The organism is Escherichia sp. WS568, assembly GCF_046486085.1.
Classification (GTDB): Bacteria; Pseudomonadota; Gammaproteobacteria; order Enterobacterales; family Enterobacteriaceae; genus Escherichia; species Escherichia coli.
This window is the reverse complement of sequence record NZ_JBJQMC010000024.1, coordinates 1-54,972: the sequence shown is the minus strand read 5'-3', so window position 1 is coordinate 54,972 and position 54,972 is coordinate 1. Positions and strand designations below refer to the sequence as shown.

General features: G+C 53.1%; 61 protein-coding genes, 2 tRNA genes and 1 pseudogene (1 of these 64 only partly in view). 24 read left to right on the top strand and 40 right to left on the bottom strand.

Going from position 1 to position 54,972, the window contains the following annotated elements; all coding sequences use genetic code 11:
• The 8 genes from motA to lafA form a co-directional block, all read right to left on the bottom strand.
• On the bottom strand, positions 1-312 hold the beginning of the coding sequence (motA, locus tag ACJHWR_RS21190; RefSeq protein WP_001169519.1) for a flagellar motor stator protein MotA. Its footprint begins 552 nt before the window's first position; 312 of the gene's 864 nt are visible here — the first part of the coding sequence; the start codon lies at positions 310-312; the stop codon falls past the left edge of the window.
• A gap of 12 nt (positions 313-324) precedes the next feature.
• Positions 325-1,044, bottom strand: coding sequence for a FliA/WhiG family RNA polymerase sigma factor (locus tag ACJHWR_RS21185; protein ID WP_000938739.1), 720 nt, complete (start codon positions 1,042-1,044; stop codon positions 325-327).
• A gap of 19 nt (positions 1,045-1,063) precedes the next feature.
• Positions 1,064-1,531, bottom strand: a complete 468-nt coding sequence (locus ACJHWR_RS21180) for a flagellar basal body-associated FliL family protein (RefSeq protein WP_000725260.1) — start codon at positions 1,529-1,531, stop codon at positions 1,064-1,066.
• A 7-nt stretch (positions 1,532-1,538) separates the two neighbouring features.
• Positions 1,539-2,600 carry a flagellar hook-length control protein FliK gene (locus tag ACJHWR_RS21175; protein ID WP_001067484.1) on the bottom strand — a complete coding sequence of 354 codons (1,062 nt, stop codon included), beginning with the start codon at positions 2,598-2,600 and terminating at the stop codon, positions 1,539-1,541.
• The gene (locus tag ACJHWR_RS21170) at positions 2,597-2,908 is read right to left on the bottom strand and encodes a hypothetical protein (RefSeq protein WP_000415004.1); all 312 of its coding nucleotides are present in this window, start codon (positions 2,906-2,908) and stop codon (positions 2,597-2,599) included. Before ACJHWR_RS21170 ends, ACJHWR_RS21175 begins: the two co-directional genes overlap by 4 nt.
• Before the next feature lie 4 nt (positions 2,909-2,912).
• The gene (fliS, locus tag ACJHWR_RS21165) at positions 2,913-3,305 is read right to left on the bottom strand and encodes a flagellar export chaperone FliS (protein WP_000285323.1); all 393 of its coding nucleotides are present in this window, start codon (positions 3,303-3,305) and stop codon (positions 2,913-2,915) included.
• Positions 3,306-3,327: 22 nt separating this feature from the next.
• Positions 3,328-4,644, bottom strand: coding sequence for a flagellar filament capping protein FliD (gene fliD, locus ACJHWR_RS21160; protein WP_000609669.1), 1,317 nt, complete (start codon positions 4,642-4,644; stop codon positions 3,328-3,330).
• A gap of 205 nt (positions 4,645-4,849) precedes the next feature.
• The gene (lafA, locus tag ACJHWR_RS21155) at positions 4,850-5,764 is read right to left on the bottom strand and encodes a lateral flagellin LafA (protein WP_000949083.1); all 915 of its coding nucleotides are present in this window, start codon (positions 5,762-5,764) and stop codon (positions 4,850-4,852) included.
• 486 nt (positions 5,765-6,250) lie between these two features.
• Here lafA and ACJHWR_RS21150 point away from each other — a divergent pair, with 486 nt between their 5' ends.
• The gene (locus ACJHWR_RS21150) at positions 6,251-7,093 is read left to right on the top strand and encodes a transcriptional regulator (protein WP_000022364.1); all 843 of its coding nucleotides are present in this window, start codon (positions 6,251-6,253) and stop codon (positions 7,091-7,093) included.
• 58 nt (positions 7,094-7,151) lie between these two features.
• Here the strand turns inward: ACJHWR_RS21150 and ACJHWR_RS21145 are convergent, their stop codons facing one another.
• The 12 genes from ACJHWR_RS21145 to ACJHWR_RS21090 form a co-directional block, all read right to left on the bottom strand.
• Positions 7,152-8,129, bottom strand: coding sequence for a hypothetical protein (locus ACJHWR_RS21145; protein ID WP_001195940.1), 978 nt, complete (start codon positions 8,127-8,129; stop codon positions 7,152-7,154).
• A gap of 16 nt (positions 8,130-8,145) precedes the next feature.
• Positions 8,146-9,075, bottom strand: a complete 930-nt coding sequence (flgL, locus tag ACJHWR_RS21140; protein ID WP_001266818.1) for a flagellar hook-associated protein FlgL — start codon at positions 9,073-9,075, stop codon at positions 8,146-8,148.
• Between the two features lie 14 nt (positions 9,076-9,089).
• Positions 9,090-10,466, bottom strand: coding sequence for a flagellar hook-associated protein FlgK (gene flgK / locus ACJHWR_RS21135; protein ID WP_000367235.1), 1,377 nt, complete (start codon positions 10,464-10,466; stop codon positions 9,090-9,092).
• 420 nt (positions 10,467-10,886) lie between these two features.
• Positions 10,887-11,186, bottom strand: coding sequence for a rod-binding protein (locus ACJHWR_RS21130; protein ID WP_000867179.1), 300 nt, complete (start codon positions 11,184-11,186; stop codon positions 10,887-10,889).
• The gene (locus ACJHWR_RS21125) at positions 11,186-12,286 is read right to left on the bottom strand and encodes a flagellar basal body P-ring protein FlgI (RefSeq protein ID WP_001181889.1); all 1,101 of its coding nucleotides are present in this window, start codon (positions 12,284-12,286) and stop codon (positions 11,186-11,188) included. The genes ACJHWR_RS21130 and ACJHWR_RS21125 overlap by 1 nt, the downstream gene beginning before the upstream one ends.
• 14 nt (positions 12,287-12,300) lie before the next feature.
• The gene (gene flgH, locus ACJHWR_RS21120; RefSeq protein WP_000800871.1) at positions 12,301-12,966 is read right to left on the bottom strand and encodes a flagellar basal body L-ring protein FlgH; all 666 of its coding nucleotides are present in this window, start codon (positions 12,964-12,966) and stop codon (positions 12,301-12,303) included.
• 82 nt (positions 12,967-13,048) lie between these two features.
• Positions 13,049-13,834 carry a flagellar basal-body rod protein FlgG gene (gene flgG / locus ACJHWR_RS21115; RefSeq protein ID WP_000990540.1) on the bottom strand — a complete coding sequence of 262 codons (786 nt, stop codon included), beginning with the start codon at positions 13,832-13,834 and terminating at the stop codon, positions 13,049-13,051.
• A gap of 78 nt (positions 13,835-13,912) precedes the next feature.
• Complete coding sequence (locus tag ACJHWR_RS21110) at positions 13,913-14,650, bottom strand: flagellar basal body rod protein FlgF (RefSeq protein ID WP_000375452.1); 738 nt, start codon at positions 14,648-14,650, stop codon at positions 13,913-13,915.
• On the bottom strand, positions 14,650-15,852 hold the full coding sequence (flgE, locus tag ACJHWR_RS21105) for a flagellar hook protein FlgE (RefSeq protein WP_000119530.1): 1,203 nt from the start codon (positions 15,850-15,852) through the stop codon (positions 14,650-14,652). The genes ACJHWR_RS21110 and flgE overlap by 1 nt, the downstream gene beginning before the upstream one ends.
• Before the next feature lie 22 nt (positions 15,853-15,874).
• Positions 15,875-16,588: a flagellar hook capping FlgD N-terminal domain-containing protein gene (locus ACJHWR_RS21100; protein WP_001093685.1), complete on the bottom strand. Its 714-nt coding sequence runs from the start codon at positions 16,586-16,588 to the stop codon at positions 15,875-15,877.
• The gene (flgC, locus tag ACJHWR_RS21095) at positions 16,588-17,019 is read right to left on the bottom strand and encodes a flagellar basal body rod protein FlgC (protein ID WP_000010949.1); all 432 of its coding nucleotides are present in this window, start codon (positions 17,017-17,019) and stop codon (positions 16,588-16,590) included. Before flgC ends, ACJHWR_RS21100 begins: the two co-directional genes overlap by 1 nt.
• Positions 17,020-17,021: 2 nt before the next feature.
• A complete protein-coding gene (locus ACJHWR_RS21090) occupies positions 17,022-17,357 on the bottom strand; it encodes a flagellar basal body protein (protein WP_000512950.1) in 336 nt (111 codons plus the stop codon).
• Between the two features lie 81 nt (positions 17,358-17,438).
• Here ACJHWR_RS21090 and flgA point away from each other — a divergent pair, with 81 nt between their 5' ends.
• The 7 genes from flgA to ACJHWR_RS21055 all read left to right on the top strand — a co-directional run bounded on the left by flgA (position 17,439) and on the right by ACJHWR_RS21055 (position 24,334).
• On the top strand, positions 17,439-18,176 hold the full coding sequence (gene flgA / locus ACJHWR_RS21085; RefSeq protein WP_000009745.1) for a flagellar basal body P-ring formation chaperone FlgA: 738 nt from the start codon (positions 17,439-17,441) through the stop codon (positions 18,174-18,176).
• A 79-nt stretch (positions 18,177-18,255) separates the two neighbouring features.
• Positions 18,256-18,534: a flagellar biosynthesis anti-sigma factor FlgM gene (gene flgM / locus ACJHWR_RS21080; RefSeq protein WP_000705393.1), complete on the top strand. Its 279-nt coding sequence runs from the start codon at positions 18,256-18,258 to the stop codon at positions 18,532-18,534.
• 12 nt (positions 18,535-18,546) lie between these two features.
• A complete protein-coding gene (gene flgN / locus ACJHWR_RS21075) occupies positions 18,547-18,975 on the top strand; it encodes a flagellar protein FlgN (protein ID WP_000027809.1) in 429 nt (142 codons plus the stop codon).
• Between the two features lie 127 nt (positions 18,976-19,102).
• Positions 19,103-20,032: a hypothetical protein gene (locus tag ACJHWR_RS21070; RefSeq protein ID WP_000008091.1), complete on the top strand. Its 930-nt coding sequence runs from the start codon at positions 19,103-19,105 to the stop codon at positions 20,030-20,032.
• A 178-nt stretch (positions 20,033-20,210) separates the two neighbouring features.
• Entirely contained in the window at positions 20,211-22,655 is a 2,445-nt protein-coding gene (locus tag ACJHWR_RS21065) for a glycosyltransferase (RefSeq protein WP_012311637.1), read from the top strand.
• 325 nt (positions 22,656-22,980) lie between these two features.
• On the top strand, positions 22,981-23,802 hold the full coding sequence (locus ACJHWR_RS21060) for a hypothetical protein (protein ID WP_000220508.1): 822 nt from the start codon (positions 22,981-22,983) through the stop codon (positions 23,800-23,802).
• The gene (locus ACJHWR_RS21055) at positions 23,795-24,334 is read left to right on the top strand and encodes a hypothetical protein (protein WP_000623467.1); all 540 of its coding nucleotides are present in this window, start codon (positions 23,795-23,797) and stop codon (positions 24,332-24,334) included. Before ACJHWR_RS21060 ends, ACJHWR_RS21055 begins: the two co-directional genes overlap by 8 nt.
• An 11-nt stretch (positions 24,335-24,345) precedes the next feature.
• Here ACJHWR_RS21055 and ACJHWR_RS21050 read toward each other — a convergent pair whose 3' ends face one another.
• The 8 genes from ACJHWR_RS21050 to ACJHWR_RS21015 are packed head-to-tail and all read right to left on the bottom strand — an operon-like array spanning position 24,346 to position 31,205.
• Positions 24,346-24,741: an adenylyltransferase/cytidyltransferase family protein gene (locus tag ACJHWR_RS21050; protein WP_000859540.1), complete on the bottom strand. Its 396-nt coding sequence runs from the start codon at positions 24,739-24,741 to the stop codon at positions 24,346-24,348.
• 2 nt (positions 24,742-24,743) lie between these two features.
• Positions 24,744-25,178, bottom strand: coding sequence for a flagellar export protein FliJ (gene fliJ / locus ACJHWR_RS21045; RefSeq protein ID WP_001248916.1), 435 nt, complete (start codon positions 25,176-25,178; stop codon positions 24,744-24,746).
• A gap of 2 nt (positions 25,179-25,180) precedes the next feature.
• Positions 25,181-26,518 (bottom strand): flagellar protein export ATPase FliI, encoded by a 1,338-nt coding sequence (gene fliI, locus ACJHWR_RS21040; protein ID WP_410226713.1) that lies wholly within the window; start codon positions 26,516-26,518, stop codon positions 25,181-25,183.
• On the bottom strand, positions 26,511-27,221 hold the full coding sequence (gene fliH, locus ACJHWR_RS21035) for a flagellar assembly protein FliH (RefSeq protein ID WP_000151515.1): 711 nt from the start codon (positions 27,219-27,221) through the stop codon (positions 26,511-26,513). Before fliH ends, fliI begins: the two co-directional genes overlap by 8 nt.
• Before the next feature lie 2 nt (positions 27,222-27,223).
• The gene (locus ACJHWR_RS21030; protein ID WP_001293168.1) at positions 27,224-28,234 is read right to left on the bottom strand and encodes a flagellar motor switch protein FliG; all 1,011 of its coding nucleotides are present in this window, start codon (positions 28,232-28,234) and stop codon (positions 27,224-27,226) included.
• Positions 28,212-29,858 (bottom strand): flagellar basal-body MS-ring/collar protein FliF, encoded by a 1,647-nt coding sequence (fliF, locus tag ACJHWR_RS21025; protein WP_000993677.1) that lies wholly within the window; start codon positions 29,856-29,858, stop codon positions 28,212-28,214. The genes ACJHWR_RS21030 and fliF overlap by 23 nt, the downstream gene beginning before the upstream one ends.
• 4 nt (positions 29,859-29,862) lie before the next feature.
• Positions 29,863-30,204: a flagellar hook-basal body complex protein FliE gene (locus tag ACJHWR_RS21020; RefSeq protein ID WP_000029088.1), complete on the bottom strand. Its 342-nt coding sequence runs from the start codon at positions 30,202-30,204 to the stop codon at positions 29,863-29,865.
• Positions 30,205-30,218: 14 nt separating this feature from the next.
• The gene (locus tag ACJHWR_RS21015) at positions 30,219-31,205 is read right to left on the bottom strand and encodes a sigma-54 interaction domain-containing protein (protein ID WP_001292208.1); all 987 of its coding nucleotides are present in this window, start codon (positions 31,203-31,205) and stop codon (positions 30,219-30,221) included.
• A 372-nt stretch (positions 31,206-31,577) separates the two neighbouring features.
• Between ACJHWR_RS21015 and ACJHWR_RS21010 the strand changes: the two genes are divergently transcribed.
• Genes ACJHWR_RS21010 through flhA form a run of 7 tightly spaced genes read left to right on the top strand, consistent with a single transcriptional unit; the run spans position 31,578 to position 37,807 of the window.
• A complete protein-coding gene (locus ACJHWR_RS21010; protein ID WP_000922510.1) occupies positions 31,578-32,429 on the top strand; it encodes a FliM/FliN family flagellar motor switch protein in 852 nt (283 codons plus the stop codon).
• A complete protein-coding gene (locus ACJHWR_RS21005; protein ID WP_000043091.1) occupies positions 32,422-32,793 on the top strand; it encodes a FliM/FliN family flagellar motor switch protein in 372 nt (123 codons plus the stop codon). Before ACJHWR_RS21010 ends, ACJHWR_RS21005 begins: the two co-directional genes overlap by 8 nt.
• On the top strand, positions 32,790-33,542 hold the full coding sequence (fliP, locus tag ACJHWR_RS21000; protein WP_000830266.1) for a flagellar type III secretion system pore protein FliP: 753 nt from the start codon (positions 32,790-32,792) through the stop codon (positions 33,540-33,542). Before ACJHWR_RS21005 ends, fliP begins: the two co-directional genes overlap by 4 nt.
• 2 nt (positions 33,543-33,544) lie before the next feature.
• Entirely contained in the window at positions 33,545-33,817 is a 273-nt protein-coding gene (locus ACJHWR_RS20995; RefSeq protein ID WP_000958541.1) for a flagellar biosynthetic protein FliQ, read from the top strand.
• Position 33,818: 1 nt separating this feature from the next.
• Positions 33,819-34,601, top strand: a complete 783-nt coding sequence (gene fliR, locus ACJHWR_RS20990; RefSeq protein WP_001260515.1) for a flagellar biosynthetic protein FliR — start codon at positions 33,819-33,821, stop codon at positions 34,599-34,601.
• Entirely contained in the window at positions 34,591-35,730 is a 1,140-nt protein-coding gene (flhB, locus tag ACJHWR_RS20985; protein WP_000785653.1) for a flagellar type III secretion system protein FlhB, read from the top strand. Before fliR ends, flhB begins: the two co-directional genes overlap by 11 nt.
• A complete protein-coding gene (gene flhA, locus ACJHWR_RS20980; RefSeq protein ID WP_001140814.1) occupies positions 35,714-37,807 on the top strand; it encodes a flagellar biosynthesis protein FlhA in 2,094 nt (697 codons plus the stop codon). The genes flhB and flhA overlap by 17 nt, the downstream gene beginning before the upstream one ends.
• Positions 37,808-37,918: 111 nt before the next feature.
• On the opposite strand, the gene ACJHWR_RS20975 is transcribed toward flhA, so the two are convergent.
• Positions 37,919-38,416 carry an REP-associated tyrosine transposase gene (locus tag ACJHWR_RS20975; RefSeq protein ID WP_000006244.1) on the bottom strand — a complete coding sequence of 166 codons (498 nt, stop codon included), beginning with the start codon at positions 38,414-38,416 and terminating at the stop codon, positions 37,919-37,921.
• Positions 38,417-38,591: 175 nt separating this feature from the next.
• Positions 38,592-39,341, bottom strand: a complete 750-nt coding sequence (locus ACJHWR_RS20970) for a C40 family peptidase (RefSeq protein ID WP_012311914.1) — start codon at positions 39,339-39,341, stop codon at positions 38,592-38,594.
• Positions 39,342-39,550: 209 nt separating this feature from the next.
• On the opposite strand from ACJHWR_RS20970, the gene dinJ reads away from it, so the two are divergent.
• The 3 genes and pseudogenes from dinJ to dpaA all read left to right on the top strand — a co-directional run bounded on the left by dinJ (position 39,551) and on the right by dpaA (position 40,987).
• Complete coding sequence (dinJ, locus tag ACJHWR_RS20965; RefSeq protein ID WP_000729708.1) at positions 39,551-39,811, top strand: type II toxin-antitoxin system antitoxin DinJ; 261 nt, start codon at positions 39,551-39,553, stop codon at positions 39,809-39,811.
• A 2-nt stretch (positions 39,812-39,813) separates the two neighbouring features.
• Positions 39,814-40,091 (top strand): annotated as a pseudogene (gene yafQ / locus ACJHWR_RS20960) (type II toxin-antitoxin system mRNA interferase toxin YafQ).
• A 155-nt stretch (positions 40,092-40,246) separates the two neighbouring features.
• Positions 40,247-40,987: a peptidoglycan meso-diaminopimelic acid protein amidase gene (dpaA, locus tag ACJHWR_RS20955; protein ID WP_001225679.1), complete on the top strand. Its 741-nt coding sequence runs from the start codon at positions 40,247-40,249 to the stop codon at positions 40,985-40,987.
• Here the strand turns inward: dpaA and ACJHWR_RS20950 are convergent.
• Both ACJHWR_RS20950 and lpcA read right to left on the bottom strand, forming a co-directional pair.
• A complete protein-coding gene (locus ACJHWR_RS20950) occupies positions 40,958-41,725 on the bottom strand; it encodes a class II glutamine amidotransferase (protein ID WP_000333380.1) in 768 nt (255 codons plus the stop codon). The two genes, dpaA and ACJHWR_RS20950, sit on opposite strands and share 30 nt — an antisense overlap.
• A gap of 115 nt (positions 41,726-41,840) precedes the next feature.
• Entirely contained in the window at positions 41,841-42,419 is a 579-nt protein-coding gene (gene lpcA, locus ACJHWR_RS20945; protein ID WP_000284050.1) for a D-sedoheptulose 7-phosphate isomerase, read from the bottom strand.
• 239 nt (positions 42,420-42,658) lie between these two features.
• On the opposite strand from lpcA, the gene fadE reads away from it, so the two are divergent.
• Entirely contained in the window at positions 42,659-45,103 is a 2,445-nt protein-coding gene (fadE, locus tag ACJHWR_RS20940) for an acyl-CoA dehydrogenase FadE (RefSeq protein WP_000973118.1), read from the top strand.
• 42 nt (positions 45,104-45,145) lie between these two features.
• Here the strand turns inward: fadE and ivy are convergent, their stop codons facing one another.
• A complete protein-coding gene (gene ivy / locus ACJHWR_RS20935; protein ID WP_001308392.1) occupies positions 45,146-45,592 on the bottom strand; it encodes an Ivy family C-type lysozyme inhibitor in 447 nt (148 codons plus the stop codon).
• A gap of 180 nt (positions 45,593-45,772) precedes the next feature.
• On the opposite strand from ivy, the gene yafV reads away from it, so the two are divergent.
• Entirely contained in the window at positions 45,773-46,543 is a 771-nt protein-coding gene (gene yafV / locus ACJHWR_RS20930) for a 2-oxoglutaramate amidase (RefSeq protein ID WP_001118010.1), read from the top strand.
• Between the two features lie 98 nt (positions 46,544-46,641).
• On the opposite strand, the gene ACJHWR_RS20925 is transcribed toward yafV, so the two are convergent.
• Together ACJHWR_RS20925 and dnaQ are read right to left on the bottom strand one after the other, a co-directional pair.
• Positions 46,642-46,718, bottom strand: a tRNA-Asp gene (locus tag ACJHWR_RS20925).
• Between the two features lie 132 nt (positions 46,719-46,850).
• Positions 46,851-47,582: a DNA polymerase III subunit epsilon gene (gene dnaQ, locus ACJHWR_RS20920; RefSeq protein ID WP_001366128.1), complete on the bottom strand. Its 732-nt coding sequence runs from the start codon at positions 47,580-47,582 to the stop codon at positions 46,851-46,853.
• Between the two features lie 64 nt (positions 47,583-47,646).
• On the opposite strand from dnaQ, the gene rnhA reads away from it, so the two are divergent.
• Positions 47,647-48,114 carry a ribonuclease HI gene (gene rnhA, locus ACJHWR_RS20915; RefSeq protein WP_000917883.1) on the top strand — a complete coding sequence of 156 codons (468 nt, stop codon included), beginning with the start codon at positions 47,647-47,649 and terminating at the stop codon, positions 48,112-48,114.
• On the opposite strand, the gene ACJHWR_RS20910 is transcribed toward rnhA, so the two are convergent.
• On the bottom strand, positions 48,111-48,833 hold the full coding sequence (locus ACJHWR_RS20910) for a class I SAM-dependent methyltransferase (protein ID WP_001295200.1): 723 nt from the start codon (positions 48,831-48,833) through the stop codon (positions 48,111-48,113). The genes rnhA and ACJHWR_RS20910 overlap by 4 nt on opposite strands.
• 33 nt (positions 48,834-48,866) lie before the next feature.
• On the opposite strand from ACJHWR_RS20910, the gene gloB reads away from it, so the two are divergent.
• A complete protein-coding gene (gene gloB / locus ACJHWR_RS20905; RefSeq protein ID WP_001052730.1) occupies positions 48,867-49,622 on the top strand; it encodes a hydroxyacylglutathione hydrolase in 756 nt (251 codons plus the stop codon).
• A gap of 71 nt (positions 49,623-49,693) precedes the next feature.
• A complete protein-coding gene (gene mltD, locus ACJHWR_RS20900) occupies positions 49,694-51,052 on the top strand; it encodes a murein transglycosylase D (protein WP_000644686.1) in 1,359 nt (452 codons plus the stop codon).
• A gap of 48 nt (positions 51,053-51,100) precedes the next feature.
• Here the strand turns inward: mltD and ACJHWR_RS20895 are convergent, their stop codons facing one another.
• Together ACJHWR_RS20895 and ACJHWR_RS20890 are read right to left on the bottom strand one after the other, a co-directional pair.
• Positions 51,101-51,871, bottom strand: a complete 771-nt coding sequence (locus ACJHWR_RS20895) for a class I SAM-dependent methyltransferase (protein WP_000211711.1) — start codon at positions 51,869-51,871, stop codon at positions 51,101-51,103.
• 73 nt (positions 51,872-51,944) lie between these two features.
• Positions 51,945-52,745, bottom strand: a complete 801-nt coding sequence (locus ACJHWR_RS20890; RefSeq protein WP_001230983.1) for an endonuclease/exonuclease/phosphatase family protein — start codon at positions 52,743-52,745, stop codon at positions 51,945-51,947.
• A 240-nt stretch (positions 52,746-52,985) separates the two neighbouring features.
• On the opposite strand from ACJHWR_RS20890, the gene yafC reads away from it, so the two are divergent.
• Positions 52,986-53,900, top strand: a complete 915-nt coding sequence (gene yafC / locus ACJHWR_RS20885) for a DNA-binding transcriptional regulator YafC (RefSeq protein ID WP_000648568.1) — start codon at positions 52,986-52,988, stop codon at positions 53,898-53,900.
• Here yafC and dkgB read toward each other — a convergent pair.
• Both dkgB and ACJHWR_RS20875 read right to left on the bottom strand, forming a co-directional pair.
• Positions 53,897-54,700, bottom strand: coding sequence for a 2,5-didehydrogluconate reductase DkgB (dkgB, locus tag ACJHWR_RS20880; RefSeq protein ID WP_000997056.1), 804 nt, complete (start codon positions 54,698-54,700; stop codon positions 53,897-53,899). The genes yafC and dkgB overlap by 4 nt on opposite strands.
• Positions 54,701-54,862: 162 nt before the next feature.
• Positions 54,863-54,939 (bottom strand) — tRNA-Asp (locus tag ACJHWR_RS20875).
• Positions 54,940-54,972: the final 33 nt, after the last annotated feature.

The following is a 54,972-nucleotide window of genomic DNA, read 5'->3' as shown; positions in this document are numbered from 1 at the left end:
CGGCTGCTCAATATGCTGATCCAACATCCGCAGACCGCCGTTTTGTACCATTTCAAGCAACTCATACAGGCACATTAATAGCTGGCGCTGAAACTCCGGCCCGAGCTGTTTTTTACTGATCACGCCTTTAATTTGATGGGCAATCTCTTTCAGCACATGTTTCGGGTTCCCAATAATCATCGCCCCGAAACCCGCACCCAAAATAATGATCATTTCCGCCGGTTGCCAGATAGCCACTAATTGCCCGCCCGCTTCAAAATAACCGCCAAATACGCAGCCGAGCACCACCAGTAAACCTAATATTTTTTGCATGATTTCTTCACTTTAATTCGGATAGACAAAATCACGAATTTTCTGCGCGATCTGTTTATTCAGTTGACAAATTCGGGCCTCGGTTAGCCCTAATACCAGCGCAATCTCTTTGAGATTCATCTCATGCTGGTAATACATGGAGAGGATCAGTTGCTCTTTTTCGCTTAATTGTGAAAGCGCGTGTTGCAACATTTGCTGGGTGACAAACTGATCTTCCAGTTCCCGGCCAGCAAGCGGAATGCCTGGCCCTTCGCCGTTCAGCAGTTCGTCAAGGCTGGCGAGCGTTTCCGCCCCTTCCAGTTGCTGATATTCGAGATAATCTTCATGCGAGATCCCTTCCACGGCCAGTTCTGACCACTCAGGCTCGTGCCCCAGTTTTTTACGCGTTTCGCGAATCAGGTCTTTCATCTGATGATATTTCTGTCGCAGCTGGCGCGGTCGCCAGTCGAGAGCGCGCAGCTCATCCAGGATCGCACCGCGAATACGGTGCACGGCATAGCCCGCAAAACCTTCGTCCGGCAGCCCGTAGCGGCGAATGGCATTAAGCAGCCCCATTAACGCCGTTTGTTCCATATCCTGACGATCAATAATGCAATTACACTGCGGGGCAAGTTGCCGCACCACTTTACGCACCAGTGGTAAATAGGCCTGCAAGTAGTGGCTCTCCTGCTGCGGGGTTAATACCGGCGCGGCAGCAAATTCTTCTGACTCGAATAATACGTCCTGTAGCATGTTTATATCCGCCTGGTGATTACTGGAAGACCACTTTTTTCACCAGCAAATCCTTATACGGTGCGCTCATTTTGCGACGCTGAAGATCTTTCTTTAGCGCATCAGAAATCAGTTTGCGGATGGCAGATATTTTCATGCCCCGCAAATCTTCAAATTTCATTTCCGTCAGGCATTCAACCGCAATACTTTGATACAATGGCTCCTGATGTTTTATTTTTTCCGCTTCTTTGTCACTGGCAACCACCATCACTAATTCCGCCGACAAATAATGGTCCGCGCCGTTGTTGTCATGCAGCGTGACAATGGTTTCCGGCAGCGTCACAAACACGCTTTTGCTTTCATCCAGGGTTTCCACCGCTTCCGTCCGCGCAACGGCAGTCGGTTTTCCTTTTCCGGCATAATGATGCCAGACACCCCATCCAGCTCCAGCGCCGACCACCAACGCCAGAACGGCGCTGACCACGCCCGCCACCACGATTTTCTTCATATTGCCTTTACACTTTGATCAAAACGGATTCGTTCTGTTGAAATTGAGGCGCATCATCAAGCTGTAAGGCGGCACTCACCTCTTCCTGCTGATGGCCCGACTGTTGTTGCTGTTGCGACTGCCCTTCGGAGGAGACCTGTACGTTCACCTCCATAAAATTTTGCGCCGTCAGATGCTGGCGGAGATCGTCGCTAAACTGCTGTAACGCGCGGCAAACTTCACTTTGGTTCGCGCCGATGTGCACCATCAGTTTGCCGTTGTCGAGTTGTACGGCGATCTCGAGCTTGCCAAGCGACGGTGGATCGAGACGGATGGTGGAGATCTGCTGTTGTTTGTTGAGCTGAAAGTGGATCTGATCTTTCAACAGCGTCGTCAGTTTTTCGCCCAGTTCGTCCATCGAAAGCGTGGCTGGTTTGGCGACAATCTCCTGATGTTCGCTGACCAGATCCGGCGTCTTAACCTGCAACACCGCACGCGCAATAACCGGTTCGCTGTCCGGCACTTTTTCCGTTTTACGCTCGACCTGCGGGCGCGCGTTCACACGGGTTAGTTCAGGTTTCGGGCGAGCTGGCTGTGTTGAGACGCGCGGCTGCGTCGGTGCAATGGCATGTAAATCTTCACTGGCGTAAGTCGCCAGTCTGGCCTGCTGTTCGGGTTTCGCCTGCGGCAACTGACTGATCAGCTCCTGCAACTGCGGCGGCAACGGCGTGAGTTCCTGCTGCTGCGTCGGGCGTTGCGCCGCGTTTTGCACCACCGCTTTCGTCAATTGCTGGATAACCGGCGATGTTGCGACGTTTCGCGGCTGCGGCGTGTCCTGATGCGGCGCGGCAGGTTGCGGAAGTAACAGCGCCATTAGCGCCTGCATCGCCACCGGATCGTTCTCCTGCGGGCGCGTCGCCTGTTGCTGACTGGTTTTTGCGCTATGAACGCGCTCCGCCACCGCCGCGACCGCCATTTTCGGCAGGGTAAACGCGGGCGCGTTTTCACTACTCACCGGCGGTAAAATATCCGCTTTCAGCGACGCCGTTTCCGCAAGTGTTCCGAGCGTGGCAAGCAATGCCGGATTCATGACTTCTCCGAAAGTAAATTAACAATTGAGTAGGCCAGTACGCCTTCCTGATGCCGCTGATGCTGTTCCATACGCGCCTTCAACACTTCTGCACGCTGCTCGCGCCGTTTAATCAGGGCATTAAACGCGCCGTACAGCTGCGCCTTCACCGCACACAACTGCGCCGCGTCGGTTTCCGCCGCCACGTAATCGTGAAACTGGCGCATCAACTGCTGATGCAGTGCCGGAAGGCGTCGCCAGCGTTGCTTGTCGAGGGCTTCGTTCATCGCTTCAACCAGCGCGAAAAGTTGCCTGCGTTGTTTTTCCATCGTCTTAACCCAGCTTGCCCGAAAGCCCTTCCCAGCCTTCACGCAGGTTGCTTAAGATCAGCATCACTTCATCGATTTTCTCTGCCGACAGTTCGCCACTGGCTTCATACAAGCGATACACGCAGTGGTCATAGAGGCGAGAAAGATTCACCACCAGCTCGCCACCGGTTTCAAACTCCAGCGAACTGGTGAGCGCATTGAGAATGTCGATGCATTTATTGATGCTCTGGGCTTTCTTCTCGAAACGCCGCCCTTCAATGTGGCTTCTGGCGCGTTCCAGCTCGTCCATCAGGCCAGAAAACAGCACCAGCACCAGTTCAAGAGGCGATGCCGCAGCGGTACGCGCCGCGAGATCGACCTCTTTGTATTGCGAATAGCCATCCTGTACTTGGTACATCTTTAGGGATATTCCTTCTGAGTTACGCGAATGCCGCCATGCTGGCTTTCATGGTGTACACCTCAACCAGCGTGTTGGTGTACTCCTCCAGATAACGGTCGTAGTTGGCGTTATAGGTATCGGTAAGCTGATCGCCTTCGTCCTGAATTTTGCTCATCTGATCGTCAATGTTCTGCTGGCGCAGGGTGATGATGCCGTTGCTGGAGTCGGTATAGGTGTCAATAAGGCTGTCCATCTGCGCCACCATGCTGTTATCGCCGACGAAAATAGAGGTCAGGCCGTCGGGATCGCTCTTCATCGCGTCGTTGAACTGGTCTGAATCAATCTGTAAATGGCCGTGAGAATCGAGCGTAATGCCATAGTCGACAATCGACACGCCGTTGTAGCTGGCATGGGCGATGTCATCGAGCTGGTTTGCCAGTGAGCTGAGTCCGGCGTCGCCTGCAAATACCCCGGCGCTGGTACTGTCATCACCGTGGGTGGTCAGCGAATCAACCGTATCAATCAAGGTGTTATATGCATCGACAAAGGTCTGTACTTTCTCCTGGCTGGCGCTGGAATCTTCGCTGATGTTAAAGGTAGTGAGATCGCTGTCAGAATCGCTGACTTCGGTGAAAGTCATGGTGACGCCGGGGATCACATCATCAAAGGTATTGCTGCTATTAGTGATCTCTGGCCCCGTGGCGCTGCCGAGATGAATAATCGCGTCCTGGGCGGAGGAAACATCCGTAGCAACAGGCGCGCTGGCGCTGTCGTTGCTGGCGTCATGCCCCGTTACGCTCACCGAAAATGCGCTCTGCGCCCCGGTGCTATCGGAGGTGAGCATAATCGTGGTGGTGCCGTCGGTTTTTACCAGTGCCGCCGACACGCCCGGATTGTCATCAGAGTCGTTAATCGCATTCACCAGTTCACTGGCGTCGATAAAACCGTCGCCGTCACCGTTTTGATCCGCCGCCGACAGATCGATATCCATGGTGCTGCCGCCCATCGTCAGTTCGAAGGTGCCGGTAGCGGAAAAGGCGTCGTCGCCCATACTGAACGTGGTTTGCTGCCCCTGTGCCAGTTGCTCAACGAAAAATGAGTAGCTTCCCGCCTGCGCCTGGGAATTGGCGGAAACGGTCGCCGAGTCATTATTGCTGGTGGCGGCAAACGTCACCGGGCCGTCAGTATCGCTGTTCAGCGCGTCAACGGCGCTCTGAAAATCGCTCAACGCTGAGCTGAGCGAGTCCAGGCCGCTGCTTTCCGCATCCAGCTCGCTCTGCTTCTCCTGCAAGTTTGCCGCCTGAGTGGCAACATCCGCATAGGCGATTTCTTGCGCAATGGTTCTTGGGTTGATCATTGATGACTCCGGATAACGATGTCAGGTTATTGGCAAAAGGCGTGCCAATAATTTTTATGTGAATAATCAATAAATTGAAAAAGGGGCGGAAATGGTGTTTCCGGTCTGGCGGAAAAAAGCCTGCCGCTGAAAGCACAACACCGCCCGCAGGCGGTGTTGTTCGTAGCCGGATAAGGCGTTTACGCCGCATCCGGCAAGTCCGCCATTACTGCAGCAGGCTGGAAACCATGCTGGACATGCTGTTGGACTGTTTCAGCATGGTGATGCCGGTCTGCATCAGCACCTGCTGTTTAGTCATGTTGGACGCTTCCGTCGCGTAGTCGGTATCCATAATGTTACCGATAGCGACTTCGGTGTTGTCCTGCATACTGGTCAGGTTATTAGCGGTGTCGTTCAGACGGTTGATAGACGCCCCCAGCTTGGACTGGATCTGCGAAACATCATCCATCGCGGTAGAAATGCTGGTGATCATCTGGTTAGCCGAGCCAGACGCAGTCAGCTCAGTACCGCCAGAAACGCCTGCGGTGCCAGTGGTGTCAGCCTGATCCGCACTGAAGGAGTTGCTGATAGCAGAAAGATCCGTCACCAGGGTATTCAGCTGGCTTGAAATATTCACGGTCATGGTGTCGGAAGATTCCGCGCCCACCTGGAAAGTTACTGCGCTCTGGAACAGACCGTCAGTACCGGTGTTGCTGGTACCGGAAACACCGAACAGGTTGGTGCCGCCGTAAGTGGTGTTTTGCAGCATGTCAGACATCTGCTGACCCAGTTCATCGTATTCGTCCTGCATCGCCTGCAGATCGTCGTCGCTGTAGGTGCCGTTCGCTGCCTGAGTTGACAGGTCTTTCATACGACCCAGCACATCAGACATTTCGTCGAACATGCTGTCAGCGGTTTGCAGCATCGCGGTGGCATCATTGATGTTGCTCAGCGCCACACCCATACCGCTGGACTGTGCTGTCAGACGGTTAGCAATTTGTTTGCCTGCGGCGTCATCGGCAGAAGAGTTAATCCGGTTACCCGTTGCCAGGCGTTCCATAGATGTAGACAGAGAAGAGCTGCTTTTACTGATTGCATTAACGGCGGCCATTGAGGCGTTATTGGTGTTAATAGATAACATGATACTGCTCCTTGGGATTAATCGTTTTCGTTTCGATACCCTGTAAAAACGACACCTCAGGAGCAAACTTAAAATCGCCGTTAAAATTTTTTCGCCACGTATTATCCGATGCCACTTTTAGCTAAAAAAAAGCAGAGTTTAAATTCAGATAAAAAGATTATTAGCAATATCTGCCACATGGCCAGGTATCAAAATATGTCTTTATCAAATGCTTGATATAGTTAAGATTGTCATCAATTATCGCGTTTTGTTCTCAATGTACTGATGCCAAAATTTACATTGCGTTGCAAATAGTACACATTTGGCTATTGTACCTGTCCTGTCATTTCGTTACATTTCCACGCCATATAGTGATTAAGAATAATCCTATTACCATAAAATATTAATTATCACGCAGAAAAATCATCTTCTCAGGGACGTATAAGACTGTGCTTTATGCAAAGCACTATCAGGAAACATTTATCCCTTGCTAAGGTAAACTCAACTATGAGTATTATTATCAACAACTGGCGGATGGACCCGTCGCTTAATGCCTTAATACATTGCGAAACGGGTGAAACACGTCGTCTCGGCGAATACCATTTTATTTTGCTGGAAACATTAGCAAAAAATGCCGATGTGGTTTTATCGCGATCTTATTTATGTGCCGAAGTATGGAAGAACCGCATAGTCGGCGGTAACAGCCTGCCGACGGCGATCCATGCGTTGCGCGTTGCTATCGACGATGATGGCAAACAACAGAACATTATTAAAACAATTCCGAAGAAAGGTTACTTGTGCAATAAAGAGTATGTGTCTTTGCCGGAGTCATCGCCTGCAGAAGCGCTGATTATTACCGACCAGATACAAGATACAGCCCCAGAAGAGATATCTTCGACAACACCGCCTGTACCTGTTAGAAAAAAACATAAAGGACTGATGGGGTTAGCGTTGACCGCGGCTGTTATATTTATTGGCTCGACCGTGGGGTATTCACACTTGAAAAGTACACCTGACGCCCCGCAACTGGTAAAAGAGTCAATTAACAGTCCAAGAATAAAAATATTTCATCTTAGTTCTGGAAAGGAAAATAATTCCGTACCGTTACTGTCACAAACCCTCGAACCAGGAAAAGACAAACTCGATAATTTATTGTCAGCGCATAATATGACAATGACAACCTATTATAAATATGTTCGTAACCGACTGGAAAGCGATATTGTTCTGCGTAACCAGTGCAACGGCAGCTGGCAATTAACCTTTAATGTGGAAGGTTGGCAGAACAGCGATATTAATAGCGCGATGTATCAGAATTTGGAGAAGTTGTTAAATACTGTGCAGAAATGCTGATGAGTGCCAATATATGCCGGATGCGACGCTAAACGCGTCTTATCCGGCCTACCGATAATTACCCCAATAAATTCCTCACCGTCTGGCTGGAAATTCGCGCCTGACCGTTCACAGCCTGCAATAAAACCTGATAGTTATGATTGGCGCTATCAAGCACGCCGCCGAGGTTTTCCGACGCCTGCACCGCGTTTTCCGTTTGCGGGAAGCGGGACATGCCGTCGATCAATTGGCGGGCTTTTTCCTGCTGCACCGCCATCTGCGCGCGCTGCTGATTAATGTTTTCCAGCATTTGAGAAATCCCCGCCCCGCCCTGTTGCAGGCTTTGCGCTAAGCGGTCCGCCTGTGACGGCTCGGCAAAGGTTTTCAGCGGCATAAATGCTGATTTATCGCCATCGGTGCGCACGCTTAAGCTGCGCTCGATGTCAGGCCACTGTTTTTCAGTGGTGGAGAAACTGATGCCATCCGCTTGCTGATGTACCTGCACGCCCACGCGGCGCAGAGCGTTGGTCAGCCGCGTCTGGTACTGCGCGGCGTTGTCATCCTCAGACAGCATCACCGCCGAAAGCTGAGTCTGCCGCCCGTCAGAGACGCTGAACATGCGCGTTCCCGGCGTGGGATTGTGTACCAGATTCGTCAGATCCGGCGAGTGAAAAGTCACCCGCGCTTCCCCCTGCAACACTGGCTGCAACTGGCGGTCCACCGCGCCGCCGGAAAGCGCGGTGCGTTTGTCCAGCATCTGCATCAGCGCTGAACTCTGCGCCTGCCCGCCCTTACGCTGGCTGTGACGGTAATCGAGCAACTGCTGTTCCAGTTGCCCGAGATAGTGATCCGCCTGCTGCAACGTGGTGAGCTGATCGTTAAGCTGCACACTGTAACGCTGCGGGCGAGTGGTAATCAGCGGCGAGGCCGGATATTCACTCGCCGTCGCCGGGAGTTTTTGCCGCACCGCCTGAGTGGGCGCAACGGTTGACGACGATACCGCAGCGCTATGCGCGCCGCCGGTGGCGAGTGATGAAGATGTAAGTCCGACCTGCATACGGTTCCTGAAAGAGTTAGAGAACGCTGAATAAATTCAACTCACTCACTTTCGAGTAAGTCTTGAGGGTAGCTTCCATTGCCACTTCCAGTCCGGTAAAGGTGATCGACGCCGGGCCGTAATCGAGATCCTGTAAAGAACCAATCAACTCATCATTAGAGGTAGAAATATCGGTCTGCGCATCGCTCAGCATCGACATGGTGTTCTGCGTCTCGCCAAGCGACGCAATCGAGGCGTTGAGATCGTCCGAAGCGGTATCCACCACATCAACGGCGTTCTGAAGATCGCTCTGCACCTGCGGATCTGCCGGATCGACGTCCGGGTTTTGCAGCTCCTGCGACAGGGAATTAAGGGTGTTGAGCACGTCTAAATTACTGCCGAAGAAATCGCTCGCCGCCACGTTGGTGTCCACTTCCACGCCGTTCGACACGGTGGTCTGGCGGTGATCGCTGTTGCCCTGGTAGCTGTAGCTGTCGGTCACGCCGTCGCCGTCATCGTCCACCGCCACAATCGGCGGCTGATCGTTGATGGTACCGCCAAACACGTAATGCCCGTCTTCGTCCTGATAATTGAGCGCCGCCACCATCGATTCGGTGAGCGACTGAATATCCTGCCCGAGGCTTGCGAGCGAATCAGCGGTATTGGTGCCGTTCGCCGCTTCCAGCAGGTCGTCGCGCACCGCCAGCAGGCTGTTGTTGACGCCATCGAGAATCGACTCCTGCTGGCTTAACCCCGCCGACGCAGAGTCAATATTGCTTTGATACTGCTCAATCGCCGACTGCTGGCGGTTCAACTGGGTGATACGCGTGGCGGCGATCGGGTCATCCGACGGCTGCAAAATTTCCTTGCCGGTTGCCATCTGCTCGACCACATGCGCCAGAGAGCCGGAGAGATTATTAAAACTTTGCGTCATCGAGACGTAGGTTTGTTGGGTGGTTACTCGCATTTTCGCGCTCCCGCTTAGCTGCACATTTCCAGCACCGAATCGAAAATCTCGGCCCCGGCGGAAATGACTTTCAGATTAGCTTCATAAATTTGTTGATAGGTGATCAGGTTCACCGCTTCTTCGTCCATGCTGACGCCGCTGACGCTGCTCTGCTGGTTTTGCGCCTCAGAATAAACATTGGACGCGGCATCGACTTCCGTCTGGTTTTGCTGGCTGTAAATGCCGATGTTGCTGATGATCGACGAGCACGCCTGCCCGACCGTCACGCTGCCAAGGTTGGCTATCTCCAGCGGTTCGGTGGAGATGTTGATCAGCGCCTGAAGGTTGTCGCTGTTACCGCTTTCATCCGGCGAACTGGAGAACGCCAGCTCATCGGCGGTGATATCCGGGTTAACGGTCAGCGGGCCATCGGCGTTGCTGGCGTCATAAATAAACAGCGGCTCGCCGGGGTTACCGTTGAGATCGTAGCCCTGCGCCAGCTGGTTGTTGACCGCATCGGCAAACTGCAACGCCATGCTGTTGATGGTGTCGGTCAGCGGCGTCAGCACGTCGTTTTGATAATCAAACAGTGCGCCTAATGAACCGCCGGTGTCGGTAGTCATCGTCGAGGTGGTGCCAGCGAAAGTCAGCGACATGGTCGGCGTGCCATCGGCGTTGGTTTCCAGCGCGATGGTCGAGCTTTGCTGCCCGCTCACCAGCGGTTGACCGTTTTTCAGGGTGACGTTGTAGTTGCCCTGGTCGTCGATATTGACCTGCACATCCATCATCCCGCTCAGTTCTTCCACCATCTGATCGCGGGCGTCGTACAGCGCGGAGGCGTTATCGCCGTTGGCTTCGGCCTGGGCGATTTGCTGGTTATAGCTGGCGATGCCGCTGGTAAGCGTGTTGATTTGCGACACCATTGCCTGCTGCTGGCTGATGATTTCCGTGCTTTGCGAGTCGATGTAATCCAGCGTGTTGTCGATACGCAACGACAGCGCCCCGGCTTCGCTGATCACCTGTTCGCGCAGGGCGGAATCATCGGGGCTGGTGGTCGCTTCGTTGAGGGCGGCGAAGAAGTTATCGAAGCCGCCGCTCAGGCTGCTGTTATCGTCGCTCAGTACCGCTTCCAGTTGCGTGAGATACCCCTGCTGGGTGCTGTAATAGCCGTAATCGCTGGCGGCATACCACACCTGATTCACCTGATACTGGTTAGAGACGCGGCGAATGCTGTCGACCTGCACGCCGTTACCGGCGCTGTTCGGCGAACCACCGCTGGCGCCGATGGTGCTGATCTCCGCCACCTGACGGGTGTAGCCCGTGGTCATGGCGTTGGCGGTGTTTTGCGCCGTGACGTTCAGCTCTACCTGCGCGGTTGATGCGCCGCTGTAGCCGATGTTAATCATGTCCATGTTGGATCCTTACCGGTAAATCGTGCCGGTTAAAAGCGGCGTGAAGATGGGGAATCTTAAGTTCCGTAAACCGGGTGCCAGACGCCGGATGCAGCCTGCATACGGGCACAAACATAAAAATATGTGCGAACTCGTAGGCCTGATAAGACGCGTCAGCGTCGCATCAGGCGTTGTGCACCGATAGCCGGATGCGGCGTAAACCCTTATCCGGCCTACAAACGGGCACACCCATAAAAACAGGCGCGGACCCGTAGGCCTGATAAGACGCGTCAGCGTCGCATCAGGCGTTGTGCACCGATAGCCGGATGCGGCGTAAACGCCTTATCCGGCCTACAAACGGACACACGCATAAAAACAGGTGCGGACTCGTAGGCCTGATAAGACGAGACAGCGTCGCATCAGGCACCGAACGTCGGAGCCTCATTTATGCTTCGGCGACAACTGCTTCACAATCATCGCCGCAATCCCAATCCCGTGCTGCTGCGCCAGGGTGTTACACAACTCATCGTCATAAAACCCCTGCATCATGCGCACCGAATCGCTGTTAAACGGGTTATCTTTCGAATCAAACAACTCGTTGGTTTTACGCATCTCTTTCAGCATGTTGCGTAAAAAAATCGCCTCAAACTGCTCCGCGGCCTGCTTAATATCATTGGCCTGAACCTTCGGCCCCATTAACGCATCGCTGCCATCAATCCCGCCGCTGGCGTTCACTTTCATCAGATCACCTCCAGGTCGGCATCCAGCGCGCCCGCCTCATGCAGCGCCTGTAAAATCGACATAATGTCGTCCGGCGTCGCGCCCAAACTGTTCAACGCATTGACCAGCGTTTTCAGGCTGCTCGACTCCGGCAAACTCACCACGCCCGGGCGCGCATGATTCACCGCGATATTGCTCTGCGGCGTTACCGCCGTGCGCCCGCCTGCAAAGGCATTCGGCTGGCTGACGTTGCTGGTTTCGTTAATCGAGACGGTCAAACTGCCGTGCGACACCGCCGCCGCATGCAGCGCAACGCCATCGCCCATCACCACCGTGCCGGTACGCGAGTTAAACACCACGCGGGCGCGGATTTTCTCTGCCTGCACCTGTACATCATCCAGTTGCGACATAAATGCCACCCGCGCGCCGGGGCTGGTGGGCGCGCGCACGCTGACGTTGGTGGAGCTCTGCGCAGTAGCAATGCCGCCAAACGAGGCATTAATCGCCGCCGCAATATTGTTGGCATCTTTAAACGACGGACGTTTCAGGTTGAGGGTGATAGTGTCGCCCATCTGAAAATCGCTGGGGATCTCGCGCTCTACCGTTGCGCCGTTAGGAATTAACCCGGCGGTTGGCGTATTAACCGTTACGCTCGAACCGCTGGCCCCGGTGGCATTCATCCCGCCCACCACCACGCTGCCCTGCGCCAGGGCATACACTTCGCCATCCGCGCCGTGCAACTGGGTCAGCAACAAAGTGCCGCCACGAATACTTTTGGCATCGCCAATCGACGAAACGGTGACATCAATGGTCTGCCCGCGCGAGTACATCGGCGGCAGCGTGGCGCTCACCGCCACCGCGGCGACGTTTTTCACCTTCGGGTCGATTTTATTCGGCAGTTGCACGCCAAACTGGCGCAGCATATTGGTGATGGTCTGGTTGGTGAATTTGACCTGGTTTTTATCGCCCGTGCCGTCGAGGCCGACCACCAGGCTGTAGCCGACCAGTTGGTTTTCACGCACGCCCTGTACGTTGACCAGCGATTCCAGCGATTGCGCCAGCGCCACGCCAGGTAGCGCCAGGCTCACGGTGATTACTGCGGCCTTTATCCAGTTTTGCATTGCACTCTCCGGCATTAAATCGGGAACAGAGGATGGTTAAACAGCCGCGTCAACCAGCCTGCGGCGTTGGCGTCGCTTAACGCGCCGCGTCCGGCATAGGAGATGCGGGCATCGGCGATCCGCTGGGAGGAAACCGAGTTGTCGTTCTGGATGTCGTCGGCGCGCACCAGGCCGCTTAAGCGGATGTACTCATCGCCCTGGTTGAGGGTCAGCCATTTTTCGCCGCGAATTTCCAGGATGCCGTTAGGCTGCACCGCATGGACGGAAACGGTGATCTCCCCGCGCAGGCTGTTCTGCTGCTGGGAAGTGGCACTGCCGTCAAAGTCGCGGTTGGCGTCGATAGAGCCGGAAAGCTTATCTTTGGTGTGTCCAAAAATCGTTGGCGCGCCGATATCGACGGTGTTGCTTTTGCCGAAGTTGGTTTTCGCCTGTTTGCTCGACTGGGTGGATTCTTCGAGGATCACCGTCAGGATATCGCCCACGCGGTAAGCCCGCCGGTCGGCAGTTAGCGACCAGTTGTAGCCGGTTTCAAACACGCCCCCGGCACGCCCGTCTGCCGGAGGCGGCGCTTCGGTGGTTGGTGGCGCAAAGTATGCGTCGTCTTTTTTGACCAGAATGGCCTGCGATTCACACCCGCTAAGCAGGGGAAGCAGCGCCACCAGCCAGAGATAATTTTTCACGTTCTGCCTGTTTAAATACAGTGAGTTATGTGCTCTTGTAGGTCGGATAAGACGTGTCAGCGTCGCATCCGACATTTCGGCCTTACAGCGTCTGACTGATGTACTGCAACATATCGTCCGCAGCCGACACCATTTTGGCGTTCATCTCGTACGCCCGTTGCACCGTAATCATCGCCACCATCTCGTTGACGATATCCACGTTCGAGCCTTCGAGCGCGTTGTCCTGCAAGGTGCCAAGCCCATCTTCGCCCGGTACGCCTTCGGTCGGCTGACCGCTGGCAGCGGTTTCCAGATACAGGTTGTCGCCCTCGGCGGAAAGCCCCGCCGGGTTAGCGAAGTTCACCAGTGTCAGTTGCCCTAACTCGGTCACATCGCTGTCGCCGGGTAAGATCGCCGTCACCGTGCCGTCCTCACCAAACGCAACGTTAGTCGCCCCCGCCGGAACGTCGATTTCCGGTTGTAACGGCAAACCCTGCGAGTTAGTCAACACGCCGTCGGCGTTCACCTGCAAGTTGCCATCGCGGGTATAGGCGATATCGCCGTTAGCCTTTTGCACCTGCAAAAATCCCTGTCCCATAATGGCGACATTCATGGCGTTGTCGGTGGTCTCAACGTTGCCTTCGGTGAAGGTTTTCTGGGTACCGACAATGCGTACGCCGCTCCCGAATTGCAGCCCGGTCGGCATGATGTTGTTCTGGTCGAGCATCGCGCCCGGCGCTTCCTGGGTCTGGTAGAACAGATCCTGAAACATCACCCGATCGCGCTTGAAGCCGGTGGTGTTAACGTTGGCGATGTTGTTGGCAATCGCGCTCATTTCAGCATCCTGCGCCGAGAGGCCGGTTTTGCTGATCCATAGTGCTGCGTTCATGGTGGTAAATTCCGTGTTATTTTTGGGCCGCAGTTGCCGGATGCGGCGTGAACGCCTTATCCGGCCTACGATGTGCGGTTACGAGCCGCGCAATAAGCGGTTGCCCGCGTCGCTGATATCTTCGGCTGTTTTCATCATCTTGATCTGCGCTTCAAACTGGCGGTTCATGGCGATGGACGACATCATTTCGCTCACCGCCGAGACGTTGCTGCCTTCGAGAAAACCGCCGCTGACTTTGATGTTTTCATCGCGCTGGGCCGGAATGCCGTCGCTAGTCACCAGCATCCCTTCAGGATTTTTCGCCAGGTTAGCGACCGGGATATCCACCAGCTTCAGGCGGTCGATATCCATCGTGGCGGTCACGTCGCCGTCATCAGGCGTCACCGACAGCGTGCCGTCGCTGCCAAACGAGGCAATGGCGTTCGGCGGCAGAATGATCGGGCCGTTATCCCCCAGCACCAGATTGCCGTCGATGGTCAGTTGCCCCTGATCGTCCTGCTGAATGTTGCCGTTGCGGGTATAGACTTCGTTGCCGTTTTTATCCTGCACCGCAATGTAACCCGCGCCCTGAATCGCCACGTCCAGCGGGCGTTCGGTTTTCTCCGCCACACCCGTGCTGTCGTTCACGCCGCTGGCCCCTTCCTGCGCCATATAGCGAGTGTCGAAGCCGCCGCCTTTCACCTTGTCATTGGTCGCCATTGCCATATCGGCGCGAAAACCGTTGGTGTTGACGTTCGCCAGGTTGTTGGCGCTAATCTGCTGCTCATACAACGTCTGAGAAGCCCCGCTCAGGGCGGTATAAATCAAGCGATCCATTACATTGCCTGGAACAGCGCGTCATCGAGCTGCGTGCTGGTGGCGATCACTTTGGTGTTGGCCTGATAGTTACGCTGGGCGGTCATCAGGTTGACTAACTCGCTGGTGATATCGACGTTAGAGCTTTCGAGCACGCCCGACGACAGCGTGCCGCAGGAACCGGAGCCGGGAACGCCAATCAGCGGCGTGCCGGATTCCCCAGTTTGTACCCACGCGGTGCCGCTCACCGCTTCGAGTCCGTTTTCATTCGGGAAAGTCGCCAGCACCACCTGGCCCTGCAACATGCGCTCGCCGTTGCTGTAGGTAGCGTAAACTTTGCCATCGTCATCGACCTGCACACCGTTTTGCGTAGCGGAGGCGTAGCCGTTGGCGGCGTTGGTGGTGACCGAAAATTCAGAGCCGTATTGCGTACAGGTGGAGTAATCGACGGTTAAGTCGATGGGTGCGGCGGCGTCGGTCTGAAACTCAATGGTCTGCGGCGTGGTTGGCGAAGTCAGCTTCCCGGTGTTCGGGTCGAAGGTTAACGTCGTCGCCGGAACGCCGGTCTGCTGCTGACCGTCGAAGGTGTACTGCACTTCCCAGGTGTTGTCGCTGGTTTTGGTGAAGTACTGGCATACCGAGTGTTCGTTACCTAATGAGTCGTACACCGTGGTGGTGTAGCTGTCGGTATACGAGCTGCTGTTGGTCGCGTCGAACGGTACGGTAGTGCGGTCGATAGCGTCGTCGCTGGCATCGAAGTTGGCGGTAAAGGTCAGGCTGCTGCTGGCCTGCGCCGGAATATTGCCAGTTTTGATCTGGATATCGGTGACTGTACCGGTTTGCAGAGTGCCCGTGTCATCGACCGGATAGCCCTGCAAATAAGCGCCTGAGGCGTTGACGATATAGCCGTTTTTGTCGGTTTCAAACGATCCGGCGCGGGTATAAGAAATGTTGCCCGCGCTGTCGCAGGTAACAAAAAAACCGTCGTCGTTAATCGCCAGATCCAGCGCGTTACCGGTGGATACCAGCGAACCGCCGCGCGAAATACTTTGCGCGGTGCCTGCCACGCTGACGCCCATCGCCTGACTTCCGGCATACATGGCTGAAAACTGGGTGGTCATCGACTTATAGCCTACCGTTCCGGCGTTGGCGATGTTGTTACTGATCCCGTCCAGCTGTTCGTTAACGGCATTCAGCCCCGTTGCGGCAATTTCATAACTCATTGTTTCTTCCTGTTAATTGTTCTTACGCCACATCACTGTCGGCATCGGGTACGCCAAACTGGCTAATCATGGTGAACGGCACTTCACCTACACCGGCAACGTTAAGTACCGGGGAGCTGCCGTCGAGCGGGATGCGCACATCTTCCACTTCGCCGGAGACTTCAATCGGCACCTCTTCTTCCCCGGTGTTGGTCACCACCGAGACGTCGTAATCGCCCGGCGGGATACCGTAATCCGCGGGATTCACCGAGAAATCCACCTGGCCTGGCCCGACGGACGAACTCCCTTCCGGGATCAGCGACACCGTATAGTCATCGCCTGCGGCATCGGTAAAGTGGAGATCGGCGGTGGTACAGGCGTCGTCAAGCGTGGCGCGACCGTTAATGGTCTGGTCACTCACCTGCAAGGCGGTGGTCTGCACCATAATGTCGTCGCCCACCAGGTTGCCGAGCGCCATCACCTGAATGTTGCTCATCAACACCGCGTTGGTATTCGCCTGCACGCTCATCTCTTCCATCATCGCCACCTGCGCCATTGACGAAAGCTGGTCGATATATTCGGTGGCGTCAGTCGGGTCGGTCGGGTCCTGGTTTTGGATCTCAGCGACAAACAGCGTCAGGAAGGTATCGACGGGCGAGCTATCGCTGCTGCTTGTCGTGTCGCTGGCCGCCACATTATTGCTTTCCGGCGTGGCGGTCGGCTGCGGTGATTGCGCATTCAGCGCCAGGGTATTCATCAGGCTTCTCCCAGTTTCAGCAGGCTTTGCTGCATACTTTTCACGTTGTTGAGCACATCGACGTTAGTTTCAAAATCGCGCGAGGCCGACATCATGTCCGCCATCTGTTCCACCACGTTGACGTCGGGATACCAGACATCCCCGTTAGCATCGGCGAGCGGCGAATGTGGTTCATAGCGTTTCACCGCCCCGCCGGTTTGCAGCACGTCCTGCACCTGCACACTGGCACCGTCAATGGCATGACGATGTGTACCCGCCAGCAAACTGTGGTGATACACCGCCGCAAACACCGGGCTGCGCGCTTTATATGCCTGCGCCTCGCTGCTGGCGGGCGCATTAGCATTCGCCAGGTTACTGGCGACGGTATTCAGACGTAGCGTTTGCGCCGTCATCGCCGAGCCGGAAATCTGATAGATATCAGTAAATGACATGCTTATTTCCCTTCAATGGCCTCTCTGATGCCGCTGATTTGCAGATTCAGAAAGGTCAGACTGCTTTGATAATCCATACTATTTTGTGAAAACCGCGCCTGCTCGCTGTTCAGCTCCACGGTGTTGCCATCTTCCGACGGCTGCATCGGCACGCGGTACTGGACATCCACCGCCGCGTTATTTGCCCGTTGCATCTCCCTGGCAAAATCAATATCTTTAGCCTTGAAATTTGGCGTATCGACGTTCGCCAGATTCGCAGTCAGTAGCTCGGTCCTCTCAAGACGTAACTTCACTGCCTGCGGATGCACTCCCAATGCCTGTTGAAAACTGATCCCCATTTCTTGCGTCACTCCCGCTTCAATCCGCATACGCTAAGCAATCGCTGTGCCAATTTTTAAGTGACTGATGAGAAAGGGTTTATGAGTTTTCAATTTTGCAGGCGGAAGTTTTATTTCCTCCTGGCGCTGGCCTTACCGGGCTACGCCGCCGTCCATCCCGTGCAACATAGCGCGCGGGAACAAATCAACGCCCAGGTACTGAATACCGCGAGCCAAAAAATTGAATCGCTGGCGCAGCAGCGGCAATGGCATGACTATCGCTACACCTTTAAGGTCTATATTCCGTCGCAGATTGCGACCGCCGCGCCCTGTACAACGTCACCCGGCGTCACGCTGACGTCGCCTGCGGAAATCGCCCTTAACCGGATGAACTTCACCGTCAGTTGCCCGCAAAGCTGGCAGATGAACGTCGCGGTGCGCCCGGATGTTCTGGTACCGGTGGTGATGGCAAAGTCACTGGTTGCCCGCGATACGCCGCTCACGGCAAATGATGTGGAGCTGAAGCCCTACAACGTCAGCGCCCAGCGTCGCGATGTGTTGATGGAGCTCGATGACGCAATTGGTTTAAGCAGTAAGCACGCGTTGCAACCGGGCAGACCAATCACCAAAGAAGAGCTGGTTTCGCCAGTGCTGGTCGAACGCGATCAGCCGGTGATGATTGTTTACCAGAGCGCGGGGATCACCGCCTCGATGCCCGGCGTGGCGCTGAAAAATGGTCGCAAAGGGGAAATGGTGAAAGTACGTAACGTCAGCAGCCAGCGGGTCATTAGCGCGAGGGTGGCGGAAAGCGGCGTGGTGACAACGGTAAGCGCGGAGTAATTTGCGCAGGCGATTAAAGTTTTGCCGCCTGTTAACCGCTTTACCGGAGTAACCCACCCAATACCGAGACGAGGTTACGATGAAAATCACCCCGACGATGCCAGGCAATCGCCCGACAGCCACAATGGCAGGCTCCAGTCAGCCGCGCAAAAGCACGGCGACCACCGCCACGACGCTGAGCGCCGACGACATTACCCAGGCGGGATTGCAGTCTGCCCAGCAAACGCTGAACGACCAGCAAGAGAGCGATATCGACAGCGACAAAGTGGCGCAAATGCAAGCGATGCTGGCGTCCGGCAGCCTGCAAGTGGACACCGAACAGTTAGCCAGCGACATGCTGAGTTTTTTCCAGAACTAAGAGGCCGATGAAGTGAGTATCCGGTTACAACAGGTGAAGGCGTTGTTGCAGGGCATTCGTGACGACGACGCACTGTACGATTCCCTGCGCGAACTTCTCCAGCGTCAGCGGATGTGCATGATTCGCCGCGCCAGCGAAGATCTGCTGGCGGTAAACGACGAGATAACGCAGCACTATGAGCAGTTGCATGGGCATAGCCATCAGCGGCACAGCCTGCTGAAAATGCTTAATGTCAGTGTAAATCGTGACGGTCTGGCGCAGGTTTTTGCCTGGCTTCCGGCTGTGCAAAAAGCAGCAGCACAACAGTTGTGGCAACGCCTTGAGCAAAAAGCGGAACGCTGCAAAGCCTACAACGACAAAAACGGCGAGCTGTTGATTCGCCAGTATGAATTTATTCAGTCTTTTTTAGGCGGCGAAACAGATTTTCTGTACCAGGAATAACGACAATTCCTTCCCCCATCGCGGAAACGGATTTTCCGCCTGATTCTCAATCCCTTGTTTTTGATTACAAAAATTCCCGGCACGCTTATTGCACATTCCGCAAAGTAATAAAGACTGGAAGCCACCTATGAGTTTTATTGAACGTTACGAACCGGAATACGTGCGCAATTTTATGACGCAATATCCCGATTCGCCTTTGTACGTCCGCAAGGTCTGGAAGAATGAGATTCGCCAGAGCCTGGCATTGACCGATATTGAAAGTTGCAAAGCGGTGCTCAACGATGCCAGGGCCTTTGATTTACAGCTCACCTACCGCCCTGTGGAAGACAATGCCGCCGAGCTATCCGCGCGCGATGCGATAGTAAACCAGGCCATTTTGAGCACCCTTACGCTCCCCGATTTAACCCCGGAGCTTTCCCTGTATGCCGTCGGGATTTTGCTCTCCCGCGCCAGTAAAATGCCGGGCAGAGACGGAGATATTCTTGCCCGCTTGACGACGCTGCCACAGGCGCTGGGGGATCATGCACAAAAAGGCACGCTACAGGCACAGTTCGCCCAACTCCCACCCGTGCCACAACTGGCGCGCCAACTGGTGACGCTGCTCGGGAGTTTTGCGTTTGACTGGTCGATTTTGCCGGAAAGCCCGCGCAAAGCCTCGCTACCGTTGCAGGTGACTTTGCTGACGTTGCATGACGCCAACAGCGAAGCTTTGTTGCAACAGCAGCTTAAGGTGCAGTGGCAAACCACCTGGCAACAGCATTTTGCCGCCGCGCCGTGGATGATGCGCAACTGGCTGATTTACCGCGTTTATCACGACGTGATTGGGCAGGCAGACGGAGCAGATTATTGCCCGCTGGTGTGTGATTTTTATCTCATCCGCACGTTAATCAGTTTATGGACGCTGGATGGTTCACCGCTGCGGAAGGAGGATATTTTCGCCCTTTTTGCGGTGTTTGAACGCTGGCGAGAGAGTGAAAATGCTGCGGCGATTCGCCAGCAGCTCCAGTCGTTATGTGCGGCAGAGCCGCTGCTGTCAGCATTTTCGCTGCTGACGTGAGTCGCTCTGTGCGCGCTTTTCCCCTCCCCCTAACCCTCTCCCCAAAGGGGCGAGGGAACCGATCGAGCACGGTGTTAAAATCGGCGCTGGTTTTCTCCCTCTCCCTGTGGGAGAGGGTCGGGGTGAGGGCATCAGCACGCATATTCATCACATTCACCCATTAACTCACCCAAACACCATGCCAACACCAACCATTATCAAAACACTCGCCACCCAGCGCGAAAAACCGTCCGTCAGCGTCATCACGCCAACCTGGAACCGCAGCGCATTCCTGCCGTACCTGCTTTATATGTACCGCTATCAGGACTACCCGGCAGACCGCCGCGAACTCATCATCCTCGACGATTCCCCTCAAAGCCATCAACACATCATCGACCGCCTGACCAATGGCACACCGGAAGCCTTCAACATCCGCTACATCCATCACCCGGAAAAACTGCCGCTGGGCAAAAAACGCAATATGCTCAACGAACTGGCGCGCGGCGAATACATCCTCTGCATGGACGATGACGACTACTACCCGGCAGATAAAATCTCTTACACCATCGCTATGATGCAAAAAAACCGGGCGCTCATCTCCGGTTCCGACCAGATCCCCATCTGGTACAGCCACATCAATCGCATCTTTCAAAGCCGCAGCTTCGGCCCGCATAACATCCTCAACGGCACCTTTTGCTATCACCGTAACTACCTGAAAAAGCACCGCTACGATGACGATTGCAATTTAGGCGAAGAGAAAAGTTTCACCGACAATTTCAGCGTTAACCCGCTACAACTGCCCGGCGAGCGCACGATTTTGTGTATCTCGCACAGCCACAACACCTTTGATAAAGACTTTATTCTCGGGGCCAGCACGCCAGTAAACGCGACGCTTACGGATATCGTCCGCGATCCGCTGCTCCGCAATGCTTATCTGAGTCTGCATAACGCCACTCATCATCAGGCGATCCAGTATCAGGCGATCGATCAGATCGTTCTGCTGAATCTGGATAAACGCCCGGATCGCTTACAGCAGATCCGTGAAGAACTCACATTGCTGCATATTCCTCCTGAGAAGATCACCCGCCTTGCCGCCAGTGAAAATGAAAACGGTCAACGGGGCCGCCAGCAATCACACTTGCAGGCACTGCGTCTGGCGCAACAACGCGGCTGGCAAAACTACCTGCTGCTGGAAGATGACGCGGTTATTCTCAAACAGGAGAAACATATTCAGGTGCTGAACGCGCTGCTGGCGAGCCTGGCGAAAATTCCCTGGCAGGTGATGATCCTCGGCGGCGAAATTTCGCAGGGAACGATGCTAAAAAGTTTGCCTGGGCTGGTGCACGCGCGGGACTGCCGCAAAGTGTGCGCTTATCTGGTGAACCGCCGCTACTACCCGCAGCTGGCGCAGCAGATGAACAACGATGAGCATTCGCTGGAAGACGGCTGGCAGCCGCTGCTGCGCACCGACAAATGGCTGGCCTGTTACCCGAGCCTTTGTTATCAGCGACCGGGCTTTAGTGATATCGAGAAAAAAGCGACTGATAACATTAACCACTACTTCAATAAGTTACCCGTAGCCACCAAGCCATCTACATTACCTATCGCCGATACCATCGGCTTTTTTATGGAAACCTCATTCCACTACGCGCTCTACCGCCCAATCATCACCGCCCTGCAGGCGCAGGGGCAGAGCTGTACGCTGGTGATCAATGACCGCGTATTTAAACCATTTCTGGATGAAATGCTGGCGACGCTAAAAAGCATCGACGATCCGCAGCTCAAAGGAATGCGCTTATCTGAAATGCAGGCACACGGTCAGCGAGTAAAATGCCTGGTCAGCCCCTATCACACGCCTGTGCTCAGTGGCCTTTCCCCCCTGAACATTCGCGCCATGTACGGCTTAGCCAAAGAAACGTGGAACCACGCCGACTGGAACCGTTTTTATCAGCGCATTTTGTGTTACAGCCACTACAGCCAGCGGGCGCTGGCACATTTCGGCAGCGCAATAGTGGTCGGCAACCCGCGCTTCGACGCCTGGCATAACGCCACGTTCGACCGCGCGTTGCCGGAAAATATCAAACTGGACGAGCGTAAACCCACCGTACTCTACGCCCCAACGTTTGGCGCATTAAGCTCCCTGCCCCACTGGGCAGAAAAATTGGGGCGCTTAAGCGATGATGTGAACCTGATTTGCAAACTGCACCACGGCACCTGCTCGCGCCCGGAAGAAGCTGCATCGCTGGCCCTGGCTCGCAGGCATTTAAAACAGCGCACCGACTCCGCCCGTCACACGCTGGCGCTGCTGGCAAAGGCCGATTACGTGCTGACCGATAACAGCGGCTTTATTTTCGATGCTATTCACGTTGATAAGCGGGTGATCCTGCTCGACTTTCCGGGCATGGCAACGTTGCTCGACGGTGAGAAAAGTTACTCCACGCCCGAAAGCGCCGACCAGCGAATCCGCGAAATATTGCCGGTGGCTCATGATGTTGCGGAACTGCGTTATTTGTTGTCAGAGGCGTTTGACTGGGGTGCGGTGCAGGCGCGGCTTACGAAGATTCGTCATCACTATTGCGATGCGTTTATGGATGGCAAGGCGGGAGAACGGGCAGCGATGGTGATTGTGGAGGCACTAGGGTAAAACGCGCAAGTGCCTGATGCGCTTCGCTTATCAGGCCTACGCGACCTTGCAATGTATTGAATTTGTAAGGATTTGTAGGCCGGTTAAGGCGTTTACGCCGCATCCGGAACGAACAACGCACTTAACTACCCTCTGATTTCAAACTCATCGCTTTATGACTGGTGAATCGGTAAAAGTCGTAGATTGTGGGGGAGCGATCTTTATGAATTCTGAAAAAACCTGAATCTTGCTAAACATATTGCTTATCATAAATATAGGTTACACACTATAACAATTATTGCGTAATTTAACATTTTGTTAAAATTGATAGGGCATAAACGATAACATGACTTATGATAAAAAAGTAACTTCCGGTACAACAAGCCAGAAACAAAACAACATTGTCACTCAAAAAATATCTCGCCCAAAGGAATTGTTTCTATTATTTTGGGTTGATGAGTCCGGTGATAGCCGACGTTCTATTTTTGAAGAAGCATGTCTGACGCGTTATTTCAACATCCTTTACTCCCCCGAGTATAAAAAAGAAACACAGATAGTTTACCATTTATCAATTAACACATTTAATCAAATCAAAGAAATATTAGAAATCTTTATAAACAAGAATGGAGGTATAACCAAAGCAAAAGTTAAAGAAGTCAGTTTATTCTCACATGGGGGGCCAATTCATGGTCCTACAACCTCAGACTCTGTAAATACACCTTCCGTGCCTAAATACCCACAACAAATGGACATAATCGGAGGATGGGATTCAATTGATTTTAACTGGTCAAATAACGCTATGTTTGTTATGTATGGTTGTCGCACTAGTTATGCAAGTGATGATTCAGGACAAGGTTTTGCCAGTAAATTATCCCTATTAGATAATTTTAAGGACGTTAATGTCTGGGGACAAACAGAAAGTACTTATCCATCTTATTTCCCAGATATTAGGACAACTTCGATTATGAGGTCAATAAATATAGGTTGGTCTTTTTCACCAACATACATGGTTGCCAGTTCTGAAGGTCAAGGATGGGATGCCTTATTTCCGGATGATAAAAATCCACTAAAGTCTCTCCCTATGCAGTGTTATAATAATGGGAAATTGATTTTAACCTGCGATCAAAGCAGTTTTAATGATCACCGGAAGAATAAATCAAATGATTAGTATTATATTGAGAAGCTTGATTCTATTATTCATGATAATAGTGTATCCAGATTATAATAAAAACCTACCTGCCTTTGAAGTATATGGGGAAAATGACATACTTAAGGATATGGTTATTAATATGAAAACTTATAGTAACCATAGTAAGAAAAACTCTTCCCCAACAACTATAGTGCAAACCATCCTTTTTAAAGGGAATATACAGCAAGTTTTTGAAAGCAACGATATGGGTGCAGCGAGCTTCTTTTTTTCTTATAATAACAAGGTTGAAACGCTGGTAACAGACGCTTTCTTTTTGAATAGAAAATTAGACAAACTGCATGATGCAAATATTTTTGAAGTTATAAAGCATGGGGAAAATATCGTTATTAGATATTACAAATGCAAAATTGAATATATGAAAAAAGAAAAATCTATCGAAATAGAGATATCAACAAACAAAAACAGTTATTTTAGCAAAAATGGAATAAAACAAAAAGACACAAATAAATATAACACATATTTCTTCAATTACTTTGAGGCTCAAAAATAAATTTTATTTTGTCATGCTTTCCCCCTAATCACCTCAATAATCCCCGTCGTCGACACCGACGGCGTGCGGGGGAAATACACTACCTCACAAATATACGCGAAGCTGTCAAACTTTCCTGCCCAGTCATCGCCCATCACTAAAATATCCGCACTGTACCCCCGCAGATACTCCGCTTTCTGCTCCAGCGACTCTTCCAGAAATACGCCATCCACGCACGCCAGCCCGGCGATGATCGCCATGCGGTCATCCTGAGGGTAAACCGGTGCCCTGCCCTTTTTGGCGATGTTCAGGGCATCGGACGATACGCCGACCAGCAGCCGTTCGCCCAGCGTGCGGGCGCGTTGTAAAAGGCGCAGATGACCGACATGAAACACATCGAAGGTGCCGAAGGTGATGACCGTTTTCATGGCTACTCCGCTAACTTATGCCGCAGCCAGCACTGGACGGCGATGTCATCCACCGCTTTTTGCGCTTTCGCCGTGGCACTTTCTTGCTGCTCGCGGCGTTTGTCGTCCAGCGTCAGGGCCACCACTTTCTCTTCGCACGCCGCCGCCGTCAGGTTTTTCTGCATTCGCGTGGCTTTGATGTTAGCCAGCGTTTTTTCCTGCTCCTGCCAGGCGATCACCTTGCGCAAGGTGCCTTTGTAGTCGCTGACGTTTTTCAGCGATTCCACCGACGCTGCCGCGCCCGCAGATGTTTTCTCCACCAGGTAGCCTAATGCTTTGATATTGTTGTCATAACCCGCACAAATCTGTTTTTGCTTTGCCAGCTCGACGGTTTTGTCTTTGACCGATTTATCCCGCAGGCGCTGCAACTGCGCCAGGGTGTCGATGATTTGTCGCATGGTTACTGTTCTGCCTTTTTGACGCCAGGAAAGAGAATTTGCAGGCGGCTTTGCACCAGTTCGAGGGAGGCGGGTTCGCGCATCTCCTGGCGCAAAAAACGCTCGATAGCCGGGAACATTTTCACCGCTTTGTCGACGCTGGCGTCCGCGCCTGCCACATAACCGCCGAGTGGGATCAGCGGTTTGATCTCCATGTAGGCGGCGTAGTTTTGCTTTAACGCGCGGGCGGATTGCTGATGTTCCAGGCTGGTGACCTGGTTCATGCAGCGGCTGATCGACTGGCCGATATCAATGGCCGGATAATGCCCCGCTTCCGCCAGTTTGCGGGTTAATACGATATGCCCGTCCAGCACCGCACGGGCGCAGTCGACAATCGGATCTTGCTGGTCGTCGCCTTCCGCCAGCACGGTGTAGATGGCAGTCATCGATCTCGCGCTTTCGCTGTTGCCTGCGCTTTCGACCAGTTTGGGGATCATGCCGAATGCCGACGGCGGATAGCCTTTGGTGGCGGGTGGTTCGCCAAGCGAGAGCGCAATTTCACGCTGCGCCATCGCATAGCGGGTCAGGGAATCCACCAGCAGTAAAACGTGATGCCCGCGGTCGCGAAACCAGGCGGCGACGGAGTGGCACAGTTCGGTGGCTTTCAGGCGCATCAGCGGCGATTCATCGGCGGGCGCGACGACGACGATAGACTTCGCCAGCCCGTCCGCGCCCAGTGAGTGGTCGATAAACTCTTTCACTTCGCGCCCGCGTTCGCCAATCAGCCCGACCACCACGATGTCGGCTTTGGTCTGGCGGGTGATCATCCCCAGCAGCACGCTTTTCCCGACGCCGCTGCCCGCCATCAGCCCGACACGCTGGCCTTTGCCGATGGTCAGCAGGCCGTTGATCGCTTTCACGCCCACGTCCAGCGGTTCGTCCACCGAACGGCGGGTTAAGGGATTAACCGACGGCGGCAGCGGCGGCAGAAGGTCGTTGCCGTTCAGGCGGCCTTTGCCATCCAGCGGTTCGCCGAGGCCGTTAACCACGCGGCCTAACCAGCTTTCGCCAATCAGGATGTCGTGGGCTTTTTCTTCCGGGAAGACGCGCGCCCCCGCCATCAGGCCGACCGGCTGTTTAAACGGCATTAAGTAAGTGATATCGCGATTAAAGCCTACGGCCTGCGCGTCGATAAGCGTGTGGTTGGCGCTTTCGATGCGACACAGCTGCCCGGTCATTAGCGGGCAGCCGACGCTCTCCAGCAGGATGCCATTAAGGCGCACCAGCCGCCCGGCGACGCGGGCCAGCGGGATCGACTCCAGCGAGCGCAGGGCGTTATCGAAAGCGGAAAAATCACTCACCCTGTGACTCCGGCGTTAGCGTCTCTTGTAGCGCGGTCATGCATTGTTCCAGGCGGTGCTCGCAGCCGATATCCAGTTCGGATTTATCGGTGATCACCCGGCATTCACCCGGCGGCAGATCCGGCGAAGGCGTCAGCCCCCATTCGCTGACCTTTTCCGGCACCGCGTCGCGCAAGCGGTTAAATTCTTCCGTACTTAGCATCACTTGGAGGGTCTCCGGCATTGCCGGGAAGGCCGCCAGTGCCTCTTCCACCAGCGCCAGCAACTGCGTCGGTTGCAGCGCCAGTTCGCAGCGGATCACCTGGCGGGTGACTTTTTCCACCAGTTGCAGCAAATCTTCCCGCTGTTTGCGTTCGATATGGGCGAGAAAGTCGTTCACTTTTCCGCTGATGGCTTCCAGCGGCTGTGCCGCGTCAACAAACTGTTTGCGCCCTTCCTGCTGCCCGGCGAGGCTGCCTTCGGTGTAGCCCTGGCGTCGCCCCTCGGCAAAACCTTGTTGATGACCTTCGCTAAAGCCCTGCTCCTGGCCTTCGGTCATTCCCTGAGCAAACCCTTTTTGCAGCCCTTCCTGAAAACCGTCCATCAACTGGCGCTGGTAATCGGCGGCGCTAATGCTGGCGGTGAGCGGTTCTCCGGTCACCGCACGCTGGCGCGGCGGAAAACGGTGCAGGCGATAGCGCCCGCGCAGTGTTTCAATGGTCATGGTTACTCCGCCGTCTGTTCCGCAAAGAGCTGTAGCTGAATTTCGCCCGCCTCTTCCAGTTCACGGGCAATGCCCATGATTTCGCGGCGGATCTGTTCGATACGGCTGACCGGCACCGGCCCCAGACGCGCGGTGATCGCTTCCAGTTGCTGCGCCTGACGTTTTGGCATCACCGCGTAAATGGAACGGCGCAACAGGGCTTCGGTGCCTTTCAGCGCTACCGCCCAGTCTTCCATCGGTACTTCGTCGAGCAGACGTCGACGCACCTCTTCGTTCTGGCGGCTGAGGATAAAGAAGTCGTACATCTCATCCTGAAGCTGCTCCAGCACGTCTTCGTCGCGCTCGCGCATCTGGTCGAGGATCACCTGCTGGTTGCCCTGGAAGCGGTTGACGATATCCGCCGCCTGTTTGATGCCTTTCACCTTCGAGCCGTGCTCCGAAAGCACCGACAGGCCGCGTTCAATCAGCCTGTCCAGTTCATCCACCACGTCGCGGTTGACGTCGTTGAGTTTCGCCACCCGATAGAGAATTTCGTTTTGCACCGATTCATTGAGATACGAGAGCACCGCCGCCGAGATTTCCGGCGTCAGAAACGCGAGGAATACTGCCTGCAATTGCAGATGCTCTTCGGAGATCAGCATCGCCAGCTGGCGCGGTTCCACCCATTGCAGTCGCGCCATCCGCGAGCGGATCTCATCGCCGTAGATGCCGTTGATCACGCTGCTGGCGATCTCGGTGCCTAGCGCTTTGTTGAGAATGCCCTGCAACATAGATCGCGACGCGCCATTGATCCCGCTCTGTTCGCGGAACTCATCAAAGAAGTTGTTGATCACTTTGCGCGCCATGCTGGTTTTGACACCGGAAAGCCGCGCCATGTTTTCGCTCAGGCGCACCACTTCTTCGCGGCTGAGTTTTTGCATCACCGTCGCCGCCGCTTCTTCGCCAAGGCACAGTAGCAGGATCGCCGCCTGTTCCAGGTAGCTGTTGCTCTTATTTGTTGTCAATTCGCTCATTGCTGGTGATCCATTGTCTGAGAACTTCGGCTACGCGATCGGTGTCGCTCATGGCCAGTTTTTGCAGGAACTCGAGTTTTACTTCGAGGCCGGAACTCTGGGACGGCAGGCTGTCATCGCCGGGCAGCGACGGCAGATCGACGTTTTTGCGTTCCTCTTCCGGCATGGCAATCCACGGTTCGCTGACAGCTTCCGGTTCTGGTGTGATAACCGGCGCACGTACCGCCGTCAGCCGTTTCATTACCGGGCGCACCACAAAGAACAGCAACAACAGCGCCAGCAGGCCGCAGCCAATCAGCCGCACCCAGGCCAGCACGCTGTCGTCTTTCCACAGCGGAATAATTGGTTCGACCGGCACCGCCTGCGGCACAAAGTTAAGCAGCGATAAGGTGAGATTGTCACCGCGCTGGACGTCGATCCCGGCGGCATTGTTCAGCAACGCGGTCAGTTGCGTGGTCTGCTCCGGCTTCCAGTTTTTCAGCGCCGGAGCGTTTTGATTGAGCACCACCGCCACGTTAAGGCGTTTCACCGCAAAGCCGGGATGCTGAATATGCTGGACGCTGCGGTCGTAAGAGTAATCGCGCTTGCTTTCGCTGTGTTTCGAAAGGGCTTCCGGCGAGCGGTTTTCTTCCGTACCGTTGGTCATCTGATTCGCTGCAATCGGCGGACGGTTACTGAGCGAACCGGGCACACCCATCGCCACCTGATTGGTATCGCTGTCCAGCACGTTTTCTTCGCGGTTGATTTTCGGCGCGTCGCCGTAGTGTTCCTGAGTTTCATCGATATTACTGAGGTCGAGATCCGGCATGACGCTGACGCGGTAATTCCCGCTGCCGACCAGCGAATCCAGCACGTTCGCCACGCTGGCGCGGGTTTTGTCCTGAATATCTTTGAGGATCTGATCGCGTTTACGGGTAGCGGCTGAAACCGCTTCGCCCGCGCCAATGCCGTCGGTCAGCAGATTTCCCGCCTGATCGACGACGCTAACTTTGCTGGCGTGCAGCCCCGGAATGCTGCCGGAAACCAGATGCACAATGGCGTTCACCTGGTCCATATTCAGCTTCGCGCCGTAATGCAGACGCACCACCACCGAGGCGCTGTTTTGCGGCTCATCGCTGACCACAAACGAGCTCTCTTCGTTGAGCGCCAGATGCACCCGCGCGCTCTCCACCGCGTCCAGCGACATAATGCTCTGCGCCAGCTCCCCTTCGAGGCTGCGTTTGTAGCGCACGTTCTGCACGAACTGGCTGCTGCCGAGCACTTCGTCTTTGTCCATCAGCTCGTAGCCGCTGGGCAAGATCGCCTGCACGCCTTTCGCGGCAAGGGTCATACGCGTTTTCGACAGTTCATCTTCCGGCACCAGAATCTGCCCGCTTTGCGGGTCGATGCGGTAGCTGAGCTTTTCGCCGTCCAGCACGGTGACAATCTGCGACACGGGCAGATTTTCCTGGCGTCCGTAGAGCGAGACGTAGCCGCGATTACCGGTCCACAGTACGCTGACGATAATTGCCGTCGCCGCAACGGCAAGCCCCACTCCCGCCATCAATGCCCAGCGTTTGTTATCTGCAAGACGCAGTCGAAACGCCGGAAACGCCTGGGTTAACTTCTTTATTTGTGCATTCATAGGGTTAGATCGACATACTCATCAGATCGTTAAATCCGGTGGCGATTTTGTTGCGCACCTGCACCAGCGCGGAGAAAGAGAGCGACGCCTGCTGGCTGGCGATCATCGCCCCGGCGAGGTCATCACTTTTGCCCGTGTCGACAGCCGTTTGCTGCTGCTCCGCCACCTGCTGGAACTGGTCAACGTGACCGAGCGCGCCGGACATAATACGGTTAAACGACACGTCCGGGTCGGTGGAACTGAAGGTCATGGCGGGTAGCACTGGCGCCTGGGCGTTGGCCTGCATCCGCTGCACGTCCTGCATAATTTGCGCCTGCATGGTGCTGTTGATTGTGGTAATGCTCATTTTTAACTTCCGGGTCAGGAGAAAACTTCGATACCGTGCTTGCGCATGGAGGCCAGTCGATAGCGCAGTGCGCGCGGGGTAATGCCTAACAGGTCAGCGATTTTGCTGCGGTTGCCCTGATATTTACGCATCAGGTCGGCGATATATTGATACTGCGCGCTTCGTCCGTGCTGGCCTAAATCGCCGGTTTCGGCAATGTGGACGGCGGGCTGAACAGGCCATTGCAGTTCACTGTGGTCAGCAATATCGGTGTCCGGCAGGCCTAATGCATCCGGGTAAATTACGCCGTCGCGATTTAAAATCATTCCCCGCTGAATGGCGTTTTCCAGTTGGCGAACGTTACCGGGCCAACGGTAATTGAGCAGCGCACGGCGGGTGGATTCGGACAGGGTGATATTTTTCACCAGCACCGTGGAGTATTTTTTAATAAATGACTCTGCCAGCGGAATAATATCGTTCAGACGTTCACGCAGCGGCGGCATGGTAATAGGAATCACCGCCAGACGATAATAGAGATCTTCACGAAAACGTCCGGCGGCAACTTCCTGCTCCAGGTTTTTATTGGTGCAGGCAATCAGGCGAAAATTGAGTTTGATTTGTCGGTTGCTGCCTAATCGCTCAACCTGTTGTTCCTGCAACACGCGTAATATTTTGGCCTGTAGCGCCAGCGGCATTTCACCAATTTCATCGAGCAATAAGGAGCCGTTATTTGCCAGTTCCATTTTTCCTGGCACGCTGGCAATTGCGCCGGTAAATGCGCCTTTGTCGTAGCCAAATAACGTCGATTCCAGCATATTTTCCGGGATCGCCGCGCAGTTCACGCCGATATAGGGCGCATTATCATTTTCACCAAAGGCTACGGTGTGAATATATTTCGCCACGCACTCTTTCCCCGCGCCGGTTTCGCCCTGAATGAGCACCGGCACGTTAAAGGCGGCGACACGCTTTGCCAGAGTAAAAGCGTTAATGCTGGAAGCGGCAGTTGCAATAAGTTCAGACATAGGGTGAACAATATAAGTAGCGACAATAATCAGGATGTTCTGAAGCGTATCACCGGCGGGATTAACAAGTTCGAATTAAACGATAATAAAAACATTATTTGATGGTAAACAATTAGTTAGATATTAATACTGTTAATTTGGACATCTGTGATGCCCCCTCACCCTAACCCTCTCCCCGGATGGGGCGAGGGGACAGACCGCAGACTGATTGGCGAAAATCACTCCCATTAAGCAATTAATCGATTAATTATTTTTTCACCCTATTAATAATTTGCCCCTTTCACTCCCCCTCTATTTAATACCTCACCTTGTGTCACAGCCGGATTTGCGTGCACAGAAACACCCATACCATTACAGCAGAGAAAGTAAGCCATGCTGAAGTACAGTAAAACGCCAGGCATCTTTAAATTAGAAGGTAATCGGCTCGGACGCCCCTACCATCGCCTGCCGACCCTGTTTACGGGGAATTTTGACGTGATTGATTCGCATCTTGGCAGCTACTTTCTCAAAAAGCATCGCAGCAATATCACCTTAAAAAAGATTGGCTGCGAAATGGATATTATTAATAAAAACGCCGAACTGATGGTTTCCCAGGTCGGGCATCTGGCGTTTGATATTGATCGCTCCTTATTGTTAATGCTGCTGGGCAATTTTTATGGTCTGGAGTCCTCTCTTGAAGAGGCGAAAGCGCATAACGGGCTGCCGACCAAAACCGAAACTCGTTTAAAAAACCGACTCGCGCTGGATATCTGCACGCTGATATTTAATCTGCAAACCTCCGGTATTGCGCTGAAATTAAAACTGGACAGCAGCACGGTGATTACCCACTGGGCGTATCAATTAACCTTTACCCTTGCGGGCGATGAAGAGAGCAGTTTCCGTATTTTGCTCGACGACGCCCACACCGATTTTATTTTGAATCTGATCCGCCACAGCGAGCACAGTAAACCGCAGCAGGTGGCGAAATCCGTTAATAAACCGGCCCTGATTAAAGAAATCATCCGCTCCCTGCCGCTGACCCTGAACGTCAAAATCGCCGAGCTATCGATGAATGTCGCCGATCTGGCGCAGATAAAAGCCGGGGATATTTTACCCATCTCGCTGGGAGAAACGTTCCCGGTGGCGATTGGGCAATCTGAATTATTTAGCGCCCTGATTGTGGAAGACAAAGACAAACTGTTTTTGTCGGAGCTGGCGGGCAAGAATGAGAATAGCCATGAGTAAACAAGACGATATTTTAGCCGGGGATTTTGGCCTCGCCGATGAAGTTGCGCCTGTCACGAAATCCGCCGACGCCGAAACGCTGGTCACCCGCCTGGAAGACCGCTTTTCCGACTCGATGACGCTGCTGAAACGCATTCCGGTGACCTTAACGCTGGAAGTGTCGTCGGTGGAAATTATGTTAGCCGACCTGCTTAACATCGACGACGACACGGTGATTGAGCTGGATAAGCTCGCCGGGGAGCCGCTGGATATCAAAGTGAACAATATCCTGCTGGGCAAAGCGGAAGTGGTGGTGGTCAACGAGAAGTACGGCCTGCGCGTGCTGGAGTTTAACACCCGCGATATCAACGACCTGGCACCATGAAACGCCGCACTCAACTGGCGCTGGGCCTTGGGCTGCTGGCGCTTGCGCCGCTGGCGTTGGCCCAGGGTGGCGATATTGCGCTACTTAACGTGGTGACCCACGGCAACACTCAGGAGTACAGCGTCAAAATTCAGGTACTGATTCTGATGACCCTCGTCGGTTTGCTGCCGACGATGGTGCTGATGATGACCTGCTTTACGCGCTTTATTATCGTGCTGTCGCTGCTGCGCCAGGCGCTGGGGCTGCAACAAACGCCGCCAAACCGCATTCTGATTGGTATTGCGCTCTCACTCACTATGCTGGTGATGCGCCCTGTCTGGCTCAATATTTACGACCACGCGGTAGTGCCGTTTGAAAACGATCAGATTACCCTGACCGATGCGTTAAGCACCGCCGCGACGCCGCTAAAACGCTTTATGCTGGCGCAGACCGACAAAAAAGCGATGGCGCAAATCATGACCATCGGCGGCGCGAAGGGCAATGCCGCCGACCAGGATCTCACGATTGTGGTGCCCGCCTATGTGTTGAGCGAGCTGAAAACCGCTTTCCAGATTGGCTTTATGATTTACATCCCGTTTCTGGTTATCGACCTGATTGTCGCAAGCGTACTGATGGCGATGGGGATGATGATGCTGTCGCCGCTGATTGTTTCGCTGCCCTTTAAACTGATGCTGTTTGTGCTGATCGACGGCTGGTCGCTGACCATCGGCACGCTCACCACCAGCATTCGCGGGCTGGGGCTGGGCTGATTATGTTGACCGTAGACGTAGCCGCCGACATTGTCGCCAGTGGCATAAAAGTGGTGATTTTGCTGGTTTCGGTGCTGGTGGTGCCAAGCCTGCTGGTCGGCCTGCTGGTGAGCGTGTTCCAGGCGGTGACGCAGATTAACGAACAGACCCTGAGCTTTTTGCCGAGGCTGATTGTCACGCTGGTGGTGCTGGGGGTGTGCGGCAAATGGATGATTATCCAGTTGCATGATCTCTGCATTCATCTGTTTAGTCAGGCCGCCCTGCTGGTGCATTAAGATGCGCACAAGCGACGTTACGCAACTGACGGATTTGGCGCTGGGGCTGTGGTTTCCCTTCGTGCGCATTATGGCGTTTCTGCGCTATGTGCCGGTGCTGGATAACAGCGCCCTGACCGTGCGTGTGCGGATTATTTTGTCGCTGGCGCTGGCAATCATCATCACGCCGTTAATTCCGCATCCCATTCCCCACGATCTGCTATCGCTCAACAGTCTGATCCTGACGGTGGAGCAAATTTTATGGGGCATGTTATTCGGATTGATGTTTCAGTTTCTGTTTCTGGCGCTGCAACTCGCCGGGCAAATTCTCTCGTTCAATATGGGGATGAGCATGGCGGTGATGAACGACCCAAGCAGCGGCGCATCGACCACCGTGCTGGCGGAGTTAATTAACGTCTATGCGATCCTGCTGTTTTTTGCCATGGACGGGCATCTGCTGCTGGTAAGCGTGCTGTATAAGGGTTTCACCTACTGGCCGATTGGCAACGCGCTGCATCCGCAAACCCTGCGCACCATCGCGCTGGCCTTTAGCTGGGTGCTGGCGTCCGCATCACTGCTGGCGCTGCCGACCACTTTTATCATGCTGATTGTGCAGGGCTGCTTTGGCCTGCTTAACCGCATTGCGCCGCCGCTGAACCTTTTTTCGCTCGGCTTTCCCATCAACATGCTGGCGGGGCTGGTTTGCTTCGCCACCCTGCTCTACAACCTGCCGGATCACTATCTGCATCTGGCGAATTTTGTGTTGCAGCAACTCGACGCGCTGAAAGGTCACTATGGCGGATAGCAGCAGCGAAGAAAAAACAGAGAAACCCTCGGCGCAAAAGCTGCGTAAAGCGCGTGAAGAGGGGCAACTGCCGCGCTCGAAGGATATGGGGCTGGCGGCGAGCCTGTTTGCGGCGTTTGTGGTGATCTCCAGCAGCTTCCCGTGGTATGCCGATTTTGTGCGTGAGAGTTTTATCAGCGTGCATCAGTACGCGCAGGAGATTAATAACCCGGATGTGATCGGCCAGTTTCTGCGCCATCACCTGTTAATTCTCGGCAAGTTTATTCTTACCTTGCTGCCGATGCCCGCCGCCGCACTGCTCTCCTCGCTGGTGCCTGGCGGCTGGCTGTTTCTGCCGAAAAAAATCCTCCCTGATTTCAGCAAAATTAGCCCGTTAAAAGGGATTGGGCGACTGTTTTCCAGTGAGCATCTGGCGGAAACGGGAAAGATGACAGTGAAGTCGGTGGTGGTGCTGGTGATGCTGTGGGTAAGCCTGCGCAATAACTTTGCCGCCTTTCTCGGCCTGCAGGCGCTGCCGTTCAAACTGGCAATTAACGATGGTTTATCGCTCTACGCCAGCGTGATGCGCAACTTTGTCATCCTGTTTATCTTCTTTGCGCTTATCGACGTGCCGCTGGCGAAAGCCCTGTTTACCAAAGGGCTGAAGATGACCAAGCAGGAGCTGAAAGAAGAGTACAAAAATCAGGAAGGCAAGCCGGAAGTGAAGGCGCGCGTGCGACGGCTGCAACGGCAGCTGGCGATGGGGCAAATCCGCAAAGTGGTGCCGAAAGCCAACGTGGTGATCACCAACCCGACCCACTACGCCGTGGCGTTGCAGTATGACCAGTCTCGCGCCGCCGCGCCGTTTGTGGTGGCAAAAGGCACCGATGAAATCGCCCTCTATATTCGCCAGGTCGCCGCTGAGAATCAGGTGGAAGTGGTCGAGTTCCCGCGGCTGGCGCGCTCGGTTTACTACACCACGCAGGTGAACCAACAAATTCCGTTTCAGCTTTACCGGGCCATCGCCCACGTTCTGACCTACGTCCTACAAATGAAACACTGGCGCGAGGGCGCACAGCCGCGCCCGGCCCTGAACAGACATATTTCCATTCCCAAAGAGGTGCTTAAACTGGATGGCGAAAACAACTAAATCGTTCCTCGCGCTGCTGCGCGGCGGCAATCTCGGCGTGCCGCTGGTAATACTGTGTATTCTGGCGATGGTTATTCTGCCGCTGCCGCCTGCGCTGCTGGATATTCTGTTCACCTTCAACATTGTGCTGGCGGTGATGGTGCTGCTGGTGGCGGTGTCGGCGAAAAGGCCGCTGGAATTCAGCCTGTTCCCGACCATTTTGCTGATCACCACTTTAATGCGCCTGACGCTCAACGTCGCCTCCACGCGCGTGGTGCTGTTACACGGGCATCTCGGCGCGGGCGCGGCGGGTAAGGTAATTGAGTCGTTTGGTCAGGTGGTGATTGGCGGCAACTTTGTCGTCGGTTTCGTGGTGTTTATCATCCTGATGATCATCAACTTTATCGTCGTCACCAAAGGGGCCGAGCGTATTTCCGAGGTTTCTGCCCGCTTTACCCTGGACGCGATGCCCGGTAAACAGATGGCGATTGACGCCGATCTTAACGCCGGATTGATCAACCAGGCGCAGGCACAAACCCGGCGTAAAGATGTTGCCAGCGAGGCCGATTTCTACGGCGCAATGGACGGGGCATCGAAGTTTGTGCGCGGCGATGCCATCGCCGGGATGATGATTCTGGCGATCAACCTGATCGGCGGCGTCTGTATCGGGATCTTCAAATACAACCTGAGCGCCGACGCCGCCTTCCAGCAATATGTGCTGATGACTATCGGCGACGGGCTGGTGGCGCAGATCCCGTCCCTGCTGCTCTCCACCGCGGCGGCAATTATCGTCACCCGCGTCAGCGACAACGGCGATATCGCCCATGACGTGCGCCACCAGCTGCTGGCAAGTCCGTCGGTGCTCTACACCGCCACCGGGATCATGTTTGTGCTGGCGGTGGTGCCGGGGATGCCGCATCTGCCATTTTTGCTGTTCAGCGCCCTGCTTGGCTTTACCGGCTGGCGGATGAGCAAACGCCCGCAGGCGGCGGAGGCGGAGGAGAAAAGCCTCGAAACGCTGACCCGAACCATCACCGAAACCAGCGAGCAACAGGTCAGTTGGGAAACCATTCCGCTGATCGAGCCCATCAGCTTAAGCCTCGGCTACAAGCTGGTGGCGCTGGTGGACAAAGCGCAGGGGAACCCGCTCACCCAGCGGATTCGCGGCGTGCGGCAGGTGATATCCGACGGTAACGGCGTGCTGCTGCCGGAGATCCGTATTCGGGAAAACTTCCGTCTCAAGCCCAGCCAGTACGCCATTTTCATCAACGGCATTAAGGCTGATGAAGCGGATATTCCGGCGGATAAACTGATGGCCCTGCCCTCCAGCGAAACCTACGGCGAGATTGACGGCGTACTGGGGAATGACCCGGCATATGGGATGCCGGTCACCTGGATTCAGCCTGCGCAGAAAGCGAAGGCGCTGAATATGGGGTATCAGGTGATCGACAGCGCCAGCGTGATTGCTACCCATGTAAATAAGATTGTGCGCAGCTATATTCCTGATTTATTTAACTATGACGATATTACGCAGTTGCATAATCGTTTGTCGTCGATGGCACCGCGACTGGCGGAAGACTTAAGCGCGGCGCTCAATTACAGCCAGTTGCTGAAAGTGTATCGCGCGCTGCTGACCGAAGGCGTTTCCCTGCGCGATATCGTCACCATCGCCACCGTGCTGGTCGCCAGTAGTGCGGTGACTAAAGATCATATCCTGCTGGCGGCCGATGTGCGCCTGGCGCTGCGGCGCAGTATCACCCATCCGTTCGTTCGCAAGCAGGAGCTGACGGTGTATACGCTGAATAATGAGCTGGAAAATCTGCTGACCAACGTGGTGAATCAGGCGCAACAGGCCGGCAAAGTGATGCTCGACAGCGTGCCGGTGGACCCGAATATGCTTAACCAGTTCCAGAACACGATGCCGCAAGTGAAGGAGCAGATGAAAGCGGCGGGGAAAGACCCTGTGCTGCTGGTGCCACCGCAGTTGCGCCCTTTGCTGGCGCGCTATGCGAGATTGTTTGCGCCGGGGCTGCATGTGCTGTCGTATAACGAAGTGCCGGACGAGCTGGAGTTGAAGATTATGGGGGCGTTGATGTAGGTATCCGGCATCTGCGCACAACCGCCGGATGCGGCGTGAACGCCTTATCCGGCCTACCGTTCAGGCACGATTCGTAGGCTAAGCGTAAGCGCATCCGGCATCGGCGCGCAATTATACAATGATACGCTCCCCGGCACTAAAATCCGTTACGTCCCCCGCCCAATCGATGGGATATAACCCCTTCGCGACATCGCGATGAAACGTTGAGAATGGCCAATCACTCACTTGCTTTACCCAGCCATGTTTTACTGGATTTATATAAATATAATCAACATGATGGCGATAGTCTTTGGTATTGCGGATGGCGTGCTCCCAAAAACGCGGTTGCCAGATATTTTGCAATCCACAAGCATGGGTGAACTGTTTTTTAATCTCCCGCCAGCGAGAGGAAAAATCATCATCGCTTTCGGGTAATGTCCAGATACAGTGCATATGCTCCGGCAAAACTACCCAGGCGTTAATTTCAAAAGGTCTGGCTCGCTTAACGTTAATAATGACTTTACGGAGCATCTGGAACTGAGCGGTCAGAAGATGGCTTCGACGATTTCGTAGGTTAACCGTGAAAAACCAGGTTCCCCCTTTGATGTAATAACGACGATATTCAGACATGGCGACTCCTTTTTCTCAACGGTAAGAAGAAAAGGAAAGGTCGGCAATGAGGTGATGGAATAACGGGAAAGCGGCTCGCATAAACGCACAGATTTGTAGGCATGATAAGACGCGCCAGCGTCGCATCAGGCATCGGTGCACAATTGCCGAATCCGGCGTGAACGCCCTCTCCGTCCTACAAAATCGTCTCTTCCGTCAAAATCCGCCGCGCGCCTAAAAAATGATCCTGCCAGAAAGGTTCAGCTAACCGGCTTATCCGAATGGTTTCGCCGGTACGTGGTGACTCGATAAACTGACCGTCTCCCAGATACACCCCCATATGATCGGCTATCTCGCGGCTGTGAATATGGAAAAACAGCAAATCTCCCCGGCGCAGGTCGTTGTTCGCCACAATCGTTGCCCGATGGTAGTGATACATCTCATTGGCTGTGCGCGGGAGCTTCGCCTCAAGGATCTTGTTGTAGGCATAAAAAACCAACCCGCTACAGTCGAAGCCTTTATCGGGCCGCGTGCCGCCCCAGACATAAGGCTTGCCAAGCTGCTGCTCCAGGCGGTGAATCGCCACTTCGGTGATGTTGTGTAGATGGTCGCTGCTTAAGAAATGGTTGTTCTCCGCCAGCGCCTGCCAGCGTCTGTCACTCGCCTTGAGCGGCGCAGGAAACCATTCTGGATGCTGTTTTATCTGTTCGCGGTTGTGCTGGCGCAGCGCCTTTCTGCTTTCGGCATTGCCTTCCACAATATAGCCGGCCTGCTTTTTCAGATGAGTTTGGTACTGTTTTAATAAACGCGCACGGTTTTGCATCCGCTGGCGGGCGGCGTAGCTGAAAGAGATATGTGATGTGGTGGCGCTGGCAAATGAAGAAAACGGCAAGCAAAGCAACAATAATCCCGACAACACAAAAGAGGGAATCGACGGCAAGGACATACTCAATAATGGCTGGTCATGCATTGATGTTGCAGTGTATCCCGGCCCGTACCTGAACAAACTTAATAAACCATTATTATAAAATTAATAAATATATTTCAGTTAATTATGTAAAAACATCCGTTTATTAAATTACTCATGGATTGTCGCTGTTGCTCATTTGAGCTACAATTCAAGCTGAATAAATATACAGCACAGGAGATATCCCAATGGCTGCTAACGCGTTTGTTCGCGCCCGAATCGATGAAGATCTGAAGAATCAGGCGGCGGACGTACTGGCCGGGATGGGGCTGACCATCTCTGACCTGGTTCGCATAACCCTCACAAAGGTCGCGCGTGAAAAGGCATTGCCGTTTGATTTACGCGAGCCTAATCAATTAACTATTCAATCAATCAAAAACAGCGAAGCTGGCGTTGGTATTCATAAGGCCAAAGACGCCGATGATTTATTTGATAAATTAGGAATTTAAATATGATTCAAAGGGATATTGAATACTCGGGACAATTTTCAAAGGATGTAAAACTTGCACAAAAGCGTCATAAGGATATGAATAAATTGAAATATCTTATGACGCTCTTATCAATAATACTTTACTGCTTCCAGCTGTTTATAAAGACCACCCGCTGCAAGGTTCATGGAAAGGTTATCGCGATGCTCATGTCGAACCGGACTGGATCCTGATTTACAAACTTACCGATAAACTTTTACGATTTGAGAGAACTGGAACTCACGCGGCGCTATTTGGGTAAAGCCCGCTGCCGATGAAATTTGTAAACCCTGCGCCGACAGGCTTGCGTAAAACTCTTTTGGTGATAATGTGAGCCTTCCAAATCCAGACTATTCCGATTTGGGATCCATTTTGCCGTCCTGGCGTGTGTAACCGTTTTATCAAGGAATAAGCAGTATGCGTAAAATCGCATTAATTCTTGCGATGTTGTTGATCCCGTGCGTTTCGTTTGCCGGTTTGCTGGGCAGCAGTAGCTCGACCACGCCAGTGAGCAAAGAGTATAAGCAGCAGTTGATGGGATCCCCTGTCTACATCCAGATCTTCAAGGAAGAACGTACGCTCGATCTCTACGTCAAAATGGGCGAGCAATATCAACTGCTCGACAGCTATAAAATCTGTAAATATTCCGGCGGCTTAGGGCCAAAACAGCGTCAGGGCGATTTCAAAAGCCCGGAAGGGTTTTATAGCGTCCAGCGTAATCAGTTAAAACCAGACAGCCGTTACTACAAAGCGATTAATATTGGATTCCCAAACGCCTATGACCGTGCGCATGGTTATGAAGGGAAATACCTGATGATTCACGGCGATTGTGTTTCCATCGGCTGCTACGCGATGACCAATCAGGGTATTGATGAGATCTTCCAGTTCGTTACTGGTGCGCTGGTGTTTGGTCAGCCGAGCGTGCAAGTGAGTATTTACCCGTTCCGTATGACCGACGCCAATATGAAGCGCCATAAATATTCCAACTTTAAGGACTTCTGGGAGCAACTGAAGCCAGGCTACGACTACTTTGAGCAAACCCGTAAGCCACCGACCGTTTCTGTGGTCAATGGCCGTTACGTGGTCAGCAAGCCGTTAAGCCACGAAGTTGTGCAGCCACAACTGGCATCAAACTACACGCTCCCCGAGGCAAAATAAGCGCCATTCACCTGGCATAATCTTTTGCCAGGTTTCATTGCCCGTCAGCGGCTGTGTCGCAATCACCGTGACCACATCATTCGGTGTGGTCTGCGAGCTGAAGTCGATTTCCACATCCTGATCCAGCAACGTTGCCACGCCAAACGGCGCGCGGCGGGTGATCCAGTGTAAATTAGTCGAGCAATACGCCATTACATAGCGCCCGTCAGAAAGCAGCATGTTGAAAACGCCCTTCTGCCGCAGTTCATCCGCCAGTGAGGCGATATATTTAAACACTGCCGCCATGTTGCCCGGTGTGCGCGGGTAACGCTGCGTTAATTTATGCAGGAGCCAGCAAAAGGCTTTTTCGCTATCGGTTTCACCGACCGGGCGGAAGTTGCCGGTTTCCAGTGATTTGTAGCCCGTCAGTTGTCCATTATGGGCATAAGTCCAGTTACGCCCCCATAACTCGCGGGTAAACGGGTGAGTATTTTCCAGCGCCACCTCGCCCCGATTAGCCTGGCGAATATGAGCCACCACCGAACAGGATTTTATCGGGTAGTCCTGGACAAGTTTGGCGATGGGGGAATTAAAGCTGGGTTGCGGATCTTTAAATGTGCGACAGCCTTTACCTTCGTAAAAGGTAATGCCCCAGCCATCTTTATGTGGCCCGGTTCCACCACCACGCTGTACAAGTCCGGTGAAACTAAAGCAGATATCGGTAGGGACGTTGGCGCTCATCCCGAGCAATTCGCACATGGGTAACCTCCACAACAGCGGGAGCGCATGGCCCCCGGCGAAGATTGATTAAAAAGTACAAAGGTTCAGGCTGTTACCCTCACCCCGGCCCTCTCCCTGAAAGGGAGAAAAGACCTTACTTAACCATCTCTTTTTCAATTAACTGGATCAGGATATGGATCACTTTAATGTGGATCTCCTGAATGCGGTCGGCATAACCAAAGTGCGGTACGCGAATTTCGATATCCGCTGTGCCAGCCATTTTACCGCCGTCTTTACCGGTCAGGGTGATCACTTTCATCCCCTTCTCACGCGCCGCCGCGATCGCTTTGATCACGTTTGCAGAGTTACCGGAGGTGGAGATCCCCAGCAGTACATCGCCTTCGCGACCTACCGCTTCAACGTAACGGGAGAAAATATCATTGAAACCAAAATCGTTACCGACGCAGGAAATATGACTAACGTCAGAAATGGCAATCGCCGGGTAGCCCGGACGGTTTTCACGGTAGCGACCGGTCAACTCTTCGGCAAAGTGCATAGCGTCGCAATGGGAGCCGCCGTTGCCACAGGAAAGCACTTTGCCACCGGCTTTAAAGCTGTCTGCTAACAGGACCGCCGCGCGCTGAATGGCGTGAATATTGGCGTCATCTTTTAAAAAGTTAGCCAGCGTTTCCGCCGCTTCGTTCAGTTCATTACGAATAAGATCCTGGTACATGAGGATATCCTTCAGCATAAATGTAATAGACAAAATGCAGTGTACCGGATACCGCCAAAAGCGAGAAGTACGAGCAGGTGCTATGACCAGGACTTTTTGACCTGAAGTGCGGATAAAAACAGCAACAATGTGAGCTTTGTTGTAATTATATTGTAAACATATTGCTAAATGTTTTCACATCCACTACAACCATATCATCACAAGTGGTCAGACCTCCTACAAGTAAGGGGCTTTTCGTTATGATGATTTTGAGTATTCTCGCTACGGTTGTCCTGCTCGGCGCGTTGTTCTATCACCGCGTGAGCTTATTTATCAGCAGTCTGATTTTGCTCGCCTGGACAGCCGCCCTCGGCGTCGCTGGTCTGTGGTCGGTGTGGGTACTGGTGCCTCTGGCCATTATCCTCGTGCCGTTTAACTTTGCGCCTATGCGTAGGTCGATGATTTCCGCGCCGGTATTTCGCGGTTTCCGTAAGGTGATGCCGCCGATGTCGCGCACGGAGAAAGAAGCGATTGATGCGGGCACCACCTGGTGGGAGGGCGACTTGTTCCAGGGCAAGCCGGACTGGAAAAAGCTGCATAACTATCCGCAGCCGCGCCTGACCGCTGAAGAGCAAGCGTTTCTCGACGGTCCGGTAGAAGAAGCCTGCCGGATGGCGAATGATTTCCAGATTACCCATGAGCTGGCGGATTTGCCGCCGGAGCTGTGGGCGTATCTTAAAGATCATCGTTTCTTCGCGATGATCATCAAAAAAGAGTACGGCGGGCTGGAGTTCTCGGCCTATGCCCAGTCTCGCGTGCTGCAAAAACTCTCCGGCGTGAGCGGGATCCTGGCGATTACCGTCGGCGTGCCAAACTCATTAGGCCCGGGTGAGCTACTGCAACATTACGGCACTGACGAGCAGAAAGATCACTATCTGCCGCGTCTGGCGCGTGGTCAGGAGATCCCTTGCTTTGCACTGACCAGCCCCGAAGCGGGTTCCGATGCGGGCGCGATTCCGGATACCGGGATTGTTTGCATGGGCGAGTGGCAGGGCCAGCAGGTGCTGGGGATGCGACTGACCTGGAACAAACGCTACATTACGCTCGCACCGATTGCGACCGTGCTTGGTCTGGCGTTTAAACTCTCCGACCCGGAAAAACTGCTGGGTGGCGCAGAAGATTTAGGTATTACCTGTGCGCTGATCCCGACCACCACGCCGGGCGTGGAAATTGGTCGTCGCCACTTCCCGCTGAACGTACCGTTCCAGAACGGACCGACGCGCGGTAAAGATGTCTTCGTACCGATCGATTACATCATCGGCGGACCAAAAATGGCCGGGCAAGGCTGGCGGATGCTAGTGGAGTGCCTCTCGGTAGGACGCGGTATCACCCTGCCTTCCAACTCAACCGGCGGCGTGAAATCGGTAGCGCTGGCAACGGGTGCGTATGCGCACATCCGCCGTCAGTTCAAAATCTCTATTGGTAAGATGGAAGGGATTGAAGAGCCGCTGGCGCGTATTGCCGGAAACGCTTATGTAATGGATGCTGCGGCATCGCTGATTACCTACGGCATTATGCTCGGTGAAAAACCTGCCGTGCTGTCGGCTATCGTTAAGTATCACTGTACCCACCGTGGGCAGCAGTCGATTATTGATGCGATGGATATCACTGGTGGCAAAGGCATTATGCTCGGGCAAAGCAACTTCCTGGCCCGTGCTTACCAGGGCGCACCGATTGCCATCACCGTTGAAGGGGCTAACATTCTGACCCGCAGCATGATGATCTTCGGACAAGGAGCGATTCGTTGCCATCCGTACGTGCTGGAAGAGATGGAAGCGGCGAAGAACAATGACGTAAATGCGTTCGATAAACTGCTGTTCAAACATATCGGTCACGTCGGTAGCAACAAAGTTCGCAGCTTCTGGCTGGGCCTGACGCGCGGTTTAACCAGCAGCACGCCAACCGGCGATGCCACTAAACGCTACTATCAGCACCTGAACCGCCTGAGCGCCAACCTCGCCCTGCTTTCTGATGTCTCGATGGCGGTGCTGGGCGGCAGCCTGAAACGTCGCGAGCGCATCTCGGCACGTCTGGGGGATATTTTAAGCCAGCTTTACCTCGCCTCTGCCGTTCTGAAGCGTTATGACGACGAAGGCCGTAATGAAGCCGACCTGCCGCTGGTGCACTGGGGCGTACAGGATGCGCTGTATCAGGCAGAGCAGGCGATGGACGATTTACTGCAAAACTTCCCGAACCGCGTGGTTGCCGGGCTGCTGAATGTGGTGATCTTCCCGACCGGACGTCATTATCTGGCACCGTCTGACAAGCTGGATCATAAGGTGGCGAAGATTTTACAAGTGCCGAACGCCACCCGTTCACGTATTGGTCGCGGTCAGTACCTGACCCCGAGCGAGCATAACCCGGTTGGTTTACTGGAAGAGGCGCTGGTGGATGTGATTGCCGCCGACCCAATTCATCAGCGGATCTGTAAAGAGCTGGGTAAAAACCTGCCGTTTACCCGTCTGGATGAACTGGCGCATAACGCGCTGGCGAAGGGGCTGATTGATAAAGATGAAGCAGCTATTCTTGTGAAAGCTGAAGAAAGCCGTCTGCGCAGTATTAATGTTGATGACTTTGATCCGGAAGAGCTTGCGACGAAGCCGGTAAAGTTGCCGGAGAAAGTGCGAAAAGTTGAAGCCGCGTAATTGAATAACGGAGCCGAAAGGCTCCGTTTCTTTATCCGCTAATTATTTAAAATTAAAGCCATCCGGATGGTTTTCCAGGCTGCCGGTCAACGCCGCGAACAGCACCGTTTTACCATCAATAGAAAGCGCATCGTTCACATTCAACCAGGTGAGTTTCTCTTGCGACGTTTTCTCATCAATGGTCGAGAACAGCCCCGTCATCTGATTAGATTTCTCGGACCACATCACAGCGATACGTTGCGAGCCACAGTCATGCGGTTTGCACGCGCTCATCACCTGATACGTCTCATCTCCCAACGTTACGGTTTGTGCAGGGGTATAAGTACCGCCTTTCATCACCCAGGCAGGCAGCTTATGCCCTTGCACCATCTGATTAAACGCCGCTTTGGTGGTTTCGCCCTTTGCAAGGCTGCTAATGGTTAAATCATCCTGCGCCATTGCACTGGTGGCGATGACCAGAGCGGCGACTGTCGTTATTGCCTTAAACATCATTCCTCCCGAGCTTATCCTGCCCATGTTATTAACCTCCTAAAGCCTGGCGATAACACGATAATTTGCAAATCAGATATTTCCAATATCAGCATTTGTTATCAATTTATTCTGCGCTAAGGCAACTGCCTGATAAGGTGTTAGAGTTATAAAACCCTTCGCATAAAGGAGTTGTACACCGTGCCTGGTTTGAAGATTACGCTTTTGCAGCAACCACTGGTGTGGATGGATGGCCCTGCCAACCTGCGTCATTTTGATCGTCAACTGGAAGGTATTACCGGACGCGATGTGATCGTTCTACCGGAGATGTTTACCAGCGGCTTTGCCATGGAAGCGGCAGCTGCGTCGCTAGCACAAGATGACGTAGTGAACTGGATGACAGCCAAAGCGCAGCAGTGCAATGCGCTGATTGCAGGCAGTGTTGCATTACAAACGGAGTCTGGTTCGGTTAACCGCTTTTTGCTGGTTGAGCCGGGCGGCACGGTACATTTTTATGATAAGCGTCATCTGTTCCGAATGGCAGATGAGCATCTGCATTATAAAGCGGGCAATGCGCGAGTAATTGTGGAATGGCGCGGCTGGCGTATTTTGCCGCTGGTGTGCTACGACTTACGTTTTCCTGTGTGGTCGCGCAATCTCAACGATTATGACCTCGCCCTGTACGTCGCCAACTGGCCTGCTCCGCGCTCTCTGCACTGGCAGGCATTGCTGACAGCCCGCGCGATTGAGAATCAGGCGTATGTGGCGGGATGCAATCGCGTCGGCAGCGATGGCAACGGCTGCCATTATCGCGGTGACAGCAGAGTGATTAATCCACAGGGCGAGATTATCGCCACCGCCGACGCGCATCAGGCAACGCGCATTGATGCGGAGCTGTCGATGGTGGCGTTGCGGGAATATAGAGAAAAGTTTCCGGCATGGCGGGATGCGGATGAATTCACATTTCGTTAGAGGGTGAATATGGCTACGAGATAAGTTTCGTGGCTATTTTTCTCTGGAACTTAAACGACGAAAGCCCGAATCAGTAATGATTCGGGCTTTCTGAATATTGGCGGAACGGACGGGACTCGAACCCGCGACCCCCTGCGTGACAGGCAGGTATTCTAACCGACTGAACTACCGCTCCGCGTTGTGTTCCGTTGGGAACGAGGCGAATATTACGGATTGCCTCACCCTTCGTCAACGGTTTTTCTCATCTTTTGAATCGTTTGCTGCAAAAATCGCCCAAGTCGCTATTTTTAGCGCCTTTTACAGGTATTTATGCCCGCCAGAGGCAGCTTCCGCCTTTCTTCTGCACCAGATCGAGACGGGCTTCATGTGCCGCAAGCTCTTCATCTGTCGCAAAAACAACGCGTAACTTACTTGCCTGACGCACAATGCGCTGAATTGTTGCTTCACCTTGTTGCTGTTGTGTCTCTCCTTCCATCGCAAAAGCCATCGACGTTTGACCACCGGTCATCGCCAGATAAACTTCCGCAAGGATCTGGGCATCGAGTAATGCCCCGTGCAGCGTTCGTTTACTGTTATCTATTTCGTAGCGGGCACATAACGCATCGAGGCTGTTGCGCTTACCGGGAAACATTTTCCTCGCCACCGCAAGGCTATCGGTGACCTTACAGAAGGTATTGGTCTTCGGAATATCGCGCTTAAGCAACGAAAACTCGTAGTCCATAAAGCCGATATCGAACGCTGCGTTATGGATCACGAGCTCCGCGCCGCGGATATAGTCCATGAACTCATCGGCAACCTCGGCAAACGTGGGCTTATCGAGCAAAAACTCATCGGCAATACCATGTACGCCAAAGGCTTCCGGATCCACCAGCCGATCGGGTTTGAGATAAACATGGAAGTTATTGCCCGTCAGGCGACGGTTCACCACTTCAACGGCACCAATCTCAATGATCTTGTGGCCTTCATAGTGCGCACCAATCTGATTCATACCGGTAGTTTCGGTATCGAGAACGATCTGGCGTGTAATTGCAGTGCTCATAGCGGTCATTTATGTCAGACTTGTCGTTTTACAGTTCGATTCAATTACAGGAAGTCTACCAGAGATGCTTAAACAGGTAGAAATTTTCACCGACGGTTCGTGTCTGGGTAATCCAGGACCGGGGGGATACGGTGCTATTTTACGCTATCGCGGACGCGAGAAAACCTTTAGCGCAGGCTACACCCGCACCACCAACAACCGTATGGAGTTGATGGCCGCTATTGTCGCGCTGGAGGCGTTAAAAGAACATTGCGAAGTTATTTTGAGTACCGACAGCCAGTATGTCCGCCAGGGTATCACCCAGTGGATCCATAACTGGAAAAAACGTGGCTGGAAAACAGCAGACAAAAAACCAGTAAAAAATGTCGATCTCTGGCAACGTCTTGATGCTGCGCTGGGGCAGCATCAAATCAAATGGGAATGGGTTAAAGGCCATGCCGGTCATCCAGAAAACGAACGTTGCGATGAACTGGCTCGTGCCGCAGCGATGAATCCCACACTGGAAGATACGGGCTATCAAGTCGAAGTTTAAGCCTGTGGTTTACGACATTGCCGGGTGGCTCCAACCGCCTGGCGAATTCGTGGCTTGTTTTTACTCTGTTTCATCGGATTTAGCGTTAAAGGAATAGTCCGTTTCCGGGCGACAATAAGTTGTAAGCAACCAAGCGCAGGAATATGCGCATTCAATAGTTTTCCACCGTGTTTGTTCCACGGGAGAACGTGGAAACGGCTGGCGTGTAGCACTTCAAAATTCAACAAAGAGAGCCAGTCCAGTTGCCGCATCAGAGTAAACATCCGGCTATTATAGGGCGAGGTTTTGCGCAATACCGGCACAAGTTTGCGTAATCCCATTAAACTGATGGGGTTGAAGCCACTAATCACCAGCCAGCCATCATCAATCAGTACCCGATCGGCTTCACGCAATAAACGATGCGGATCGGTGCACCACGGCAAGGTATGTGCCAGTAGACAAACATCAACGGATTTATCGGCAAAAGGAAGATGAAGTGGATCCGCCTGCACCTGGACGGGCATTCCTTGCGCAGAAACATTCACTTGATGAGAAACCGCGCACGCTTCGCAATTGATTTCTGCGCTTAAATTGCCAATCTTAAGCAGATGAAAACCATACATTTTAGTGAACCACGGGTTGAGCTGGCGCTCCAGCGCCTTGCGATAAAGCTCTCCCCAGGGCAAATCGCCCCAGCAATCAGGAGCCACGACAGTTTGAGGGACTCTTGCCGGTTTCATCACAACCTTCCGTTTCACACTGAGAGGTAATCTATGAATCTTAACAGTATTCCCGCCTTTGATGACAATTACATCTGGGTTTTGAATGATGAAGCAGGTCGCTGCCTGATTGTCGATCCCGGAGACGCAGAGCCAGTATTAAACGCCATTGCCGCCAATAACTGGCAACCGGAGGCCATATTTCTCACCCACCATCACCACGATCACGTTGGCGGCGTAAAAGAACTGGTGAAAAAGTTTCCGCAAATTGTGGTTTATGGTCCACAAGAGACACAAGATAAGGGAACAACACAGGTAGTCAAAGATGGCGAAACTGCCTTCGTTTTGGGGCATGAATTTAGTGTAATTGCCACGCCGGGTCACACTTTAGGACATATCTGTTACTTCAGTAAACCTTATCTATTTTGCGGCGACACGCTGTTTTCTGGTGGGTGTGGTCGGTTGTTTGAAGGGACAGCATCACAAATGTATCAATCACTTAAAAAGTTAAGTGCGTTACCTGACGATACATTGGTATGTTGTGCTCATGAATATACGTTATCAAATATGAAGTTTGCTTTGAGTATTCTTCCGCACGATTTGTCCATAAATGATTATTATCGTAAAGTTAAGGAGTTACGGGCAAAAAATCAAATAACACTACCCGTAATTCTGAAAAATGAGCGGCAAATTAATGTTTTTTTAAGAACGGAAGATATTGATTTAATTAATGTAATTAATGAAGAAACATTATTGCAACAACCTGAAGAACGTTTTGCTTGGTTAAGGTCAAAGAAAGATAGGTTCTGATAAAACTTTCTTGTCATCGGCTCCGTTCGCCGTTATGATCGGTCGTCTTTTAAGCAACTATTGACACACACATGAAGGCAAAAGCGATATTACTCGCCTCTGTCCTGCTCGTGGGTTGCCAGAGCACCGGCAACGTTCAACAGCACGCACAGAGCCTTTCTGCAGCTGGTCAAGGGGAAGCAGCAAAGTTTACAAGTCAGGCACGATGGATGGACGATGGGACGTCTATCGCGCCAGATGGTGACTTGTGGGCTTTCATTGGCGACGAGCTAAAGATGGGAATTCCGGAAAACGACCGGATTCGCGAACAGAAACAGAAATATTTACGCAATAAGAGCTATCTCCACGATGTAACTTTACGGGCAGAGCCGTATATGTACTGGATAGCCGGGCAAGTTAAAAAACGTAACATGCCTATGGAACTGGTACTACTACCCATAGTGGAGAGCGCTTTTGATCCTCACGCAACGTCTGGCGCCAATGCCGCGGGCATCTGGCAGATCATTCCGAGCACGGGGCGCAATTATGGTTTGAAACAGACCCGCAATTATGACGCGCGTCGCGATGTTGTTGCTTCAACAACTGCCGCGCTGAACATGATGCAGCGTCTGAACAAGATGTTTGACGGCGACTGGCTTCTGACCGTAGCGGCTTATAACAGCGGCGAAGGTCGGGTCATGAAGGCAATTAAAACGAACAAAGCGCGTGGGAAATCCACGGACTTCTGGTCGTTACCGTTGCCGCAGGAAACGAAGCAGTACGTGCCTAAAATGCTGGCATTGAGTGATATTCTCAAAAACAGCAAGCGTTATGGCGTACGTCTGCCAACGACCGATGAAAGCCGTGCTCTGGCGCGTGTGCACCTGAGCAGCCCGGTTGAAATGGCGAAGGTTGCAGATATGGCGGGGATTTCCGTCAGCAAGCTGAAGACATTCAACGCTGGCGTGAAAGGCTCCACGCTGGGCGCAAGTGGTCCGCAGTACGTGATGGTGCCAAAGAAGCATGCAGATCAACTGCGTGAATCTCTGGCTTCAGGCGAAATTGCTGCTGTACAGTCGACGCTGGTTGCCGACAATACGCCGCTTAACAGCCGTGTTTACACCGTACGCTCTGGCGACACGCTTTCAAGTATCGCTTCACGTCTCGGCGTAAGCACCAAAGATTTGCAGCAGTGGAACAAACTGCGCGGATCTAAGCTGAAGCCAGGCCAAAGTTTGACGATTGGTGCAGGCAGTAGCGCACAGCGACTGGCAAACAACAGCGATAGCATTACGTATCGTGTGCGCAAAGGCGATTCGCTTTCAAGCATTGCTAAACGCCACGGCGTGAACATCAAAGATGTAATGCGCTGGAACAGCGATACTGCGAATCTGCAACCAGGCGATAAGCTGACGTTGTTTGTGAAAAACAACAGCATGCCAGACTCCTGACAAACCAGATAATAAAAAAGGCACCGATTCCCCCGGTGCCTTTTTTATTTATGCCGCTTTATGTGCTTCTAACATGATGATATCACTGGTGAAAGAGCCATCATTCTGCAAGGCAAAATACGTTTTCACCTCTGTCGATGCGCTCTGTTGGTAAATGCGAATAGCGTCTACTAACGCTTCTGGCGTACGCATTCTCGCTACCCATGAAGAAAATTCCAGCGGTAACTTATCTGTAATTAAATTATCAACTATCAGATTGGCTTCATTGATTAACTTCAACCACTCACCGCTGGCGTAGTTTCGTACGTGAGAGGTATCGCGTAATGCTTCTACCGTCTGTAACCAGATGTCGCGCACTGGATGACCCGGAGACATTACGTCCATCACAATCAGCCTACCGCCGGGTTCCAATACCCGATTCACTTCACGCAGTGCTGCACCAACATCATGCCAGTGATGGGCAGAATAACGGCTGATAACAATATCAAATGCGTTATCGGCAAATGGCAGACTTTCGGCATAACCCTGGCGGGTGGTGATATTTTTCAGTTGCCGGGCTTCGGCAGCTTGTGCCACGACATCCAGCATTTGGGCAGATAAGTCATACGCCACCACCGCGCTCACGTTCTGCGCAGCGACAAAGCTGGCATGCCCTGCTCCGCAGCCCATATCAAGTACACTTGCATCAGGATAATCAGCCAGACGCACCGCCAGGCGCTGTAAATCTCGCCCGGATGCATGTACGGTACTGGTTAAATACTCACTGGCCTGCGAGCTAAACTGCTTTTCTACGTGGTCATGGTGGGATTGTGTTGTCATTCTGTCCTTTTATTGTTTGATTAAAAAGGGCAGCGCCAAACGTTGGTCTGCCCTGTGGCAGACCTGACATACCTTATTTATCAGGCTTGCCGGGACTGAATTCAACGAGTAGCGGATTGTGATCGGAAGCGCGCGTAACCAGTACAGAAGCTTCGCTGACGTTCAGACCACGGTAGAAAACAAAATCGAGCGGGCGACCAAACGCCCGACGGCGCTGATCATCGGTAAAACGCACCTGGCGCAGCGACATTTCCCGCGCAAAGCGATATAACGCGTTCATCCTTCTACGGCTCCAGGCATTGAAATCTCCCGCCATAATGACCGGGCCGCTGTGGTGAGCTATCTGATCGCCAATAGGAAGTAACTGCTTACTATAGACATCCACGCCCAAACTGAAATTGACGGCGTGTATATTAACCACCATCAACAGGCGGGTGTCAGGCAATGGATAGACCGTCACCAGTGCCGACTTCGCCAGACGCAAAATGGGTTCTCGTTCACGTAACGGGCAGCAATACACTGGATGTGCCGCCGAAAGGGTCATTACGCCAGAAGGATGTTGTGGCAGCACGAAAGCGGGTACCTGATCGGCGGCAAGATAGTTAGCAGTCGCAAACTGTACTAACTCTGGCGTTGTCTGCGCTTCCTGCAATAACACCAGATGTGCATCTTTGCCGTAGTTCTTTAATACCGACAACCATTCAGCGCGTTGCTGTTTGTATATGTTCCACACCAGGATCCGAATACGCTCTTCGGTACTTAACGGTTCTCCAGGTGGTAATGCCTGGCCGATGCTCGCAAAAGACCCCGGCGGTAAGATCCTTTCCGCAGGTTGTCCGGCAACATAGCGCATGGCATAGGTGTTTTTTCGCACTTTTGACTTTGAAACCTCTATTACGTCAACTCTTCCGCACTCGGGAGGGTTCTACTGTTATAGGGATTTTAGCTCACTCTTTCAACGAGCAATTGTATATTGCTATGTAAGCAAGTGCTTACACCGGTCAGAAATTTGCTCATTATTGAGAACATTAAATCGGATGACATATCTCGCATCCTGATGGTTTAATGACAATTAAATTCAAAATATCTCTTCTATTTTGCAACAGGAGCAAAAATGAAAGCCACGTCGGAAGAACTCGCCATTTTTGTTTCAGTCGTCGAAAGCGGCAGCTTTAGCCGGGCAGCGGAACAATTAGGGCAAGCAAACTCAGCGGTAAGCCGGGCGGTGAAAAAGCTGGAGATGAAACTTGGCGTTAGCCTGCTTAATCGGACCACGCGGCAACTTAGCCTGACGGAAGAAGGCGAGCGTTATTTTCGTCGCGTACAGTCAATTTTGCAGGAGATGGCAGCGGCAGAATCAGAAATTATGGAGACGCGTAATACACCGCGTGGACTGTTACGGATCGATGCCGCAACTCCAGTGGTGCTGCACTTTCTGATGCCGTTGATTAAGCCTTTTCGTGAACGCTATCCGGAAGTCACTTTATCGCTAGTCTCCTCCGAAACGATTATTAATTTGATCGAAAGAAAAGTGGATGTCGCGATACGCGCCGGTACGTTAACGGATTCCAGCTTACGTGCCAGGCCGTTATTTAACAGTTATCGAAAAATTATCGCCTCCCCCGATTATATTTCCCGCTACGGGAAGCCAGAAACGATCGACGATTTAAAGCAACATATTTGCCTGGGATTCACTGAACCCGCTTCCCTCAATACCTGGCCGATAGCCTGTAGCGATGGACAATTACATGAGGTGAAGTACGGTTTGTCATCCAATAGTGGGGAAACACTGAAACAGCTTTGCCTGAGTGGCAACGGGATTGCGTGTTTGTCCGACTACATGATCGACAGAGAAATCGCTCGCGGAGAATTGGTGGAGTTAATGGCAGATAAAGTATTGCCAGTGGAAATGCCATTCAGTGCCGTATATTACAGCGACCGTGCGGTAAGTACACGCATCCGGGCTTTTATCGATTTCCTTAGCGAGCATGTAAAAACAGCTCCCGGAGGAGCTGTCAGAGAGGCTTAATCCCATTCAGGAGCCAGACCTTCCGGGCTAACCAGGCGGTCGTTGCAATCCAGTGCGGCGATCGCTTTTTTATCTTCGGCATCAAGCTGTAAATTTTGTGCCTTAAGATTACTTTCCAGGTTTTTACGTTTAGTAGAAGAAGGAATTACGGAGTAACCTTCCCCCATAGCCCACGCCAGAATCACTTGTGCCGGAGTCGCATTGTGTTTAGCTGCGATACGAGCAATAACCTCATCTTTCAGGGCCTTACCATACGCCAGCGTCATATAGGAAGTAATATGGATGCCGTGCTGTTTAGCCCAGGCGACCACTTTACGGTTTTGCAGATAAGGTGAGAGTTCAATCTGGTTAGTAGCGATGTTTTCAGCGCCAACAGCAGCAATCGCCTTTTCCATCAATGGGATCGTGAAGTTGGAAATACCGATCTCACGCGTCAGCCCTTGTTTTTTGGCTTCCAGCAGCGCCTGCATAAACTCTTCAACAGAGACTTCATCGTTTGGTGACGGCCAGTGGATTAGCGTCAGATCAACATAATCGATACGCAATTTTTGCAGGCTCTCTTTCAGACTTGGGGTCAATTTGTCTTTGCTGAGATTTTCAATCCAGATTTTAGTGGTGATGTAGAGTTCATTACGTGGCACGCCACTTTCTGCAATCGCCTGACCTACTGCGGCTTCGTTATCATAGATTTGTGCGGTATCAATTGCGCGATAACCAAGTTCAAGCGCCGTTTTCACAGATGAAATAACAACGTCGTCTTTCAGACGGAAAGTACCTAAACCAAATGCAGGGATAGCCATAATATGCCTCTTTTAATGCTATTTTCGTTAACTGAAGTGATTATGGGCTTTAGAATGTTGCGGAAAAAGGGCGTAAAACGCAGAGGATTTTTGCGATTTAAGCAATAATAGAAATATAGACGAAAAAAAACCTCGAGCGTTAACTCGAGGCTTCTTAATAAGTGGCGGAACGGACGGGACTCGAACCCGCGACCCCCTGCGTGACAGGCAGGTATTCTAACCGACTGAACTACCGCTCCACCGAATTCTTTTACAACCACCGGTTTTATGAC

Excerpts from the sequence above, each read along its gene's own strand:
- ACJHWR_RS21185 (WP_000938739.1), bottom strand. The coding sequence starts at position 1,044 with ATGCTACAGGACGTATTATTCGAGTCAGAAGAATTTGCTGCCGCGCCG.
- ACJHWR_RS21180 (WP_000725260.1), bottom strand. The coding sequence starts at position 1,531 with ATGAAGAAAATCGTGGTGGCGGGCGTGGTCAGCGCCGTTCTGGCGTTG.
- ACJHWR_RS21175 (WP_001067484.1), bottom strand. The coding sequence starts at position 2,600 with ATGAATCCGGCATTGCTTGCCACGCTCGGAACACTTGCGGAAACGGCG.
- ACJHWR_RS21170 (WP_000415004.1), bottom strand. The coding sequence starts at position 2,908 with ATGGAAAAACAACGCAGGCAACTTTTCGCGCTGGTTGAAGCGATGAAC.
- fliS (WP_000285323.1), bottom strand. The coding sequence starts at position 3,305 with ATGTACCAAGTACAGGATGGCTATTCGCAATACAAAGAGGTCGATCTC.
- fliD (WP_000609669.1), bottom strand. The coding sequence starts at position 4,644 with ATGATCAACCCAAGAACCATTGCGCAAGAAATCGCCTATGCGGATGTT.
- lafA (WP_000949083.1), bottom strand. The coding sequence starts at position 5,764 with ATGTTATCTATTAACACCAATAACGCCTCAATGGCCGCCGTTAATGCA.
- ACJHWR_RS21150 (WP_000022364.1), top strand. The coding sequence starts at position 6,251 with ATGAGTATTATTATCAACAACTGGCGGATGGACCCGTCGCTTAATGCC.
- ACJHWR_RS21145 (WP_001195940.1), bottom strand. The coding sequence starts at position 8,129 with ATGCAGGTCGGACTTACATCTTCATCACTCGCCACCGGCGGCGCGCAT.
- flgL (WP_001266818.1), bottom strand. The coding sequence starts at position 9,075 with ATGCGAGTAACCACCCAACAAACCTACGTCTCGATGACGCAAAGTTTT.
- flgK (WP_000367235.1), bottom strand. The coding sequence starts at position 10,466 with ATGGACATGATTAACATCGGCTACAGCGGCGCATCAACCGCGCAGGTA.
- ACJHWR_RS21130 (WP_000867179.1), bottom strand. The coding sequence starts at position 11,186 with ATGAAAGTGAACGCCAGCGGCGGGATTGATGGCAGCGATGCGTTAATG.
- ACJHWR_RS21125 (WP_001181889.1), bottom strand. The coding sequence starts at position 12,286 with ATGCAAAACTGGATAAAGGCCGCAGTAATCACCGTGAGCCTGGCGCTA.
- flgG (WP_000990540.1), bottom strand. The coding sequence starts at position 13,834 with ATGAACGCAGCACTATGGATCAGCAAAACCGGCCTCTCGGCGCAGGAT.
- ACJHWR_RS21110 (WP_000375452.1), bottom strand. The coding sequence starts at position 14,650 with ATGGATCGCTTGATTTATACCGCCCTGAGCGGGGCTTCTCAGACGTTG.
- flgE (WP_000119530.1), bottom strand. The coding sequence starts at position 15,852 with ATGAGTTATGAAATTGCCGCAACGGGGCTGAATGCCGTTAACGAACAG.
- ACJHWR_RS21100 (WP_001093685.1), bottom strand. The coding sequence starts at position 16,588 with ATGAATACCCTGGCGCTGAATGCGCAATCACCGCAGCCGACCGCCACG.
- flgC (WP_000010949.1), bottom strand. The coding sequence starts at position 17,019 with ATGTCATTTACTGATATCTATCAGATTTCCGGCTCGGCGATGACGGCG.
- ACJHWR_RS21090 (WP_000512950.1), bottom strand. The coding sequence starts at position 17,357 with ATGGGGATCAGTTTTCAACAGGCATTGGGAGTGCATCCGCAGGCAGTG.
- flgA (WP_000009745.1), top strand. The coding sequence starts at position 17,439 with ATGAGTTTTCAATTTTGCAGGCGGAAGTTTTATTTCCTCCTGGCGCTG.
- flgM (WP_000705393.1), top strand. The coding sequence starts at position 18,256 with ATGAAAATCACCCCGACGATGCCAGGCAATCGCCCGACAGCCACAATG.
- ACJHWR_RS21070 (WP_000008091.1), top strand. The coding sequence starts at position 19,103 with ATGAGTTTTATTGAACGTTACGAACCGGAATACGTGCGCAATTTTATG.
- ACJHWR_RS21065 (WP_012311637.1), top strand. The coding sequence starts at position 20,211 with ATGCCAACACCAACCATTATCAAAACACTCGCCACCCAGCGCGAAAAA.
- ACJHWR_RS21060 (WP_000220508.1), top strand. The coding sequence starts at position 22,981 with ATGACTTATGATAAAAAAGTAACTTCCGGTACAACAAGCCAGAAACAA.
- ACJHWR_RS21055 (WP_000623467.1), top strand. The coding sequence starts at position 23,795 with ATGATTAGTATTATATTGAGAAGCTTGATTCTATTATTCATGATAATA.
- ACJHWR_RS21050 (WP_000859540.1), bottom strand. The coding sequence starts at position 24,741 with ATGAAAACGGTCATCACCTTCGGCACCTTCGATGTGTTTCATGTCGGT.
- fliJ (WP_001248916.1), bottom strand. The coding sequence starts at position 25,178 with ATGCGACAAATCATCGACACCCTGGCGCAGTTGCAGCGCCTGCGGGAT.
- fliH (WP_000151515.1), bottom strand. The coding sequence starts at position 27,221 with ATGACCATTGAAACACTGCGCGGGCGCTATCGCCTGCACCGTTTTCCG.
- ACJHWR_RS21030 (WP_001293168.1), bottom strand. The coding sequence starts at position 28,234 with ATGAGCGAATTGACAACAAATAAGAGCAACAGCTACCTGGAACAGGCG.
- fliF (WP_000993677.1), bottom strand. The coding sequence starts at position 29,858 with ATGAATGCACAAATAAAGAAGTTAACCCAGGCGTTTCCGGCGTTTCGA.
- ACJHWR_RS21020 (WP_000029088.1), bottom strand. The coding sequence starts at position 30,204 with ATGAGCATTACCACAATCAACAGCACCATGCAGGCGCAAATTATGCAG.
- ACJHWR_RS21015 (WP_001292208.1), bottom strand. The coding sequence starts at position 31,205 with ATGTCTGAACTTATTGCAACTGCCGCTTCCAGCATTAACGCTTTTACT.
- ACJHWR_RS21010 (WP_000922510.1), top strand. The coding sequence starts at position 31,578 with ATGCTGAAGTACAGTAAAACGCCAGGCATCTTTAAATTAGAAGGTAAT.
- ACJHWR_RS21005 (WP_000043091.1), top strand. The coding sequence starts at position 32,422 with ATGAGTAAACAAGACGATATTTTAGCCGGGGATTTTGGCCTCGCCGAT.
- fliP (WP_000830266.1), top strand. The coding sequence starts at position 32,790 with ATGAAACGCCGCACTCAACTGGCGCTGGGCCTTGGGCTGCTGGCGCTT.
- ACJHWR_RS20995 (WP_000958541.1), top strand. The coding sequence starts at position 33,545 with ATGTTGACCGTAGACGTAGCCGCCGACATTGTCGCCAGTGGCATAAAA.
- fliR (WP_001260515.1), top strand. The coding sequence starts at position 33,819 with ATGCGCACAAGCGACGTTACGCAACTGACGGATTTGGCGCTGGGGCTG.
- flhB (WP_000785653.1), top strand. The coding sequence starts at position 34,591 with ATGGCGGATAGCAGCAGCGAAGAAAAAACAGAGAAACCCTCGGCGCAA.
- flhA (WP_001140814.1), top strand. The coding sequence starts at position 35,714 with ATGGCGAAAACAACTAAATCGTTCCTCGCGCTGCTGCGCGGCGGCAAT.
- ACJHWR_RS20975 (WP_000006244.1), bottom strand. The coding sequence starts at position 38,416 with ATGTCTGAATATCGTCGTTATTACATCAAAGGGGGAACCTGGTTTTTC.
- ACJHWR_RS20970 (WP_012311914.1), bottom strand. The coding sequence starts at position 39,341 with ATGTCCTTGCCGTCGATTCCCTCTTTTGTGTTGTCGGGATTATTGTTG.
- dinJ (WP_000729708.1), top strand. The coding sequence starts at position 39,551 with ATGGCTGCTAACGCGTTTGTTCGCGCCCGAATCGATGAAGATCTGAAG.
- dpaA (WP_001225679.1), top strand. The coding sequence starts at position 40,247 with ATGCGTAAAATCGCATTAATTCTTGCGATGTTGTTGATCCCGTGCGTT.
- ACJHWR_RS20950 (WP_000333380.1), bottom strand. The coding sequence starts at position 41,725 with ATGTGCGAATTGCTCGGGATGAGCGCCAACGTCCCTACCGATATCTGC.
- lpcA (WP_000284050.1), bottom strand. The coding sequence starts at position 42,419 with ATGTACCAGGATCTTATTCGTAATGAACTGAACGAAGCGGCGGAAACG.
- fadE (WP_000973118.1), top strand. The coding sequence starts at position 42,659 with ATGATGATTTTGAGTATTCTCGCTACGGTTGTCCTGCTCGGCGCGTTG.
- ivy (WP_001308392.1), bottom strand. The coding sequence starts at position 45,592 with ATGTTTAAGGCAATAACGACAGTCGCCGCTCTGGTCATCGCCACCAGT.
- dnaQ (WP_001366128.1), bottom strand. The coding sequence starts at position 47,582 with ATGAGCACTGCAATTACACGCCAGATCGTTCTCGATACCGAAACTACC.
- rnhA (WP_000917883.1), top strand. The coding sequence starts at position 47,647 with ATGCTTAAACAGGTAGAAATTTTCACCGACGGTTCGTGTCTGGGTAAT.
- ACJHWR_RS20910 (WP_001295200.1), bottom strand. The coding sequence starts at position 48,833 with ATGAAACCGGCAAGAGTCCCTCAAACTGTCGTGGCTCCTGATTGCTGG.
- gloB (WP_001052730.1), top strand. The coding sequence starts at position 48,867 with ATGAATCTTAACAGTATTCCCGCCTTTGATGACAATTACATCTGGGTT.
- mltD (WP_000644686.1), top strand. The coding sequence starts at position 49,694 with ATGAAGGCAAAAGCGATATTACTCGCCTCTGTCCTGCTCGTGGGTTGC.
- ACJHWR_RS20895 (WP_000211711.1), bottom strand. The coding sequence starts at position 51,871 with ATGACAACACAATCCCACCATGACCACGTAGAAAAGCAGTTTAGCTCG.
- yafC (WP_000648568.1), top strand. The coding sequence starts at position 52,986 with ATGAAAGCCACGTCGGAAGAACTCGCCATTTTTGTTTCAGTCGTCGAA.
- dkgB (WP_000997056.1), bottom strand. The coding sequence starts at position 54,700 with ATGGCTATCCCTGCATTTGGTTTAGGTACTTTCCGTCTGAAAGACGAC.